Source organism: Idiomarina sp. H2, assembly GCF_004364275.1.
Classification (GTDB): Bacteria; Pseudomonadota; Gammaproteobacteria; order Enterobacterales; family Alteromonadaceae; genus Idiomarina; species Idiomarina loihiensis.
This window is the reverse complement of record NZ_SNZY01000009.1, coordinates 1-57348: the sequence shown is the minus strand read 5'-3', so window position 1 is coordinate 57348 and position 57348 is coordinate 1. Positions and strand designations below refer to the sequence as shown.

General features: G+C 46.7%; 62 protein-coding genes, 1 pseudogene and 1 riboswitch (1 of these 64 only partly in view). Of the genes and pseudogenes, 25 read left to right on the top strand and 38 right to left on the bottom strand.

Translation table 11 applies throughout. The features are described from left to right. A protein-coding gene (gene mutS, locus DET62_RS12045; protein WP_181396973.1) for a DNA mismatch repair protein MutS crosses the window boundary here: on the top strand, positions 1-692 show its 3' portion. It extends 1924 nt beyond the left edge of the window; 692 of the gene's 2616 nt are visible here — the last part of the coding sequence; the start codon falls outside the window, past its left edge; its stop codon occupies positions 690-692. Between the two features lie 31 nt (positions 693-723). Here the strand turns inward: mutS and rpoS are convergent, their stop codons facing one another. The 9 genes from rpoS to ftsB form a co-directional block, all read right to left on the bottom strand. Next, positions 724-1692, bottom strand: a complete 969-nt coding sequence (gene rpoS / locus DET62_RS12040) for an RNA polymerase sigma factor RpoS (RefSeq protein ID WP_011233997.1) — start codon at positions 1690-1692, stop codon at positions 724-726. A gap of 78 nt (positions 1693-1770) precedes the next feature. Next, positions 1771-2688 carry a peptidoglycan DD-metalloendopeptidase family protein gene (locus tag DET62_RS12035; protein WP_110014040.1) on the bottom strand — a complete coding sequence of 306 codons (918 nt, stop codon included), beginning with the start codon at positions 2686-2688 and terminating at the stop codon, positions 1771-1773. After that, a complete protein-coding gene (locus tag DET62_RS12030) occupies positions 2689-3273 on the bottom strand; it encodes a YqaA family protein (protein ID WP_110014041.1) in 585 nt (194 codons plus the stop codon). Next, a complete protein-coding gene (locus DET62_RS12025; protein WP_110014042.1) occupies positions 3270-3914 on the bottom strand; it encodes a protein-L-isoaspartate(D-aspartate) O-methyltransferase in 645 nt (214 codons plus the stop codon). The genes DET62_RS12030 and DET62_RS12025 overlap by 4 nt, the downstream gene beginning before the upstream one ends. Continuing rightward, entirely contained in the window at positions 3911-4663 is a 753-nt protein-coding gene (gene surE / locus DET62_RS12020; protein WP_110014043.1) for a 5'/3'-nucleotidase SurE, read from the bottom strand. The genes DET62_RS12025 and surE overlap by 4 nt, the downstream gene beginning before the upstream one ends. Continuing rightward, entirely contained in the window at positions 4660-5712 is a 1053-nt protein-coding gene (locus DET62_RS12015) for a tRNA pseudouridine(13) synthase TruD (protein ID WP_110014044.1), read from the bottom strand. The genes surE and DET62_RS12015 overlap by 4 nt, the downstream gene beginning before the upstream one ends. Next, complete coding sequence (gene ispF, locus DET62_RS12010; RefSeq protein WP_034820631.1) at positions 5712-6191, bottom strand: 2-C-methyl-D-erythritol 2,4-cyclodiphosphate synthase; 480 nt, start codon at positions 6189-6191, stop codon at positions 5712-5714. Before ispF ends, DET62_RS12015 begins: the two co-directional genes overlap by 1 nt. A 14-nt stretch (positions 6192-6205) precedes the next feature. Next, positions 6206-6967, bottom strand: coding sequence for a 2-C-methyl-D-erythritol 4-phosphate cytidylyltransferase (gene ispD / locus DET62_RS12005; protein ID WP_011234004.1), 762 nt, complete (start codon positions 6965-6967; stop codon positions 6206-6208). 18 nt (positions 6968-6985) lie between these two features. Next, entirely contained in the window at positions 6986-7267 is a 282-nt protein-coding gene (gene ftsB / locus DET62_RS12000; protein ID WP_011234005.1) for a cell division protein FtsB, read from the bottom strand. Positions 7268-7359: 92 nt separating this feature from the next. Between ftsB and DET62_RS11995 the strand changes: the two genes are divergently transcribed. Beyond that, positions 7360-8082: a sulfite exporter TauE/SafE family protein gene (locus DET62_RS11995; RefSeq protein ID WP_110014045.1), complete on the top strand. Its 723-nt coding sequence runs from the start codon at positions 7360-7362 to the stop codon at positions 8080-8082. Positions 8083-8122: 40 nt separating this feature from the next. Further along, the gene (locus tag DET62_RS11990) at positions 8123-10612 is read left to right on the top strand and encodes an EAL domain-containing protein (RefSeq protein WP_110014046.1); all 2490 of its coding nucleotides are present in this window, start codon (positions 8123-8125) and stop codon (positions 10610-10612) included. A gap of 1 nt (position 10613) precedes the next feature. On the opposite strand, the gene DET62_RS11985 is transcribed toward DET62_RS11990, so the two are convergent. Further along, the gene (locus DET62_RS11985; protein WP_011234008.1) at positions 10614-10880 is read right to left on the bottom strand and encodes a DksA/TraR family C4-type zinc finger protein; all 267 of its coding nucleotides are present in this window, start codon (positions 10878-10880) and stop codon (positions 10614-10616) included. Positions 10881-10987: 107 nt separating this feature from the next. On the opposite strand from DET62_RS11985, the gene DET62_RS11980 reads away from it, so the two are divergent. Continuing rightward, positions 10988-11290 (top strand): DUF2007 domain-containing protein, encoded by a 303-nt coding sequence (locus tag DET62_RS11980; protein WP_034820623.1) that lies wholly within the window; start codon positions 10988-10990, stop codon positions 11288-11290. A 31-nt stretch (positions 11291-11321) separates the two neighbouring features. Next, the gene (locus tag DET62_RS11975) at positions 11322-11744 is read left to right on the top strand and encodes an MAPEG family protein (protein WP_110014047.1); all 423 of its coding nucleotides are present in this window, start codon (positions 11322-11324) and stop codon (positions 11742-11744) included. A gap of 14 nt (positions 11745-11758) precedes the next feature. Here the strand turns inward: DET62_RS11975 and DET62_RS11970 are convergent, their stop codons facing one another. Next, positions 11759-12415, bottom strand: a complete 657-nt coding sequence (locus tag DET62_RS11970) for a Fe2+-dependent dioxygenase (protein WP_110014048.1) — start codon at positions 12413-12415, stop codon at positions 11759-11761. An 88-nt stretch (positions 12416-12503) separates the two neighbouring features. On the opposite strand from DET62_RS11970, the gene DET62_RS11965 reads away from it, so the two are divergent. From DET62_RS11965 to thiH, 11 genes are all read left to right on the top strand, one after another. Continuing rightward, positions 12504-13298, top strand: coding sequence for a hypothetical protein (locus DET62_RS11965; RefSeq protein ID WP_110014049.1), 795 nt, complete (start codon positions 12504-12506; stop codon positions 13296-13298). Positions 13299-13432: 134 nt separating this feature from the next. Further along, entirely contained in the window at positions 13433-13825 is a 393-nt protein-coding gene (locus DET62_RS11960; protein WP_011234013.1) for a cytochrome c, read from the top strand. Positions 13826-13858: 33 nt separating this feature from the next. Continuing rightward, positions 13859-15016 carry a multicopper oxidase domain-containing protein gene (locus DET62_RS11955; RefSeq protein ID WP_034820614.1) on the top strand — a complete coding sequence of 386 codons (1158 nt, stop codon included), beginning with the start codon at positions 13859-13861 and terminating at the stop codon, positions 15014-15016. A gap of 10 nt (positions 15017-15026) precedes the next feature. Next, entirely contained in the window at positions 15027-15779 is a 753-nt protein-coding gene (locus tag DET62_RS11950; protein WP_110014050.1) for a formylglycine-generating enzyme family protein, read from the top strand. After that, a complete protein-coding gene (locus tag DET62_RS11945) occupies positions 15772-16416 on the top strand; it encodes an SCO family protein (RefSeq protein WP_011234016.1) in 645 nt (214 codons plus the stop codon). Before DET62_RS11950 ends, DET62_RS11945 begins: the two co-directional genes overlap by 8 nt. Positions 16417-16456: 40 nt before the next feature. Further along, positions 16457-16575, top strand: a riboswitch (TPP riboswitch). An 83-nt stretch (positions 16576-16658) separates the two neighbouring features. Then, on the top strand, positions 16659-18365 hold the full coding sequence (gene thiC / locus DET62_RS11940) for a phosphomethylpyrimidine synthase ThiC (RefSeq protein ID WP_110014051.1): 1707 nt from the start codon (positions 16659-16661) through the stop codon (positions 18363-18365). Further along, positions 18362-19879 (top strand): thiamine phosphate synthase, encoded by a 1518-nt coding sequence (gene thiE, locus DET62_RS11935; RefSeq protein ID WP_243735011.1) that lies wholly within the window; start codon positions 18362-18364, stop codon positions 19877-19879. Before thiC ends, thiE begins: the two co-directional genes overlap by 4 nt. After that, on the top strand, positions 19869-20627 hold the full coding sequence (locus tag DET62_RS11930; RefSeq protein WP_110014053.1) for a HesA/MoeB/ThiF family protein: 759 nt from the start codon (positions 19869-19871) through the stop codon (positions 20625-20627). Before thiE ends, DET62_RS11930 begins: the two co-directional genes overlap by 11 nt. Then, positions 20611-20811 carry a sulfur carrier protein ThiS gene (thiS, locus tag DET62_RS11925; RefSeq protein WP_110014054.1) on the top strand — a complete coding sequence of 67 codons (201 nt, stop codon included), beginning with the start codon at positions 20611-20613 and terminating at the stop codon, positions 20809-20811. The genes DET62_RS11930 and thiS overlap by 17 nt, the downstream gene beginning before the upstream one ends. A 3-nt stretch (positions 20812-20814) precedes the next feature. Beyond that, a complete protein-coding gene (locus tag DET62_RS11920; RefSeq protein WP_110014055.1) occupies positions 20815-21585 on the top strand; it encodes a thiazole synthase in 771 nt (256 codons plus the stop codon). Then, positions 21582-22724: a 2-iminoacetate synthase ThiH gene (gene thiH / locus DET62_RS11915; RefSeq protein ID WP_110014056.1), complete on the top strand. Its 1143-nt coding sequence runs from the start codon at positions 21582-21584 to the stop codon at positions 22722-22724. Before DET62_RS11920 ends, thiH begins: the two co-directional genes overlap by 4 nt. Here thiH and DET62_RS11910 read toward each other — a convergent pair. Genes DET62_RS11910 through DET62_RS11900 form a run of 3 tightly spaced genes read right to left on the bottom strand, consistent with a single transcriptional unit; the run spans position 22675 to position 26275 of the window. Beyond that, a complete protein-coding gene (locus tag DET62_RS11910; RefSeq protein ID WP_110014057.1) occupies positions 22675-23352 on the bottom strand; it encodes a hypothetical protein in 678 nt (225 codons plus the stop codon). The two genes, thiH and DET62_RS11910, sit on opposite strands and share 50 nt — an antisense overlap. Further along, positions 23306-24598: a phosphopyruvate hydratase gene (gene eno / locus DET62_RS11905; protein ID WP_110014058.1), complete on the bottom strand. Its 1293-nt coding sequence runs from the start codon at positions 24596-24598 to the stop codon at positions 23306-23308. The genes DET62_RS11910 and eno overlap by 47 nt, the downstream gene beginning before the upstream one ends. Positions 24599-24637: 39 nt before the next feature. After that, the gene (locus DET62_RS11900) at positions 24638-26275 is read right to left on the bottom strand and encodes a CTP synthase (RefSeq protein WP_011234025.1); all 1638 of its coding nucleotides are present in this window, start codon (positions 26273-26275) and stop codon (positions 24638-24640) included. 159 nt (positions 26276-26434) lie between these two features. Between DET62_RS11900 and DET62_RS11895 the strand changes: the two genes are divergently transcribed. Continuing rightward, entirely contained in the window at positions 26435-27070 is a 636-nt protein-coding gene (locus DET62_RS11895; protein WP_011234026.1) for a cation diffusion facilitator family transporter, read from the top strand. Between the two features lie 23 nt (positions 27071-27093). Here DET62_RS11895 and DET62_RS11890 read toward each other — a convergent pair whose 3' ends face one another. The 17 genes from DET62_RS11890 to DET62_RS11810 form a co-directional block, all read right to left on the bottom strand. After that, the gene (locus DET62_RS11890; RefSeq protein WP_011234027.1) at positions 27094-27555 is read right to left on the bottom strand and encodes an RDD family protein; all 462 of its coding nucleotides are present in this window, start codon (positions 27553-27555) and stop codon (positions 27094-27096) included. A gap of 37 nt (positions 27556-27592) precedes the next feature. Next, positions 27593-27829 (bottom strand): hypothetical protein, encoded by a 237-nt coding sequence (locus DET62_RS11885; protein ID WP_011234028.1) that lies wholly within the window; start codon positions 27827-27829, stop codon positions 27593-27595. Between the two features lie 137 nt (positions 27830-27966). Beyond that, on the bottom strand, positions 27967-31098 hold the full coding sequence (locus tag DET62_RS11880; protein ID WP_110014059.1) for a CusA/CzcA family heavy metal efflux RND transporter: 3132 nt from the start codon (positions 31096-31098) through the stop codon (positions 27967-27969). A 10-nt stretch (positions 31099-31108) separates the two neighbouring features. After that, positions 31109-32014 (bottom strand): efflux RND transporter periplasmic adaptor subunit, encoded by a 906-nt coding sequence (locus tag DET62_RS11875; RefSeq protein ID WP_110014060.1) that lies wholly within the window; start codon positions 32012-32014, stop codon positions 31109-31111. Further along, the gene (locus DET62_RS11870) at positions 32011-33258 is read right to left on the bottom strand and encodes a TolC family protein (protein ID WP_011234031.1); all 1248 of its coding nucleotides are present in this window, start codon (positions 33256-33258) and stop codon (positions 32011-32013) included. Before DET62_RS11870 ends, DET62_RS11875 begins: the two co-directional genes overlap by 4 nt. A 49-nt stretch (positions 33259-33307) precedes the next feature. Then, a complete protein-coding gene (locus DET62_RS11865; RefSeq protein ID WP_235598926.1) occupies positions 33308-33634 on the bottom strand; it encodes a hypothetical protein in 327 nt (108 codons plus the stop codon). A gap of 67 nt (positions 33635-33701) precedes the next feature. Next, on the bottom strand, positions 33702-35672 hold the full coding sequence (locus tag DET62_RS11860; protein WP_110014061.1) for a hypothetical protein: 1971 nt from the start codon (positions 35670-35672) through the stop codon (positions 33702-33704). 37 nt (positions 35673-35709) lie between these two features. Then, on the bottom strand, positions 35710-36420 hold the full coding sequence (locus DET62_RS11855) for a hypothetical protein (protein ID WP_110014062.1): 711 nt from the start codon (positions 36418-36420) through the stop codon (positions 35710-35712). A gap of 196 nt (positions 36421-36616) precedes the next feature. Beyond that, a complete protein-coding gene (locus DET62_RS11850) occupies positions 36617-37009 on the bottom strand; it encodes a hypothetical protein (RefSeq protein WP_110014063.1) in 393 nt (130 codons plus the stop codon). 47 nt (positions 37010-37056) lie between these two features. Then, entirely contained in the window at positions 37057-37701 is a 645-nt protein-coding gene (locus tag DET62_RS11845) for a class I SAM-dependent methyltransferase (RefSeq protein ID WP_110014064.1), read from the bottom strand. Between the two features lie 34 nt (positions 37702-37735). Then, positions 37736-38356 (bottom strand): HAD-IB family phosphatase, encoded by a 621-nt coding sequence (locus DET62_RS11840; RefSeq protein WP_110014065.1) that lies wholly within the window; start codon positions 38354-38356, stop codon positions 37736-37738. A 254-nt stretch (positions 38357-38610) separates the two neighbouring features. After that, on the bottom strand, positions 38611-39063 hold the full coding sequence (locus DET62_RS11835) for a GNAT family N-acetyltransferase (RefSeq protein ID WP_110014066.1): 453 nt from the start codon (positions 39061-39063) through the stop codon (positions 38611-38613). Between the two features lie 66 nt (positions 39064-39129). Further along, positions 39130-39582: an energy transducer TonB gene (locus tag DET62_RS11830; RefSeq protein ID WP_016341293.1), complete on the bottom strand. Its 453-nt coding sequence runs from the start codon at positions 39580-39582 to the stop codon at positions 39130-39132. A 159-nt stretch (positions 39583-39741) separates the two neighbouring features. Next, positions 39742-40107, bottom strand: a complete 366-nt coding sequence (locus tag DET62_RS11825) for a cupin domain-containing protein (RefSeq protein WP_110014067.1) — start codon at positions 40105-40107, stop codon at positions 39742-39744. Positions 40108-40187: 80 nt separating this feature from the next. Further along, a complete protein-coding gene (locus DET62_RS11820; protein WP_110014068.1) occupies positions 40188-41216 on the bottom strand; it encodes a DUF2157 domain-containing protein in 1029 nt (342 codons plus the stop codon). Positions 41217-41243: 27 nt separating this feature from the next. Further along, positions 41244-42200 carry a hypothetical protein gene (locus tag DET62_RS11815; protein ID WP_110014069.1) on the bottom strand — a complete coding sequence of 319 codons (957 nt, stop codon included), beginning with the start codon at positions 42198-42200 and terminating at the stop codon, positions 41244-41246. Between the two features lie 66 nt (positions 42201-42266). After that, positions 42267-43133, bottom strand: a complete 867-nt coding sequence (locus tag DET62_RS11810; protein WP_110014070.1) for a delta-class carbonic anhydrase — start codon at positions 43131-43133, stop codon at positions 42267-42269. 113 nt (positions 43134-43246) lie between these two features. On the opposite strand from DET62_RS11810, the gene DET62_RS11805 reads away from it, so the two are divergent. From DET62_RS11805 to DET62_RS11795, 3 genes are all read left to right on the top strand, one after another. Continuing rightward, positions 43247-45577 (top strand): glucose/quinate/shikimate family membrane-bound PQQ-dependent dehydrogenase, encoded by a 2331-nt coding sequence (locus tag DET62_RS11805; protein WP_110014071.1) that lies wholly within the window; start codon positions 43247-43249, stop codon positions 45575-45577. A gap of 122 nt (positions 45578-45699) precedes the next feature. Further along, complete coding sequence (locus DET62_RS11800; RefSeq protein WP_110014072.1) at positions 45700-46188, top strand: hypothetical protein; 489 nt, start codon at positions 45700-45702, stop codon at positions 46186-46188. A 91-nt stretch (positions 46189-46279) separates the two neighbouring features. After that, complete coding sequence (locus tag DET62_RS11795) at positions 46280-47059, top strand: acetoin reductase (protein ID WP_011234043.1); 780 nt, start codon at positions 46280-46282, stop codon at positions 47057-47059. Positions 47060-47117: 58 nt separating this feature from the next. Here DET62_RS11795 and DET62_RS11790 read toward each other — a convergent pair whose 3' ends face one another. After that, complete coding sequence (locus DET62_RS11790) at positions 47118-48284, bottom strand: DUF3179 domain-containing (seleno)protein (RefSeq protein ID WP_110014073.1); 1167 nt, start codon at positions 48282-48284, stop codon at positions 47118-47120. Between the two features lie 168 nt (positions 48285-48452). Here DET62_RS11790 and DET62_RS11785 point away from each other — a divergent pair, with 168 nt between their 5' ends. Then, positions 48453-50624 carry a TonB-dependent siderophore receptor gene (locus DET62_RS11785; protein WP_110014074.1) on the top strand — a complete coding sequence of 724 codons (2172 nt, stop codon included), beginning with the start codon at positions 48453-48455 and terminating at the stop codon, positions 50622-50624. A 190-nt stretch (positions 50625-50814) separates the two neighbouring features. After that, complete coding sequence (gene yiaY, locus DET62_RS11780) at positions 50815-51963, top strand: L-threonine dehydrogenase (protein WP_110014075.1); 1149 nt, start codon at positions 50815-50817, stop codon at positions 51961-51963. A gap of 88 nt (positions 51964-52051) precedes the next feature. Here yiaY and DET62_RS11775 read toward each other — a convergent pair whose 3' ends face one another. Then, positions 52052-52498 carry a hypothetical protein gene (locus DET62_RS11775; protein WP_110014076.1) on the bottom strand — a complete coding sequence of 149 codons (447 nt, stop codon included), beginning with the start codon at positions 52496-52498 and terminating at the stop codon, positions 52052-52054. 96 nt (positions 52499-52594) lie between these two features. Between DET62_RS11775 and DET62_RS11770 the strand changes: the two genes are divergently transcribed. Further along, the gene (locus DET62_RS11770) at positions 52595-53203 is read left to right on the top strand and encodes a superoxide dismutase (protein ID WP_110014077.1); all 609 of its coding nucleotides are present in this window, start codon (positions 52595-52597) and stop codon (positions 53201-53203) included. Continuing rightward, positions 53200-54093, top strand: coding sequence for a ZIP family metal transporter (locus DET62_RS11765; RefSeq protein ID WP_110014078.1), 894 nt, complete (start codon positions 53200-53202; stop codon positions 54091-54093). Before DET62_RS11770 ends, DET62_RS11765 begins: the two co-directional genes overlap by 4 nt. A 24-nt stretch (positions 54094-54117) precedes the next feature. Here DET62_RS11765 and DET62_RS11760 read toward each other — a convergent pair whose 3' ends face one another. The 5 genes from DET62_RS11760 to DET62_RS11740 form a co-directional block, all read right to left on the bottom strand. Further along, on the bottom strand, positions 54118-54471 hold the full coding sequence (locus tag DET62_RS11760; protein WP_110014079.1) for a hypothetical protein: 354 nt from the start codon (positions 54469-54471) through the stop codon (positions 54118-54120). Next, positions 54455-54673, bottom strand: a complete 219-nt coding sequence (locus tag DET62_RS11755; protein ID WP_110014080.1) for a type II toxin-antitoxin system prevent-host-death family antitoxin — start codon at positions 54671-54673, stop codon at positions 54455-54457. Before DET62_RS11755 ends, DET62_RS11760 begins: the two co-directional genes overlap by 17 nt. 210 nt (positions 54674-54883) lie before the next feature. After that, the gene (locus DET62_RS11750) at positions 54884-55204 is read right to left on the bottom strand and encodes a hypothetical protein (RefSeq protein WP_110014081.1); all 321 of its coding nucleotides are present in this window, start codon (positions 55202-55204) and stop codon (positions 54884-54886) included. Between the two features lie 142 nt (positions 55205-55346). After that, positions 55347-55781 (bottom strand): GNAT family N-acetyltransferase, encoded by a 435-nt coding sequence (locus tag DET62_RS11745; RefSeq protein ID WP_110014082.1) that lies wholly within the window; start codon positions 55779-55781, stop codon positions 55347-55349. Between the two features lie 17 nt (positions 55782-55798). After that, complete coding sequence (locus DET62_RS11740; RefSeq protein WP_110014083.1) at positions 55799-56401, bottom strand: hypothetical protein; 603 nt, start codon at positions 56399-56401, stop codon at positions 55799-55801. 136 nt (positions 56402-56537) lie between these two features. On the opposite strand from DET62_RS11740, the pseudogene DET62_RS14570 reads away from it, so the two are divergent. Further along, positions 56538-57253 (top strand): annotated as a pseudogene (locus DET62_RS14570) (IS3 family transposase); the annotation flags it as partial. Positions 57254-57348 lie beyond the last annotated feature (95 nt).

The window sequence follows — 57348 nt, the reverse complement described above, 5'->3', positions numbered from 1 at the left end:
TGGGCTGCTACGTACCAGCTGATAAGGCCGTTATTGGCGACATTGACCGTATCTTTACCCGTATTGGTGCCTCTGACGATTTAGCCTCAGGCCGTTCGACTTTTATGGTAGAAATGACAGAAACCGCGAACATTCTGCATAACGCCACGGCAAAAAGCCTGGTGCTTATGGATGAAATTGGTCGTGGCACTTCAACTTATGACGGCTTGTCACTGGCTTGGTCTTGTGCCGATTACCTGTCCCGACAACTCCAGTGCCTGACCTTATTCGCCACTCATTACTTTGAGTTAACGGAATTGGCAGAAGAGTTACCAGCCACGGTAAACGTGCACGTCGATGCGAAAGAGCATGGCGATACCATTGCTTTTTTACATAAAGTCAGCCCTGGAGCAGCCAGCCAGAGCTTTGGCTTGCAAGTGGCTAAACTGGCCGGGGTTCCGGAGCATGTCATTCATAAAGCAAAACAAAAGTTGTCCGAGCTGGAGCATACTCACCATGGTGGTTTAAACGAACCCAAACAAGCCACTATGGAGCTCACTCCTCCACCTGAAGCTATCCCGTCTCATACAGAAAAACGCAACCCACTGCTTGATGAGCTGGAAAAACTGGACATTAATGATCTGACTCCGAAGCAGGCGCTTGATATTCTTTACCAATGGCAGCAAAAACAAAAAGGCTCAACACAAAGTTGAGCCTTTTTAGTACGTTTAGTAACTGCTACTTTTACTGAGCAGTAAATAGTGAGTCTAACGTTAGGCCTTGCTGTTTTAACGAATCGCGTAATTTACGCAGAGCTTCCACTTGTATCTGCCGGACTCGCTCACGCGTAAGGCCTATTTCACGACCAACATCCTCCAGAGTCGAAGGCTCATAGCCCATCAGTCCAAAGCGGCGAGCCAGCACCTCACGTTGTTTCTGATTTAGCGACTGCAGCCATTCAGTGATATTCCCTTTCAGGTTTTCATCCTGCAAGACACCTTCCGGTCCGGTATCAGCATCATCGGTGAGGATATCCAACAAGGCTTTGTCGTTATCACCGCCTATGGGTGTATCTACCGAACCAATGCGTTCATTCAGACGCAACATTTTAGTGATATCACCCACGGGCTTATTGAGGCTTTTAGCAATGTCTTCGGCGGTTGGCTCGTGATCCAGTTTATGCGCAAGTTCACGGGCAGCACGAAGATACACGTTAAGCTCTTTAACGACGTGAATCGGCAGTCTAATGGTGCGCGTCTGGTTCATAATTGCGCGCTCAATAGTTTGTCGTATCCACCAGGTAGCGTAAGTTGAGAAGCGGAACCCGCGTTCAGGGTCGAATTTTTCAACCGCCCGGATAAGGCCGAGATTACCTTCTTCAACTAAATCTAATAGAGGCAGTCCCCGATTAGAATAACGACGGGCAATTTTAACAACTAACCTCAGGTTACTCTCAATCATACGACGACGGGCTGCTTTGTCGCCTTTTAGCGCACGACGGGAATAAAAGACTTCTTCTTCAGCTGTCAGTAATGGAGAGAAACCGATTTCTCCCAAGTATAGCTGCGTCGCGTCCATCTTCTTTTGATACTGAGTTGAAGACGATGATAGCGCCTCTTCTAACTCTTCTGCTGCACTGTCCGTGCTATCTACAATAGACTCATCTTCATTAGCTTCGACGTTTTCAACTGCTTCTTCCTTTATGCGGCTCATAACAAGCTCCTGTTATACTGAACACCGTGTTACAACACACGTCGACTTCCTTATCTTGTTATTATTATTCCCACATGACTAGCGAGATTTGGGTAAGTAATGCCTCGGATTGACCGACTTACCACGGAAACGAACTTCAAAATGCAATTTCACCCGAGAACTACCGGAGTCTCCCATACGTCCGATAGTCTCACCTACGTCCACCCATTCTTTTTCCTTCACCAGAATGTCTTCGTTGTGAGCATAGGCAGTAATAAAATCATCGTTATGTTTCAAAATGATTAAATTACCAAACCCGTGTAATGCGCTTCCGACATAAACCACTTTCCCTGCCGCCGCAGCATTAACTGAATCTCCCCTGCTACCGGCAAAGTCTATTCCTTTATTGCCTTGTTCACGCAACGAGAAATCGGCTATTACTTTCCCCGATGAAGGCCAACGCCAAACAATATTATTGTTGCTCGGTAGCACCACTTCAGGCCGCTCAATTCGCTGTCTCGGTTGGCTATTGCTACCCTTATCGGTTTGTTTTGCAACCGTTTTTCTTGTGCTTGTTTTTTGACCATACCCTTTCTGTTTCTTATTAGCAACGGGCGTTTTTATATTATTTTGTGCGTTATCAGAGGCTTTTTTATTCTGTTTAGCACTAGCTGTTCGCTGCGCCTTTCTGGCTGTGGTGGTGCCCCGTTGCGGCGCGCTTTCCAGGCTCAATTTTTGTCCCGGATAAATAGTGTAAGGTTTTTGTAAATTATTGATTTGGGCAATATCCTGGACATCCAGGTTAGCCCGAAAAGCTATTGAATAGAGTGTTTCTCCGGGCTGAACTTCATACTCTTTTTCGTTAATGGAGTTAGCTTCAAAATCGAGGTAAGTTTTACCAGTATAAAGCTCTTCGACTGGAGCAGGTGCCGACCGGCCACTACAAGCCTGCAGTAGAGTTATGGCAAACACCAATAATACAGATTGCTTAATTGCCCCGGACGATACCAACATCATTTATACCAACTGCGCTATTACGTACCCAATAATAACCAGTATTACCAGTGTCCAGCCAATGCGGTCAACATATTCACGGAGTTTTACGCCCATTTCCGGACCACCAGTACGTAATAACCAGGCCACCAGATAAAAACGCATGCCGCGACTAATAGCCGATGCAATAACAAAAGGAAAAAACGCTATCTGCATAACACCGGCAGTTACCGTAAATAATTTATAAGGAATGGGAGAAAAGCCTGCAATAAACACTATCCAAACGCCCCAGTCCGCAAACCAACCCTGAACAGTAAGTAGCTTCGACTCGTAGCCAAGTGCCTCAACCGCTGGCAGAACTAATGATTCATAAGCCCAATAGCCCAGAAAGTAGCCTAAAATTCCGCCTGCTACTGAGGTAACTGTCGTCAGAAACGCTAATCGCCAAGCTCTTTTAGGCTGAGTCATTGCCATTGGCGCCAGCATGACATCGGGTGGAATAGGAAATATCACCGATTCCGCAAAACTCAACAGACCAAGAATAATGTCTGCTCTGGGATGCTGAGTCCAGGATAAAACTTTATCGTACAGTGCGGAGAACAGCTTCAAACGACATCTCCCTTAACTAAAGGCACGAAACGCACATCACCAATACGCTGTTGTTCCAGAGAATCACCAAAGCGACGCATAACTACGAGGCTCTGCGACTGGTTCTGCTCACCGACTGGAATAATCATCACGCCGCCGTCGGCAAGCTGATCGACTAAATCCTGAGGTATGTCGCTGGCCGCGGCGGTAACAATAATGCCGTCGAACGGACCTTTGCTGCGCCAGCCCGTCCAGCCATCGCCATGACGCATAGAAACATTATGTAAATCCAGCTGACGCATGCGGCGCTTCGCCTGATATTGCAAAGTAGCAATGCGCTCAACACTAAAGACTTTATCAACTAGCTGAGCCAGAACCGCCGTCTGATAGCCTGAGCCGGTACCTATCTCCAGCACATTTTTACAATGGTGCTGCATTAACAGCTGCGTCATAGTCGCCACCATTAACGGCTGCGAAATGGTCTGCCCGTTACCAATGGGTAACGCCGTATTTTCATAAGCTTTGTGAGCTAATGACTCGGGCATAAACAGATGTCTTGGGGTTTCAGATATCACCCGCAAAACCTCTTTGTTGGTAATACCGAGATCCTCTAATTGTTGAATCAATCGCTTAACCCGCGACTGCCCATTACTAATCATCATTTTTGTTGTTCTAACCAGTCTGTCAGTGTATCGGTGTGGCGTTGCGCGGTCATATCCAGGCTTAACGGTGTAATAGAGACATAACCTTCATGAATCGCGGTAAAGTCGGTATTAGGCTCATCACTTGCATGATGCCCAATTGGCCCATACCAAAAGATTTCGCTGCCAAAAGGGTCACGGTCGTGAACCATGGTCTCTGCGCGATGCCGACGCCCCAATTTAGTCACCCGGGTACCTTTTAACTTATCATAAGTCGTGTAAGGCACATTGATATTCAGTACCGTATCAAGCCGCAGCGGATCGTTTTCCATATTTGCGACAATTTCTGCCACGACCCGTCCGGCGGTATCATAGTAGTCGTGTCCGCGCCCCCCCATTGACACCGCAATGGCAGGCAGTCCCATAAAGCGCCCTTCCATCGCTGCCGCCACCGTGCCTGAGTACAACACATCGTCACCCATATTAGGGCTGTCATTAATACCCGACACGACTAAATCTACGTCTTCAGCCATCGGCGAGTTAGTGCCTAAATGAACACAGTCTGTGGGCGTACCATTAACAGAATAGAAACCATTATCCAGCCGACGCACCCGCAAAGGATTATGTAAGGTTAACGAATTACTGGCACCACTGCAGTTACGGTCCGGAGCTATCACTCGTACATCTGCCACTTCTTTTAAAGCCTGGTACAACGCGAGAATACCCGGCGCATGCACGCCGTCATCATTACTTAATAAAATTTTCATCATCTGGATTCACCACTTAAGTCGACAATTTCATTCAATACGGTTGTTGCATAAGCACCGGACGGAAGCGTAAAGCGAAGCTCTGCGTCCTTGCCCTGCCAACTAATTTCGGGGTTTTCTACGCGCAACAGAATAGTCCGGCGAGCCGCCTCTACGCGCAGCTTTCTGAGCGCCTGTAACCAACTATCGAACGGTTGTAATAAACGTTGTTCAAAGGCGTCGGCTTCCCCTTTCACTAAGGGTTTATTTGTGCTTCCTGCTAGAGGTGCCGTTAAGTAAATATTGTTATTTGCCAGCCGCTGTTTAAGTTCGTCGTCCCATTGCTCTACGGTAAAAACCGACTGCGAGCCTTCCAGCATGACACAATCACCAGTCAAAGTTCCTTCTATACCAAACTGACGTATTCGCTCAGCCACTATCTCGTTGAATAAATAGCTGCGCAGTGCAGACAAATAGAGGCTTCGCTTGCTGCGGCTGATACGCGGGGGGCGGCTCGCCATAAGCCAGCGCTCGGCTTGTGCAACGTTATCTCCGCTGCGGCCAAAGCGCTGTTCGCCAAAATAATTTATTACGCCCTGCTCACTCACACCTTGCCAGAGGTTTTCAAGTGCCTCGCGGGAGCTGACATTAGCTAACCTGATAACGAAGCGGTTCGCACGGTGAAACCCCGTCTTTAATTTCTTGGTTCTGCGTATTACTCGCTCAACTGACATTTCTTCATCGTTTAACTCATTCCAGTTAAGCGTTTCTTTGCCGGGTAGTTGAATGGAAAACCATTGCCAGGTCACTGCCTGGCGATCTTTTAATCCGGAATAACTGACATTTCTTTCTGATACTCCGGCAAACCGGGCTATTTTTTCTGCACAAAAATTTGTATTAGCCCCGGTTTTTCTAACCCAAAGCCACTGGTGCTCACCTTCACCGTCATCAATAACATCCAACTGCTCAATAACCTGAAAATCTTCCGGCGTCTGTTTAAATTCGGCCTGCGGTCTGTCGCCTTTATGTAAACGCGGTAAATCAGCCAAAGACACTTGTGAGGGTGCCAACATTAAAATGACTCCATCAGAACCACAGCATGACAGGCAATACCCTCTTCACGCCCCACAAAGCCTAATTTTTCTGTCGTTGTCGCTTTGACATTCACATTGTCGATGCAGGTTTTTAAACACTGAGCAATGCTGGCCCGCATATCGTCAATATGTGGTGCCATTTTCGGAGCCTGAGCTACAATGGTTACGTCAATGTTACCCGTCTTAAACTCTTTTTCCTGACATAGACTTACGGCATGACTCAGCAATTCGGTGCTATCCGCCCCGGCATAGCGTTCATCGGTATCAGGAAAGTGCTGGCCAATATCACCTAACGCTAAAGCGCCTAATACCGCGTCGGTGACAGCATGCAGAACAACATCTCCGTCGGAATGAGCGACAAGTCCCTGATGATGCTCAATTTCAACACCACCTAAAATCAAAGGCTTATCAGAGCCCCAACGATGAACGTCATAACCATGACCAACACGGATTTTCATGAACGATGCCCTCTTTAATTTTTATGATCATTATTGTCCGCTAATAACCAGTCGCGAACACATTCAAAATCTTCCGGGTGAGTCACTTTTAAGTTGCGGATAGAGCCAGGAATAAGCGCCGGCTGGAAACCACACCACTGCATAGCAGAAGCTTCATCAGTTAACTGAGGGTTTAATGCCCCCATATGCTCTATGGCTTGTTGTAAACGCTCTGCATTAAAAACTTGTGGTGTCTGCGCCTGCCACAAGGCCTCCCGATCAACACTGGATTCTATATGGGTAACACCGGTTTCATCATTGACAGAGATAACAGCGCGTTTTAAGGAATCTCTTACCGGAATGGCAAGAATTGCGCCTTGAGGGTCCTTTAATCCGGTATTAATGACCGCTGTTAATGCCTTTTTTGGTAGGCATGGACGTGCTGCGTCATGTACCAGCACATGGGTAGCCCCTTGCGAAACAGCAACTTTAACTCCAGCCAATACGGATTCAGCGCGGCTGTTGCCGCCTGTCACAAAATGAACCTTTGTTGGCAGGCTCTTTTTAAGTTCAATAAGGTATTCAGCATTAGAGTCAGAAACCGCAACGAAAACCTGTTCAACCCGCGCATCCTTTAATACGGCTTCGATGCTGTACTCCAGCAAAGTCCGGTTAGCGACCATCAGAAACTGCTTAGGGATGTTAGCCTGCATCCGGCTTCCGCTGCCAGCTGCAGGGATCACAGCCATTAACGAATCAATCTGGCTTTGTGCGTGGCTTTCAGACTCACTCTTCATCTCGCTCACCCGCTCAGGCTATGGATTACGATCAGGTACAAGACGGAAGAAAACTTCATCCTTTTTTACCATCCCTAGTTCGTTACGGGCACGCTCCTCCAGCGCATCCTCCCCTTCGCGCAAATCTTCAATATCTGCGTAAATGAGTTGATTACGTCTTTCCAGATTTTCATTCGTATTTTTCTGATTGCTGACTTCTTGCTGCAACCGCCAATAATCCGGTAGGCTATTTTTGCCAAACCACAGACGGTATTGTAACGCAAGGAACAAGGCCAACAACACGACCAGAGTCACCCTCATGCTCAGCTCCGTTGTTTTTCCTGTTATCATTATGAAGACTATTGACGTGACTGAAAAGCCGTTTTCAGCATTATAAGACAAAAGAGGTTCATTTGGAGTATTTCGCTGCCGCAATAGTATTTTTCTTCGCAGCTTTGGTTCAGGGGGTAAGCGGTTTTGGCTCCGGTTTGTTAGCCGTCCCAATTCTGGCGCTGTGGTTCCCTATTAGCGTACTTACGCCTGCACTGTCTGTCATTAATATCGTGATTGGCGGCTGGATCTACTGGAAAAACAGAGAGGCGGCTCGCCCATCTCAGTGGAAATGGTTAATTTTTTCAGGCGTCATTGCTTCTCTGGTATCGGGATCTTTGCTGTTAAGCGTAAACGAACAGTTTATTAAACTGATTCTTGGTTTTGTCATACTGGCTGTTGCGCTCGCTTTGGCTAGCGGTAAACAACTCCCTACGGCTGAACATGCGCCCGGACATATTGCGGTAGGTACAGGCTCTGGCTTGCTCAACGGGTTAATGACATTAGGCGGGCCTCCTATTGTTTTATTTCTGGCCAATGCCCGTATCCCAAAACAACAGTTTCGCGCTACACTCAGTCTGTTTTTCTGCTGCATTGCCATGGCAAACGTCGCTAACTTCTCGCGACAATCTATTTACGCAGAGCCCCATCTCTATCTGGTACTCACTTTACTACCTTGTGCGCTTATTGGCGCCAGCGTAGGACAAAGACTTCAACAGCATGTATCAGAACAACGTTTTCGACAATTTACGCTGGCACTAATGATACTTTCGGGACTCAGTGTCGTATTGCAAAGTATTAAATAGTTTTAGTACTCCAGCCAACGGCTCTGGTAAAATTAAATTTATGCTTGAAACCCTGTACGCATTTTTCGATTTGGGTCAATTTTCCCAGTCCCCTATAAATGGCTCCCATAACCCGGGGTTAGTCATACTCTCCTATTGTGTCGCGCTGCTAGCTTCTTATACCGCGATACTCACACTGGAACGTGTACAAATATATCAGGCTAAGGTTGCTCGCTACAGTTGGTTAATTGTCAGCGCAGTTATCTCTGGCGTTGGTGTCTGGAGTATGCATTTTATTGGCATGCTGGCTTTTGAGCTTCACCTGCCCATGAGTCATAGCGTGTTGTTAACGCTTATTTCAGTTGTTCCTGCCATTGTCGGCAGCTTTATAGCAATGAAAATTCAAATGTCTTTGTCATCGGTGCGTGCAACACTCATCGCCGGAACTGTTTTGGGCGCCGGTATTGGCCTGATGCACTATACCGGAATGGCTGCAATGGAAATGTCAGCTCACCTTCGTTATGACCCTCTCTGGTTTGTACTTTCGGTATTTGTCGCCGTATCGTTGGGCATCATAGCTTTATTGGCATATCGCCATTATAAAAAATCGGAAAGAACCAGCTGGTTCAGGCGCAGAAGCGCACAAATTGTTGTTGCCGCCATTATTGCTCTGGCTATTTCTGGTATGCACTATACCGCCATGATAGCAGCCAATTTTTACCCTACCCGGGCACCCGATGCGGTATTCAGCGGCCATGGCAACTGGCTGGCTTACGTTGTCGGAATTGGCTCGTGCTTAACCGCTATAATGGCCATTATAGCCTCTCAGATAGACAGACGCTTGCAACAACAGCAAAAGTTAGCCCAAATGTCTGCAGAGCAACTTTATGAAGTTATTAGTGCCATAGATGACGGCTTGCTGCTATTCGACGAACACAACCGTGTTTTGTTAGCGAATCAGGCATTTACGCGACTTACCGGAGATGACCTGGAACGAATAAAAGGCAGTAAACTCAATATTGAAGACTATATTGAGCGCTCAGATAAGTTACTGGAGAATATTAAGAACTCACTAGCCCGCAGAGTTGCCTGGCAAGGTAAAGTTAATGTAAGAAAACGTTCTGGTACGACTTTCCCTGTTCGCTTAAGTATTTCAAAAGTACGCTATAACCAACAGAAAGAACGACATTTTGTAGCAACGGTCACAGACATTAGTGCAGAAGTTGAATCCAGTGAACGTATTCGTTATCTGGCTTACAACGATGCGTTAACCGGGTTAGCGAACCGCCGCTCTTTGTTGGATCATTTGCAAGATCAGCTCGCAACTTATAAAGAAGCAGGCCAAAACGGCGCGTTAATTCTCTGTGATATCGATAAATTTAAAATACTGAATAACACCCTGGGTTCGGATATGGGTGATTTACTGTTAAAACGCGTGGCAGAAAGGCTGCAAAGTTCGACGAAAGCCAACTCATTCCTGGCGCGTTTGAGCGCGAACGAATTCGCGGTCGTGCTAACCGGACTTGAGCGTGGTAATTCAGTCAATATAAAACAGCAATTGCTGACCCGAATTTATCAATTGCTGGATCAACTGCAACAGCCCTATCAGCTCAACAGCTACACGCACCTTTGCTCCTTTAGCGCAGGCGCTTCCTTGTTTGACGACAGCGAATCAAATGCTGAAACCTTAATGACCCAGTCAGGCCTGGCATTATCTCACTCAAAACGCAAAGGTACGGGAGAAGTCTCACTGTTTCGTCAGGAGTTTGCTGATGCAGTAAGTAAGCGAGTCAAACTGGAAGAGCAACTGCGTAATGCAATAAAACAGAACGAATTCGAACTTTATCTGCAAACTCAGGTAAATATTGAGTCAAAGCCCACCGGAGCTGAGGCGCTCATCCGCTGGAAACAAAGTGATGGCCGCTTTGTTTCTCCTGCTGACTTCATTCCTTTAGCCGAGGAAACCGGCTTAATTGTTCCTTTAGGGTACTGGATTACTGAGCGTGCCTGCCAAATTCTCCAGCAATGGCAACAGAGCCCTGAAAAAGCAAAGATGCAACTGTCGATTAACGTCAGTGCCAAACAGTTTCAGCAGCCCGAGTTTGTTGAGCAGGTTCAACTTCTGGTAGAGAAGTACGAGATACGGCCTCATCGATTAAAGCTAGAGCTCACTGAGAGTTTGCTGATGGATGACATTTCCAGCGTAACCAATAAAATAAAGCAATTAAAGCGCCTTGGTATTGAGTTCGCACTGGATGACTTCGGTACGGGTTACTCGTCGCTTTCTTATCTTATGCAAATTCCGTTCGACACCCTGAAAATTGACGTATCTTTCGTACGTAACATGCTGGATAGTATGGAAAAGGCTCAAATTGTTTACACTATTATTCAGCTAGGAGAAAGCCTTAAACTGAATATTGTTGCTGAGGGAGTAGAAACCGAAGAACAGTTTAATTATTTGGCGCGACTAAATTGCGATACCTTTCAAGGTTACCTGTTCAGCAAACCCGTACCTGAGTCTGAATTTCTGGCAGATAAGACAGCCCCATAGCTTAACGTAACTGGCTGTCTTTACTTCCACGCCGGTTAAAACCCGCTTTGTTTGAGTCCTGCTTGTCGAGTTCCGCCTGACATTCCACACACAGACGAACACCAGGAATCGCTTTGCGCCTGGCCTCCGGAATAGGCTCGCCACATTCTTCGCAAAACTCCAGACTTTCCCCGCCGGTAAGTTTGCTGCGTACACGTTTTACTTCATCTTCGGTACTGGCATCAATTTGTTCCTGTACGGCACCATCGTGCGACCAGCCACCCGCCATATACAACTCCTTAGAAAAATGGAGAACACAAACAGACGCTGAGTCTGATACATTAACTATAACGTAAAAATACATTGCTATTCAGGTTTTACCTATAAGAAACGACTATGAAACTTATTTATACCCATGAAAACAAACTATTAGTGGAAAACGCCCGTAACCTATTACAAATGGAAGGCATTGAAACAGTTATGAAAAATGAGTTTTCCAGTGGCGCCGCTGGTGATTTAGCGCCATTGGATACCTGGCCTGAATTATGGCTTGTTGATGATACTCAACTCGCTGTCGCAAAAACACTGATTGAAAATATGGAAGAACAAGCGAACGGCCCGGACTGGCGTTGCAATAATTGTCAGGAAATTAACGGAGCCGCTTTTGAAGTATGCTGGAGTTGCGGTAGCCCAGCTTAACCAAATCATACGGAACAAAAGGAGACATAAAATGAACGGAAGTGAAACTTATACAATGGCTTATTGGGGCGTACTCATTGCTCTGGTCATTTTGCTGGTTCAATGGGTTATTGCCAGCGGTCAAAAAGCGAAACAACCCGGTGCCGTTCCGGGTAAAATCGACGACTCACTGAGTCATTCATCTTTTGTGTTTCGTGCTCACCGCACGCTAATGAACTCGTTAGAAAACTATCCGCTGATGCTGGGCACAGTATTTCTGGCCTTCTTCATAGGTGTCAGCGCTTTCTGGACAGGGATATTTATCTGGATTTTCGCTATTGCTCGCTTAATTCACATGGTTCTTTACTACGCCATAGCAACGGAGAAAAACCCCAGCCCCCGCAGCTATTTCTTTATGATTGGGCTAGCAGCCAATGTTGCGTTATTGGTTTTGTGCGGCATAACTCTCATCTAAATACAATGGGCTGATCACACATCAGCCCATTCTCTTAACAGGTTATGAAACACCTTGGTCAGGCGATCAAAGTTTTCAGACTTACCGTTTGCATCAAATTCAGCTTTCAACGATTGTTCTATATCAAAGAGTAGCTCCCTGTAATTCGGCTGTTTAACCAAGCTTTGCACCCAGCCTATCATTGCCAGCCGGGAACCTTTAGTCACCGGATTAACCCGATGCAGGTAATGGCTCGGATACATAAGAATATCCCCCTGCCCCAATCGCCAGCTCCGCTCACCACTGGCATCCTCAATAACCAACTCTCCACCATCAAAATCCGATAAGGGTGACAAACCCAGCGTAAAAGAAATATCGGTTCTTACCCCGTTCATCAAGGAATCATCCATGTGAGTACCATAGTACTCTCCCTGCTGATATCGGTTTATAGTCACCCGCGCCACCTGCTTTGGCCGCATAACCGATTGCACCAGAGCGTTTTGCTGAAGCCTGTCCAGCAGCACTTCTGTAGCTGCCTCAGACTTTTTACCCGACAGTTGCTGGTTATTTTTTACGTCTTTCGCTGCCCAGCCTGCGGTTTTCTTACCATCACTAAACTGCCCGGCATCAAGGCCTGCAACAATACTCTTTACCGTATCTGTATCTACGGCATTGCTAATTTGTAATATCATGCTTTCACACTTCTAACTTGCGAATAGTTATCATTTCTGCAAATATACATTAGTTAACTCTCTCAAAAAAGCATACTAAGGTCTTTATATGTTTGAAAAGAAAAAAGTTTGGCTTGGCGTTGGCAGTGTTCTGGCCACCACCGTAGCAGCATCACAGGTAACAGCAGCGCCACTGACGCAACCGGGCGCGGCACCTTCCATGTTCATGGCTGCCCCTATGGCAGAAGGCGAAATGGCCGCTCCTGAAATTGATTTAAACACCAATGACACGGCGTTTCTGGCTCAGCTCGGTTTTATTCGCGGCCATTTATGGGTGGGAATGAAACTGTACGAGCAAGGCCACATTGAAATGGCTAAAACTCACATGAAACACCCCGGTGACGAGCTCTATAGTGGTCTTACTGAAGCATTTGAAGCACGCGGCTTGCCTGGGTTTGCCGAACCGTTAAATACTCTGGCGGAAAGTGTCATTAATGATAAAGATGAAGACACGGTTATGAACAACTACAAGGCTCTGCTGGACTCTATCAGCGCTAACGAGCCTATTGCTGACATGTCAGCTAAAGACGTCATACTGAGTGTTTCATCAATGCTAATGGTAGCCGCCGACGAGTACGCTATAGGCATTCAAAATGGCGAAGTCACTAATGTTCACGAATATCAAGACGCCATGGGCTTTAAAGAAATTGCGCTTGAACGCTTAAACCGTATTAATGATAAAGAAGCAGAAAAAGCTGAAGAAGCCATTAGCGAAACCCGCAAGGTCATCAGTAACCTTGAAAACCTCTGGCCTACTACTACCCCAGAAGGTGAATTTGAGGGAGATCCGAGTAAAATTTACGGTGCTGCCTCTCGTATTGAACTGGAAGCACGCAGCATTTAATACCTACCACCTGCATTCGGCTTACTTCTTTTACACATAAAGGAGTAGGCCTGAGTTACCCCTTCATTTCACTCGCAAAAGCTCATTAAAGCAGTATTCTAAAGGCATCTTAAGTCAATTACGAAGGTGTCGTTATGAGCATTCAGTCTCTTTGCAAAATTTCAGTCATTGCCGTTTCATTAGCTGGCTTGTTTATGAGCCAGTCAGCCAACGCAGGCGAAGGCGAAAACGTTTACAAAAAATATTGTCAGGCATGTCATCAACCAAATGGCAAAGGCATGCAGGGCGTATTTCCTCCGCTGGCAGGAAATACAAATATCAAAGATAACCCCGACTACATAGCTAAGACAATTATCAATGGTAAGTCCGGCGCGCTAACCGTTAACGGAACAAATTACAACGGAGCTATGCCGCCCATGGGTTATCTGAAAGACGCCGATATAGCGACCTTAGCTAACTACATCAATACCGATCTTGCAGGCGGCAGTGAGACTATCACAGCCGAAGCCGTTGCCAGTTTGCGTTAAACCTATTTGTTATCAGTTAAAGGAAAAATCATTATGAAAACTCTAAGCTTATCAATTATCAGTGCCTCTCTTCTGGCTGCTATGGCGTCAGCGTCAGCTCCGGTTAATGCGGAAGAGCTCAGCCTTAAGCACGACAGCGAATATGTCATTGATGGTAAAATCTTTGGATTACCAGAAGCTAAAGTCTACCGCGAAGACTACAACGGCCCAGCGGTTGTTGGCGACTATCTGACTCAGGTTCCAAACATAGCGAAACTTGACTACGAAGGTAACAAAACTCATGACATACGCATGGATGTTTTCTCTCAGAAAATAGAAGTAGCACCGGGAGTAACCTATTCGGCCTGGACATTCGGTGGCTCAGTACCCGGCCCGGTATTGCACGTACGTGAAGGTGACCGTGTTATCTTCAAAATGAAAAACCGCTCTGACGAAGAAGTGACTATTACTAAGCCAGTTAAAAATGGTGCTCCGTTCATTCAGCAACTGCAGGCCAACGGTTATCAGAATAACCAGCCAGTCGTTAACCCAATGCCCCACTCTATGGACTTTCATAGTGGCACAGTAGCAGCGGAAGACAAATGGCGCACAATATCTCCTGGTGAAACTATTGAGTTCGAATGGATAGCCAACTACGCGGGTACTTATATGTATCACTGTGGTACTTCCAGCGTACTCATGCACACAGCTATGGGCCAATACGGCGCCGTTGTGGTATCTCCTAAAGATGGCTACCCAACTGACAAAGACGTTGATAAAGAATTCGTTCTGGTTCAGTCAGAGCACTATCTGGAAGAAGCATCTGAAGGTAACTACATCTATAACCACGGTGCAGCTTTAGACCGCCAGCCAAGTCATGTGACCTTTAACGGACATGTTGCAGCACTTAGCGACAACCCTTTACGAGCGAACGAAGGTGACCGTGTGCGCTTACATGTTTTAAACGCAGGTCCTTCAGGCACTTCCAGCTTCCACGTAATTGGTGCGATTTTCGACCGTGTCTGGTACGAAGGTGATCCGCGTAACGAATGGTATGGCATGCAAACCGTGCTGCTGGGTGCCAGTAACAGCGCAACCATTGAATTTATTGTTCCGGAAGAAGGCATCTATAAGTTGGTCGATCACGAATTTGCTGATGCAGAGCGTGGCGCAGCTGGTGCATTAATTGCCGGTCCGCGTAAAGAGAAATAAGGGGAAACTTATGGTTAAGTGGCTTGGAGTTGCAGGTGTTTTATTGTCACCCTTAGTGCTCGCTGATCCAGTTCTGATCAATGGGGGTACTTTCGAACCTCCGGTCTTACTGGACAAAGAGCGCCTCAGTATAGAAATGGAAAGTTTCATGCTGGACGCAACCCCTGTCACTAACCAAGAGTTTCTGGAATTTGTCATTGAACAACCTCAGTGGCAGCGAGACAACATCGCTGCCCTATTCCATGATGGAAATTACCTGAAGCATTGGGATGATAATACTGAATTTGCTAAAGGCAAAGACAACGAACCAGTCACTTATGTGTCTTGGTTTGCCGCACGCGAATACTGCTCCGCACAAGGTGGCCGTTTGCCTGGTCTTAACGAGTGGGAGTATGCGTCGGTCAAATATCGGCAACAGCAGAACATCAGCGACGATGATTATGCCCGTAACCTGTTTGCCTGGTACAGCCAGCCACACAGTGCGAAACAACAAACCGTCGACCCAAATGCTGACCAATTGATGCACATGCACGACCGTGTCAACGAATGGGTAGACGACTATCAATTATTATTAACCAACGGCGATGACGTCGATTTGCTCTCCGGCTCATGTGGCGACGGAGCGCGCTTTATGTCGAGTTTTAGTAACGCCAATTACGCCACATTTTTCCGTTATCAGTCACGCAGTGATTACGCCCCGCAAAGTGCGACCAGCACTATGGGTTTTCGTTGCGCATACGACCTGGAGAACGACCATGAATAAATTGCTAAAATTGACCGCCCTGGCTTCTTTGATCTTTGCTGTCCAGTCTTTTGCGCAGGATCACTCGCATCACAATATGCACAAGAATCAGACAGCTAACGACCACAGCAATCATACGGCAATGAACGCAGCAGAGGTCTCTCACTCCGAGTCGGTATACCAGATAGATGCTACCTGGAACACGCATAAGAATAGCCAACTCAAGCTTTCAGAACTTGAAGGTCATCCCGTTATTCTTTCCATGATTTATGGCAGTTGCACCACCGCCTGCCCAGTGTTGGTTCATGACGTAAAACGCTTATACAGCAAGCTGGACGAAGACACTAAACAGCAAGTTAAGCTCGTTATGGTGAGTTTTGACACCGATCGCGATACACCCGAGGCACTCGCTGACTATGTTAAGCAGTATCAACTTAACAACGACAACTGGCTGTTTCTGAACGGTTCGGAGCAGGATATCAGAACCTTAGCTACAGTACTTGGCGTGAGGTATCGACAGCGTCCGGACGGTGATTTTGATCACAGCAATTTGATCACTATTCTCGATAAACAAGGGCTTATTGTTGAACGCATAGAAGGCCTAAGCCAGCCAATGGAGAAGCCAGCTAACGTTGTCGCTAAACTGGTTAACGATTAACAGCGGTTGCATTCGCTCTAAGATTTTGTTCCACTAAAAAGGAATCTTGTCGGAGTGCCGGTAGCTTTCTTAATGAAGTTACCGGCTGAGACCGCAATTGCGGGATCCGTTGAACCTGATCAGGCTAATACCTGCGAAGGGAACAAGAGAGCATCAGCATGACACGACCGTCGTTTCTGTGCTGGTGTTCCTTTCAACACTCCTGACAAGCATCTCTAACATCAACAAAATGAGAGAATGCTATGTCAACTGCACCATCGAATAATCGTTTAAACCGCCAACAGGCTGAATCTTTTTTATCATCGCTATCCGGGCATTATTACCCTAATTCCAGCCGTGAATTTCTTTCAGGCAGCAACAAAGACATCCAGGTTCCCTTTCGCCGCATTCACCTTAGCGAAACTTTGCACCAACCCACGCCGGGCGTAAAGCTACCACCAAACGAACCGGTAGATGTCTATGATACCTCCAGCGTTTACGGCGACCCGGAAGCTGCAATTGACGTAAAAGTGGGTTTGAAAAAGGTTCGTGAGAACTGGATTCAGGATCGCCATAGCGAGAACCAGCAATACAATCACGGCATTACGCAGTTAGCTTACGCAAGGCGCGGCGTGATAACCCCTGAGATGGAGTTCATTGCACTGCGCGAGAATATGGGGCGGGAGCACCTTGAAAACCCCATAACGCCGGAATTTGTGCGCGACGAAGTCGCCAGTGGACGCGCGATTATTCCCGTTAATACCCACCACCCCGAATCAGAACCAATGATTATTGGCCGCAACTTTTTGGTTAAAGTGAATGCCAACATTGGTAACTCATCGGTTAGTTCGTCTATTGAAGAAGAAGTCGAAAAGCTGGTATGGGCGACTCGCTGGGGCGCTGATACCGTAATGGACTTATCTACCGGCCGTAATATTCACCAAACCCGGGAATGGATCTTACGCAACAGTCCAGTGCCTATTGGTACTGTGCCTATTTATCAGGCTTTAGAACGGGTCAATGGCGTTGCTGAGGATCTGAGCTGGCCAGTATTTAAAGACGTACTGCTGGAACAGGCTGAGCAAGGTGTGGACTATTTTACGATTCACGCCGGCGTACTGCACGACTTCATTAAACTGACTGCAAAGCGAGTTACCGGCATAGTCTCCCGTGGCGGTTCGATAATGGCGAAATGGTGCATGGCGCACCAGCAAGAAAGCTTTCTTTATCAACACTTCCGGGACATCTGCAAAATTTGTGCGAAATATGATGTGTCGCTGTCTTTAGGGGACGGCTTGCGCCCCGGCTCCATTGCCGACGCCAACGATGAAGCTCAGTTCGCAGAACTTCGGGTACTAGGCGAGCTGACTCAAATTGCCTGGGAGTACGATGTACAGGTGATGATAGAAGGCCCCGGCCATGTGCCCATGCATAAAATTCAGGAAAATATGGATGAGCAGTTAAAGCACTGTCACGGCGCGCCGTTCTACACCTTAGGGCCGCTAACCACCGATATCGCACCCGGTTACGACCACATTACCTCAGGTATTGGTGCTGCCATGATTGGCGCGTTTGGCTGCGCCATGCTCTGCTATGTTACCCCGAAGGAACACTTAGGCTTGCCTAACAAGGAAGATGTAAAACAGGGGATGATCGCTTACAAAATAGCGGCTCATGCCGCCGATTTAGCCAAAGGACACCCAGGCGCTCAGGCGAGGGATGACGCTATGTCAAAAGCCCGCTTCGAATTCCGCTGGGAGGATCAATTTAACCTGGCGTTGGACCCGGTTACAGCTCGCAGCTATCACGATGAAACACTGCCTCAGGATTCGAACAAAACCGCGCAGTTTTGCTCCATGTGCGGTCCTAAGTTCTGCTCCATGAAAATTTCTCACGAGGTACGTCAGTATAATCCTGACACCCGCATTGATGTAAAAGTGAAAGATGCGGCGACCGAAGGAGCAGAATGATGTCGGTACCTGTCGTATGGACCCTCGCAGGTTCTGACAGCGGCGGTGGCGCAGGCATTCAGGCGGACTTGCACACGTTCCGTAGTCTGAACGTGCATGGCTGCAGTGTCATAAGCACAATTACCGCCCAAAACTCTGTTGCAACCACCGGGTTATTCCCGTTAGCTGCTGACGCCGTTCGTCAGCAGTTGGAATGCCTGCAACAGGACATGCCGCCTGCTGCGATAAAAATTGGGTTGCTTAGTAATGTGCAACAGCTTCAGTGTGTGGCTAACTTTTTAAAGCAATGGTCTGATCCCCTTCCCCAGCCTTTCGTGGTCTGGGATCCGGTGGTTGTCAGCACTCAGCAGGATCGCCTGTCGGAGCTCAAGCCTCAACATTGCGCGGAGTTATTCCCGCTGGTTGATATTATGACACCGAATTTGGATGAACTCAGTTGGTTGAGCGGATTAGAGGTTACTGATGAGGACTCAATGTATCGCGCTGCAGAACAACTCTTTCAGGCCGGACTGTCCCGAATTCTGGTAACAGGCACCGATTTTGGTCGCGCCGATGAAATCTCTGACTATTACCTTAGCTCCGATGGACATACCCAGTACATTCAGCAGAAGTTGAGAACAAAACACAGCCACGGAACAGGCTGCACCTTGTCTTCAGCCATTGCCGCGGCGTTAGCACATGACTATCCACTTGAGGATGCCATAACAGTCGCTAATGCCTACGTGCATCAGGGCCTGATTGAGGCGAAAGGTATAGGCAGAGGACCAGGCCCTGTTGCTCATACACACTGGCCACAGCAAATTGACCATTTTCCAAAGATTAATACGCCGGAGTTGCCCTGTGTTGACCTCCAGTTTCCCAGTCTAGACCAGGAACCCGGATTGTATCCGGTAGTGGATTCTTACGAGTGGATAGAAAAGCTCTTAAAACTGGGCATTAAGACACTGCAACTGCGTATTAAAGATCCTGATGCTCCTCAGTTGGAAACCGCTATTAAAAAAAGCATTCAGCTGGCAGAGAAATATTCAGCGCAGTTGTTTATTAATGACCACTGGCAACTGGCTATTAAGCACAACGCTTATGGCGTGCATTTAGGTCAGGAAGACTTAACCGAGGCTAACCTTCACGCTATTCAGCAAGCAGGGTTGAGGTTGGGCATTTCCACTCACAGCTACACCGAGTTATTGATTGCTCAAGCGTACACGCCATCTTACATCGCGTTAGGTCATATTTTCCCAACTCAAACCAAGACTATGCCATCCAAGCCGCAGGGGTTGCAGCGGCTACGCCGCTATGTCGCGTTATTAGCGCCAACGAACATACCGACAGTCGCTATTGGGGGCATTTCTTTAGAGCGCGTAGCTCCCGTAACAGCTACTGGCGTAAACGGAATAGCGGTTGTTAGCGCGATTACTGCTGCCAGAAACGTAGAGCAGGCTGTTCATCAGCTACTAACGGAGATGGAAGCTGAACTCGAGGTTAAAGAAAAGAACGAGGTTGCTCATGCTGAGTAACGAACAACTTCTGCGTTACAGCAGCAATATACTGATGAAAGAAATTGGCGAAACCGGACAACAGCGTTTGCTCAAAAGTCATGTGCTGATTATTGGCTTGGGTGGTCTCGGTTGTCCTGCCAGCCAATATCTGGCGTCATCGGGCGTTGGGCAAATCACACTGGTCGATCATGACACCGTAAGCCTCAGCAACTTACAGCGGCAAACACTCTATTCCAGCGATGATATTGGCTTGTCCAAGGCGCGGCAAGCTGGTCATTCTTTGTCACGGTTAAACCCGGACATTCGTATCACCGCTATTGAAGAAAAGGCCTATGAAGAAAACCTGGACGCGCTCGCCGAACAAGCCGATTTAGTCCTCGACTGCACCGACAATCGTGAGACCCGGTACCTTATCAATCAAAGCTGCTACCGACTGAACACCCCGCTCATTTCTGCTGCGGCGCGCGGCTTTAACGGGCAACTCATTGCGCTTAACCCGGAGCATTCCCACGGCTGTTATCAGTGTCTATATCCTGACGATGTTAACGAACCACTGAACTGCAGTAACTCGGGTATAGCCGCTCCTGTTGTGGGCATTATGGGATCCAGTCAGGCGCTACTGGCAATTAATTATTTTACCGGACATAAGCTTGTCTGGGGTTACCTGCAAACCTTCAATGGCTTATCGCAAAACTGGCAACAACTCTATTTACCCCGGGCCGCTTCATGCCCTGTATGCGGAGGTCAAAATGCACATTCAAATTAATGACAAAGATTATGAGATTACTGAGGAAAGCAATTTATCGCAGCTATTGTCTGCTCAGAACGTCGATACCTCGGCCGTTGCCGTCGCTTTAAACGGACAGATTATACACCGGGAGCAATGGCAACAAACCGAGCTTAAAAAAAACGATACCATTACACTTGTTCAGGCTGTGGCCGGAGGTTAAACCATGCTGAAAATAGCCGATCGCGATTTTCATTCCCGCTTACTCATAGGCTCAGGCAAATACAGTAGCGCGGATATTATGCAGAAGTCCCTTGCGGCTTCCGGTAGCGAGTTAGTAACGCTGGCATTAAAGCGCGTTGAACTTGAGCGCCCCACTGACGACATTGTCACACCCATTAAAAATTTGGGTTTACGGCTACTACCCAATACCTCCGGCGCAAAAACCGCGCAGGACGCGATTTTTGCTGCACGCCTTGCCCGTGAAGCTTTAGGTACCCATTGGCTTAAACTGGAAATACACCCCGACCCCAACTATTTGCTGCCGGATCCGATAGAAACCTTAAAAGCTGCTGAAGCATTAGTAAAAGAGGGCTTTACCGTACTGCCCTACTGCGGTGCTGATCCGGTCTTGTGTAAACGCTTGGAGGAAGTTGGCTGTGCGGCAGTTATGCCGTTAGGCGCCCCCATAGGCTCAAACCAGGGCCTGATTACTCGGGACTTCCTACGGATTATTATCGAGCAGGCTTCGGTGCCGGTCATTATCGATGCGGGCATTGGAGCGCCAAGCCACGCCGTTGAAGCCATGGAAATGGGCGCAGACGCCGTATTGGTAAATACCGCGATAGCTACTGCGAATGACCCTGTCGCTATGTCAAAAGCCTTTCGCGATGCCGTTATTGTTGGACGCCAGGCCTTTGAAGCAGGCTTACATCAGAATGCTTCATTGAAAGCGTCCGCATCCAGCCCGTTAACGGAATTTCTGGAGTCGTTATGAGCTTTTACACTGTCTGGGAGCAAACCAGCTGGGACAATACCCGCCTGCATCTTTACAGTAAAAACGCGGCTGACGTTGAAACCGCTTTAAACAAAAAACATCTGAATACAGACGATTTTATGGCGTTACTGTCGCCCGCGGCGGAGTCCTATCTGCCCCTTATGGCAAAGCGCTCACAACAACTGACCCGGCAGCGCTTTGGTAATACCCTGCACCTGTTTATTCCGCTGTATCTATCGAACCTTTGTGCTAACGATTGCAGCTACTGCGGCTTTTCCATGAGTAACCGCTTAAAGCGTAAAACGTTGTCACCAACTGAAATCGAGCAGGAATGTCAGGCCATAAAAGCCAAAGGTTTTGACACCCTGCTGATAGTGACTGGTGAGCATGAAACCAAGGTAGGTATTGATTATTTTCGTCACGCGCTACCTATTATCAAACGCTATTTCAGCTATGTCATGTTTGAGGTGCAGCCATTGGCTACCCAAGAATACGCTGAACTACGCACGCTGGGTCTGGATGCGGTTATGGTCTATCAGGAAACTTATCAGGCCGCCACCTATGCTAAACATCACTTAAAAGGCAAAAAACGCGATTTCCGCTGGCGGCTTGAAACGCCCGACCGCCTGGGCGAATGCGGTATTGATAAAATTGGCCTGGGCTCGCTGATTGGACTGGAGGACTGGCGTATCGACAGCACCTTTACCGCCCTGCACTTGGATTATCTGCGGCGACGCTACTGGCGCAGTCGTTACTCATTGTCATTTCCCCGGCTACGGCCCTGTGCCGGAGGTGTCGATAACGCAAAAACAATTTCTGATAAACAACTGGTTCAGTTAATTTGCGCCTATCGGTTGCGGTTCCCCGATGTAGAGCTCAGCCTTTCCACGCGCGAACAGCAGGCGCTTCGTGATGGATTGTTCCGGTTAGGTGTGACCTCGGTCAGTGCCGAATCGAAAACTCAGCCCGGCGGTTACGCCAACGAGCAACAAGAGCTGGAACAGTTTTCCATAGATGACGACAGGCCAGTAAGTGAAGTGGCGCAGGCAATAAAAGCGAAAGGATTACAACCGGTATGGCAGGACTGGCTTAACGAGCTATCCGCAATGCCACCTGAAACTTTTTCCAGTCCAGAGTAGCCACCAGTAACAACTCACGCAGCGTTAAGGTGCGTGGGTTAACGCGCCCTTTATGATTCCACTGATGTCCACAGCTGGCTGCGGTCATAACGCGCTTATTAGGCTTGAGTAAGGTATCCTGACTATGTTCACCCTGCCCGGTAAAATCAAACCAGCCACGGTAATTCAGATGCAGACGCTTTTTATCAGGATCCACCCGGTCGATACTGTCCAGCATTATGGTCGTAAATTCAGGGGTTTGATAGCGAACCGGAACCACCAACCCCAAAGCGGCATGCTTAGCAAACCATTGGCTCTGCCCTTCAGCAGATATACCAGCTGAAGGAACTTTTGTCGGCTGAGGGGCTTGCCAGCTGGCGTTCTGAACATCCAGTTTTAACGGCGAATGTTGTACCGCGTTAAGACAACCATGAGCGGCGTGACGAATATAGTGCGGAAGACTGGCTAAACGACGTTGCAAAGCCGCAACAGGCATATCATTAACCTGCGCAAGTTGAGGTAATTCGCGTTCATACAGCGCTGAACACAGCTCGGCAAAATCGCCTTGCTGTGCCAGCGGCTGAAATATGTCCGCCTGTTGATTAGCCAGCGTTGACTTCCTGTCGTCCGCGGTAAGGCGCTTGGCCATTAAGATCGCCCTCTATACGCAATAATTGGTTGTACTTAGCAACCCGGTCAGAGCGACACAGTGAACCGGTTTTAATTTGACCCGCTGCGGTGCCTACTGCTAAATCGGCAATGGTGGCGTCTTCGGTTTCACCTGAACGGTGAGAAATAACCGCCGAATAACCCGCTTCACGCGCCATTGCTATAGCTGCTAAGGTTTCTGTCAGGCTACCAATCTGATTAAATTTAATCAAAATTGAATTGGCAATCGACTTGTCGATACCTTCTTTCAGAATACGCGTATTGGTCACAAACAGGTCATCACCGACCAACTGTACTTTGCTGCCCAGTTTTTCGGTTAAGACTTTCCAGCCGTCCCAGTCGCTTTCATCCAGGCCGTCTTCAATAGAAATAATTGGGTAACGATCGCAAAGCTCTGCCAGGTAGTCGGCAAACTCTTCCGCAGTAAAGGACTTGCCTTCACCGGACAATTCGTATTTACCATCACGGTAGAATTCAGAGGCCGCGCAATCCAAAGCCAGGGTAATGTCGCTGCCCATTTTATAGCCCGCGTTTTCAACCGCTTCGACAATCACCTGCAAGGCTTCTTCGTTAGACGCCAGGTTGGGCGCAAAGCCGCCCTCGTCACCAACCGCTGTGCTTAAACCGCGCTTCTGCAGAACCTTTTTCAGAGCATGGAACACTTCAGCGCCCATACGCAGGCCTTCTTTGAAGCTTTCAGCGCCAACCGGCTGGATCATGAACTCCTGAATATCCACGTTATTATCTGCATGTTCACCGCCGTTTAAGATGTTCATCATTGGCAATGGCATGCTGTATTTACCGCTGGTGTTGTTCAGGTTAGCAATGTGTTCGTACAGCTCGATGCCTTTACTCAAAGCCGCTGCTTTAGCCACCGCCAGAGAAACAGCCAGAATGGCGTTAGCACCCAGCTTTTCTTTGTTATCAGTACCATCGAGCTTTAGCATAATGTTGTCGACAGCGTCCTGGTTAGTCGCATCAATACCGCTTAATGCTTCAGCAATAGCACCATTAATGTTAGCAACCGCCGTTTCAACACCTTTGCCCAGGTAACGCGACTTGTCACCGTCACGCAGCTCCAGAGCTTCACGTGAACCGGTTGAAGCGCCACTTGGTGCCGCTGCACGGCCCATATGGCCCGACTCTAAATAAACGTCAGCTTCAACGGTTGGGTTACCGCGGGAATCCATGATTTCGCGACCAATAACTTTAACAATATTACTCATGCTTTAATCCTGTTTAATGCTTAATCATTAGCCGGGTTATTAACCCAAACGCTCTTTATGAAATTCGCCTGCAGCTTCTATAAAGCCTTTAAATAACGGGTGCCCGTCACGCGGCGTTGAAGTGAACTCCGGATGGAACTGTACCGCAACAAACCAACGGTGTTTCGGGTTTTCCAGAATCTCAACTAACTGCTTGTCATGCGAGTAACCCGTGATTTTTAAGCCTGCTTTTTCCAGCGGCTCAATGTAATGGTTGTTTACTTCGTAGCGATGGCGGTGACGCTCTTCAATGGTTTCTTTGCCATACATTTTAAGCGCTTTAGAACCTTTTTCTAAATGACATTCCTGTGAACCAAGACGCATCGTGCCGCCTAAGTCGGAATGCTTGTCGCGCAGTTCTTTTTGACCACTGGCGTCCATCCATTCCGTGATAAGACCAACTACCGGGTCACTGCAATTTTCATCAAACTCAGTGCTGTTAGCGCCGGTTAAACCAGCAACATTACGGGCAAATTCAATCATTGCCACTTGCATGCCTAAGCAAATGCCTAAGTAAGGAATGTTATTCTCGCGTGCGTATTTTGCCGCAATAAGCTTGCCCTCTATGCCACGATCACCAAAACCGCCTGGCACCAAAATAGCGTCCACATCTTCAAGCTTAGACGTACCTTTGGTTTCTAAGTCTTGAGAGTCGATGTAACGAATGTTTACCGTTAAACGATTTTTAAGGCCGGCATGAGCCAGCGCTTCGTTCACCGACTTATAGGCATCCGGCAGTTCAACGTACTTACCGACAAAACCGACGGTCACTTCACCATTCGGATTAGATTCTTGATACAGAACCTCTTCCCATTCATGCAAGTCGGCTTCGGGGCAATCTAAATTAAAGCGCTTGGTGACTATGTCATCCAAACTCTGGGCCTTTAACATAGAAGGAATTTTGTAAATGCTGTCTACGTCGCGCAAGCCAATAACCGCTCGCTCTTCTACATTGGTAAACAAAGCAATTTTCGAACGCTCTGTTGCCGGTAAGGAGCGATCCGAACGACACACCAATACATCTGGTTGAATACCAATAGAACGCAGTTCTTTCACTGAGTGCTGAGTCGGTTTGGTTTTCACCTCACCCGCAGCGCCTAAGAATGGCACCAGGGTCAGATGCATAAATAAGGTGTGGTCACGACCAATTTCTGTGCCCAACTGACGAATGGCTTCAAGGAAAGGTTGTGACTCAATGTCACCCACCGTGCCGCCAATTTCAATAATGGCAATGTCGAAGCCTTTACTGCCTTCAATAACACGACGCTTAATTTCGTTGGTAATGTGAGGAATGACCTGAATGGTCGCTCCTAAAAACTCACCTTTACGCTCACGGCGAATAATGTCTTCATAGACACGGCCGGTGGTAAAGTTGTTGCTGCTGGTCATACGGGTGCGGATAAAACGCTCGTAGTGACCAAGGTCAAGATCGGTTTCAGCTCCGTCTACGGTGACAAAAACTTCACCGTGCTGAATTGGACTCATGGTACCCGGATCTACGTTAATGTAGGGATCCAGCTTCATGATAGTAACGTTAAGGCCCCGTGCTTCTAGAATTGCCGCCAGGGAGGCTGCAGCAATGCCTTTACCCAGCGAGGATACAACTCCGCCGGTTACGAAAATATAGTTTGTCGCCATGTGATACCTAGTTGGTCAGGTCAAATTTGGGATTGCATTCAGACGGGAAAGTAGTATACCGAAAGACGACCTTAACAACAAATAAAAAGCACGCCACCTGTCTCCAACCAAGCACTTTTGCTAGTATAGCGCCAGCTAAAACCTATTCGGAGTTACTTTATGTCGTCCTGCTGTGGCACCACCGCACAACAACACATCGACAAAGCACAAAGGACATTATTATGGACCGTGCTGGTTCTTAACGGAGTGATGTTTTTCGTTGAATTTATTGCGGGTTGGTTAGCAGAGTCCAGTGGGCTTTTTGCCGACTCATTAGATATGCTGGCGGATACTCTGGTTTATGCAGTTAGTTTGTATGCTGTTGGTAAAGCCATAAAATACAAAGCCAACGCCGCCATTCTTAACGGCACACTGCAAACCGTGCTGGCACTTGTGGTTTTGGCAGATGTGTTACAACGTTTAATTTTTGGCAGCCAGCCTAACGCCAACATGATGCTCTGGGTTGCCCTGCTCGCTCTTGCCGTTAATATCGCTTGTTTCGCTTTGCTGTACAGCTCGCGCAATGGCGATATTAACATTCGTGCCAGCTGGATATGCTCGCGCAACGACATGATAATGAACGGCGGGGTAATTCTCTCAGCTCTGCTGGTTGCTAAGCTTAATATGGCCTGGCCGGACTTAGTCATAGCCACAGTCATTGCTTTAATTGTGCTGCGCTCTGCAATACGCATTATTCGCGATGCACGAGCAGTAAAAGCGGGTGAGAAAACTGACCTTTCGGGGTGCTGCGGCTAGGCTCCAGAATATAGCAAAAAACGCTAAGATCTAAACTCAAAAGGCCCTTTAGATTCGCTGCGGATCACTACGGTACCAGCTAATATATCGTGCCAGCCCTGCTTTTTGTCGCTAAAACCTATCCAGAAGAAGCCTAGAAAAACCGGAAGGATAGAGAGAATATAAGCAAAATAACGGCCGATGGCTTTCCCTATACTCAGGGTCCCCCCAGTATGCTCATCCACTACCCGTAATTTCAATATCATTTTACCGGGTGTTCCTAAGAACTTAATCCAGAAAAAGATAGTCAGTATGGCCGGTATAACGTAGTTAATCAGTACGTCCCAGAAGCCGTATATCAGCTTTTCACCTTGCCAGTACTCCTGACCGTAGATAAATCCAACGGGTATTGAAAACAAAATCACCAAGATAACAACGTCAATTAACATCGCTGCAAAGCGAATTCGAAACCCGGCGTACTTAGCGTATTCTTTTTTATCTTCCATTATTGTCCCTTTCCAATCCGTTTTTAATGATCGAGGCTTAATCATCAAACCGTTTTAGATAATGAAAAAGAACATATGTCCAAATAACAGCTGCGGGTATCAGACTAAAAGCAAGTTGAGCGTACATTTCAGAATTGCCGGTTAGTTCTACCGTGCTTATTGCTACTCCAATTCCCACACCGAAAAGTAAACTTAGAACGGAAAATAAAATGGTAAAGGCTTTGCGGTCGAATTTAGTTTCGCTAGCAGCTAATGCCTTCGCGCCTGAGTTCATGGTGTTTCCTTAATAGTCGCTTATAATCGGAACTTGATGTTTCAAGCATGTTAATAAAGTTAAACTTGCTTGTTAAGGGTAAATCAATAAAAAAGCGCGTTCGAGGTGAACGCGCTTATTCGGAAGCATTAATAAAATTACGTTTTCGCCTGTTTAAATCGATTTACCAAATAAAACAACGCGGGTAGAACAACCAGCGTCAGAAGCGTTGACGAAATAATACCGCCAATAACAACGGTGGCCAGAGGCCGTTGAACCTCTGCTCCTGTACCAGTATTAAATGCCATAGGAACAAAGCCTAAGCTCGCGACAAGAGCGGTCATTAATACCGGTCGCAGACGTTGTTGCGCTCCCTCAAATACAGCGTCTTTCAGCTGTAAGCCATCACGGAGTAACTGCCGGATAAAAGACAGCATAACAACCCCGTTTAACACCGCGACGCCGGACAAAGCAATAAAACCGACCGCCGCAGAAATAGACAGAGGCATCCCTCGCAATGACAAAGCGAAAATTCCGCCAGTTAATGCAAGCGGCACTCCGGTAAAGATAATCAATGCGCTGCTTAAAGAACCGAAGGCGCTATACAGCAGACCTAAAATCAGCAACAGCGTTAACGGAACCACCAGGCTTAAGCGCTGTGACGCTGACTTCAACTGCTCAAAAGTGCCGCCATAATCAATCCAATAACCAGTCGGAATATCCAGGTTTATGTTTAAACTCTCCTGAACCGCATTAACGAATGAGCCCAAATCGCGGTCAGTAACGTTGGCACTGACAATGACATTCCGTTTACCACTTTCGCGGTTAATTTGATTAGGCCCATTAGCTAAAGTCAGTTTAGCCACTTCACCTAACGGCACGTACTGTAGCTCTGGGTTATTTGCCGCAGGTACATCTACCGGCAGTTGTTTCAATTTTTCAATGTTCTGCCGCCAGTCATTGTCCAGCCGAACCAATAATTTGAAACGTTTGTCACCTTCATAAATAACCCCGGCCTGAATACCGCCTACAGCACTCTTCAGTGTACTTTGTACATCAGCAACCGTAAGCCCCAGCAACGCCAAATGGTCTCGCTTAGGTTCAACAGACAAGATAGGTAAGCCGGTCATTTGCTCAACGCGCACGCCGGAAGCCCCCGGAACCTCTCTGATAATAGCCGCCGCGGAGTCACCCAGTTGTTTGAGCTGCTCAAGGTCATCGCCGTATATACGTACACCAAGATCGGCCCGCACGCCAGCAATCAGCTCGTTAAACCGCATTTCTATTGGCTGGGTAAATTCGTACTTGTTACCGGGTAACTCTTGTACCGCCATACGAATTTCACTGACCAGTTGCTCTTTCGTTTTATCCGGATTGGGCCAGTCTTTGCGTTCCTTCAGCATAATGAAGGTATCGGCCACGCTCGGTGGCATCGGATCCGTTGCCACGTCCGGTGTACCAATTTTAGAAAAGACGCGCTTTACTTCGGCAAATTCAGCAACCACGGCTTCTACATCTTTTTGCATATCGACCGACTGCTGTAAGCCTGTGCCCGGAATTCGCAGCGCATGCATGGCAATATCGCCTTCGTCCAGTTGCGGCAAAAACTCCGTTCCCATACGGCTTGCCTGAAACAAAGAAACCGCAAATAGACCGAAACCGATAGCAATAACAAACACCGGAAGTTTTAACGCACCTCGTAACACCGGTTGATAGGCTTTACGAGCGCCGCGCATGACTTTGTTCTCGCCGTGCTTAATATTGCCACGGACAAAGATAGCCACAGAGGCAGGAACAAAAGTGACCGAGAAAATCAAGGCACCCAGCAGCGCTGCAACTACGGTGAAAGCCATAGGATGGAACATTTTTCCTTCCACGCCGCTTAATGCAAATATAGGCAGATACACCAACATAATAATGAGAACGCCAAATACTGCCGGGTTAAATACCTCACGCGTGCTTTTCATGACCTCAATCAGGCGTTCCTGAGTTCTTAACACCCTTCCTAACCGCTGTTGCGCATTACCCAGTCGTCGCAGAGCATTTTCCACTACAATAACGGCCCCATCGACAATAATGCCAAAGTCTATCGCGCCCAGACTCATCAAGTTGCCGGACACCTTATTCGTGACCATTCCGGTAATAGCAAACAGCATACTAAGCGGGATAACGCATGCGGTGATCAAGGCCGCTCGTATATTCCCGAGCAGAATAAACAGAACCACAACAACCAGAACCGCGCCTTCAAAAAGGTTCTTCTCAACCGTGGCAATGGTTTTATCCACCAAGGTAGTACGGTTATAAATGGGCTCGGCGACCACGCCATCCGGCAGGCTTTGCTGAACTTGTTCCAGCTTTTCAGACACCGCTTGTGCCACTATGCGACTGTTCTCGCCAATCAGCATCATGGCGGTGCCCAGAACCACCTCCTCCTGATTCGAAGTAGCCGCACCGGTACGCAGTTGTTTACCCAGTTTGACTTCAGCGATATGGCGAACCCGAACCGGCGCATCGTCCCGCTTGGATACCACCACATTGCCAATTTCTTCCAGAGATTGTAACTGGCCCGGCGAGCGCACCAGCCATTGTTCCCCGTTCTTTTCTATATAACCGGCACCAGCGTTTCGGTTGTTCAAATCCAGGGCCCGAAGCAAGTTTTGCATGGTCACTTTATAAGCCAGCATACGACCCGGGTCAGGTGCAACCTGGTATTGCTTTTCATAGCCACCGACACTGTTTATTTCGGTAACCCCTGGTACTTTTACCAACTGCGGTTTAATGATCCAGTCCTGTATGGTGCGCAGGCTTTCCGCAGTGTAAGGGTTACCCTCTGCGTCGGTTGCTCCGGGTTTTGATCTGACAACGTAATTAAAAATTTCACCTAGGCCTGACGCAATGGGACCCATAGCGGGTTCAACGCCTTGCGGCAGCTCACCCCTAACTTGCTGCAACCGCTCGCTGATTTGTTGCCGGGCCCAGTAAATGTCAGTGCCTTCTTCAAATACCACCGTCACCTGAGACAAGCCATAACGAGAAATTGAGCGGGTATAATCCAGCTTCGGAATACCCGCCATAGCCGTTTCTACCGGGTAAGTGATACGTTGTTCTGTTTCCAGCGGTGAGTAACCCGGTGCTTCGGTATTTACCTGTACCTGTACATTGGTAATGTCCGGCACCGCATCAATTGGCAGTTTCATGGTGCTGTACACACCAACGGCCGCAATCAAAAAGGTCGCAGCCACCACTAACCAGCGGCGTTCAACCGCAAAGCGAATGAGTGCATCAATCATGATAGTCCCCTTAGTGGCTGTGCCCTGCACCCTGTTTGAGAATGTCGGCTTTAATCAGATAACTGTTGCCAATGACATACTCAGCGCCTGGCTCAAGCCCCGAAAGAACCTCCACGTAGTCACCCGATTTGCGACCGGTTTTAATTTCACTGGCTTCAAACCGATTGCCGTCGCGGATAAAAACCACGGTTTTTCCGTTCAAGTTCTGAATCGCATCGGACTCAACCGCGACATTGGCAGTAAAGGTGTCAGTTGTGACATCCGCTTTAACATGCATACCCGGCCGCCAATGTCCTGACTTATTGGGCAACACGACGCGTGCCCGGGCTATGTGACCGCCGGTCATCTGAGGTGCAATGTAAGATACTGTACCGCTTACCATTTTATGGTGGTGTAAGTCATATACCTCGGCAGTCTGACCTTCCTGCATTGCTTCCACGTTTTCGGGAAAAGCTGACAACTCTACCCAAACTGAAGCGGTATTAATTACCTGAAATAAAGGTTGCTGATCCACTAACTCACCAACATTAGTAAATCGTTCAGAAACCTCGCCACTAATGGGACTGACTACACTGAACCTGGTACCTGTACTGACGTTTTCGACTACGGCAAGTACCTCGCCCTTTTCAACTGAGTCGCCGATATTGGCATTAAGCGAACTCACAATGCCTTTATAGCGGGCGCTAATATGCGCAATATTGTTATTCTCCGGGGCAATTACACCGAATACGGTTTGAGTCACAGCCATGCGTTGAGAGCTAACTTGCCCCATGCTCAGGTCGGCGTTTTCAATGGCTTTATCACTCAGTTCGGTATGCGACTTTTCATGGTGGTCATCTTCCGACGCCCAGATTTGGTGGGTGTAACTACAGACAGCCAACAAAGCAGCTGCTAAAAAGTAAGTTGATAATTTCACTGCTGTTCTCCTAAAAATGCTTGTCCGGTCATACGTTCCAGCTGAATGACATCGCTGTATATGGCGTGCTCCCGCGAAATTCTTTGATACTCGAGCTGAGCTAGCTCATTTTGCGCATCCAGCACCTGCAATAGCGAATGCGTACCGCGCACATAGCCCTGGTTCGTTTGTTCGACCAGTTGCTGTGCCAATGGCAATAGCGTGTCTTTCACTTTTTGTCGGTAGTTTTGGTGGGTTTGCAGGCTGTTTATTAGCGCCAGTGCCAGCGAGCGCAACTGAGTTCGCACCAGTTTCTGCTGCTGCAGGTTCGATTGATGCAAAACCCGACGCTGCTGAATACGCCCAATATTAGGATCTTGCAGTTGCAATGGCATCGAAGCTTCAACCACAAAACCGGTATCATCCGACTGATTGTTGTAACGCAAGCCAAATCCGAGACTTAAGTCAGAGGTAGAGTCTGCTTCCAACGCCTTTGCCTGAGCCTGCAATAAGTGTTCGGAATCTAACAGGCGTAAATATTCAGGCGCTTTATTTACTGCATTTAGAACGTCGGATTGCTTCGGCAACTTTAAGGGGAAATAAAAAGTCCCCGAAACTTGGTTAAAGTTTGGCTGCTCAGCCCACATTGCGCTGAGCTTTGCCTGCGCTTTAGCCAACTGGCCTTTCAGTTCCTCTATATCAGCCCGTTGGCTCTCGCGCTGAAGTTGGATACGGGTTACCTCAGAGTTTGGAACCGCGCCGGCATTTGCCCGCTCCTGTGCTGTTTCTAACAGACTCTCCGTACGATGGAGTTGCTGCTTGCTAAGGCTAATAAACTCCTGCAACTTGAGTACCTGGTAAAAGCGTTGTGTTGTTTGTGCCAGCACCTCAATGCGCTGGTATTCAAACTCGGCCCGTTGCACTTTTTCTTCGGCTGTTGCCGCATTAATGCGCTGCTGGCGTTTCTCTCCTAACTCAATGACCTGAGAGAACGATAACGTCATTTGCGCATTATCCAGACCGGAGCTTTCACCAGAGCCAGCAAAGTTTTCAACTTCCAGTCCAACTCTCGGGTTAGGTGAAAACTCAGCCTGCAGAGTCAGTGCCTCGGCGGCCTGCTGTTGGTAATCGTACTTTTGTAAATCGGGGTTACTCTTCAGCGTGCGGTTTAATGCATCACTTAAAGTTAAATCTGACGCGGCAGCACTAACCGGAAACACCAATATGGCACCCAGAAAGACCACCACGAAGCTCAAACGCTTCATGTTTTTTCTCCAATTGTTCGCTATTTAAAAATGACGGTAGAAATGGAGATTAAGCGTTTGGTGGGGGAACCGGCGGTTGATGGGCTAAACCCTTATCAAAAATCACAGCGGTAGGTTGAGCTTCGGTAATAACGGGACAAGCAGAGACACTAATGCCATAACCAGTAATGCAACTAACGTGCGCATGAAACTGGTGGTCGTGCCCCTGCTCAAGATCTAAAGATGAAGAATTCGGGCTATGTTCCAAACCATGGTTTACATCAAAAACAACATCCACACTGCTGTGGCTTGCGTCTTCCATATGGCCAACCACAGACGCACAGGTAAAAAAGCTGTGTATCAGGATGACTGTAATGAGTAACCATGAGATTTTCATGCCCGCTACTTTATCGAACTTAAGCCGCGAACGCTAGCGCAGAGCAATAAAGCTATAAGCCTATAAACTACTTTGCGTTATGCGTGCCAGTAGAATTCAAGTCAATATCTACGTCATAGTCGATAAATTTAGCCTCCCCCATATACCAAACTTCAAAGGTTTCGGGCTCGCCATAAAAATAGTAAACATCTACCGGTGGCTTGTTCCGACCATGAGCATACACAAAAGACTGCCTCGTTATTTCCTTTAGGTATCCCCTGCTGTCTTTAACAAAAACCTCATTCCGACGACGTTCTTGTTCGTACGCTTTTCTTTTTATCGTTTCACGCGGCTCAAACTCCGCGTAGTCAATAATGAGTCGGTTACCTTTTAGACTTACGCCTTGCGGCAATTCGTCTTTAGCATAGCTTTCTTTCGTCAGATTAGGTGCGATAAGCACCGGAAGCGCAGCTTTAAAGCGAGCAGGTTTAGTTGTGAACCTTTTTGGATAATAATCAATACTGTGCGCTTTAAAGTCATAAGCAAATTCAATGCTCTCTAAGTCCGTGTTTTCGAGGCTCCCACTTTTCTTTAACTCAACTTCAGCGGCATCCTGCACTGGCTCATTATTTTCATCAAAGAACTTATGACCGGCCATTGCAGATGCCGCCACCCGGTTGCCACTTTCAATAAATACATCGCTTTGTACATTGGGGTAAAACCACCTTATAACTCCGGGGGTTTCAACATCCTGTTTTTTCGGGTCGTCGAACTCATATCCTCGGAAATGTAGTAATGTCATTAAATCTGAAATTTCTTGTGCATTTAATTCGGTACGGGATGCTGTAACAGGCAGACGATCATTGTAAACAGGAGCCGTTAGCTCAATCTCAGGTATATCGCCCAGGCTGATCTCATAAGTCCGGGAATATGGCAGGTCAAGCACTGGAAGCTCTAACTCACGTTCCACTTTTTGGCTTTCTTCACCGTACACTAATAGCGTTAACAATCCTTTGTCTACTTGTCCGTTAAAGGCCCTGCCTAAGTATATTTTACCAGCGCGCGCCTCTTTACTGTCTTTTTGCCAGGCCTCAAAATCCTTTTTTACAGCTTCTAAATCGATATTTCCCTGTTTAGCCTTTTCTATCACCTCTTCCAGCAGGTCGTTTTCCTGATAAACCTCAGACATAGGCCGACGTCGAGTTGACCGCCAGGCAAGATAATCCCCATTGGCTGTAACGGCCTCAGCAAGAACATCTTCATTCCCAAACAATTTAGCGGGGGCAGTGCCGTCTTCAGTACTAATTTCAACTACGTAATAGTCTTCCCCAAACTCCAGCACGTTAATTAAAAAGCCGTCCCGCTCCAGAGTTTCTCCAACATCTTCAGCGCTGAGTTCAAATGTAATTATCTGTTCTGGCAATTCTGCATAAAACTCTCCCTTTACAGCAACTGGTCTGGGGGACTTCTCATCGCGTGCCTCGGTGAAACAGAATTCTTCACGTGTATCGACAATATCGCCCAATGCCTGCTTATTATTTGCCATATCAGGAAAGCTCGCATATTCAGGGAAGCCCAGGGTATCACCGTTGTCGAAAATCATATTGGTGTATGTCAGACTGTAACGAAACGGAAACTCAAAGCCAGGCTTCAGAGTAAAACCCTGTTCGTTTGAATATTGCATGCAAGAGAGGTGTTTCCAACTGTTTACCGCTACCATACTTTGCAAGTACGCTTCGATCATTGCGTCCCTGTCACTGTATTGGTTGAAATGGAAAAACTCCGGCTGAGTGTATTCAACTTTTTCTATCCCGGCATAAAAGACAAAAACGTCCATCATCCATTGGAAGTTAGACATTTCCTGACCGTACAGTGCACGTCCGAGCTCTTCGTCCTCAAGCCCTTTTAATATTTCAAAACGGGCGTCGTGAAGTTCATCGCGTTGCTGAATTTGCTCATACACAGTTCGACCCTCCTGCTTAGCTTCCTTGCTGTCTGCACAACCAGCACTCAGCATTGCGCTGACAAAGGCAACACCCAAAACTTTGTATATATTCACTGCTTCCCTACCTATTTTTTTGGTACATCTTTGTGCGCTACTCGTTTATTTGAAACCACCAGGACAAGTACGGATATTCTTCTAAAGCTTCCGATGGCGGTTGCTGCAAAAAGCCATGACCCGGATCAAGATCAAGCGCCCCGGTTTCCTGAACAATATCTCTAATTGCCTTAATGGATACATCCGACTTAGCCTCTTCCAGCTGCGCTTCCTCCTTAAAAGACCATAAATATAAGCCTAATGCGGAATACCACAGGCTGATTAATTCAGGGTTACTCTGCTCTTTTGCCTCAACAATGACTTCTTTTGCCGTATCCTGAATAGCCATTTCCACCGGCGGTAATGCATCGTCGCCCGTCAGCAAACCTGCTTCTACGAATTTCTGCCAAAGCGGTGAGCCGGCATCGCAATATAGGTAAGGAGGTTCAATGTAACCCACGGTGGGGTTTGTCTCGCCGTTCCACTTTTCTTCTGGGTGCAGTCCAATAAAAGTAAACTCGCGTACGCTATCAAGAAAGGCTTTATGCGCGGCGTAGTCAGGGTGTTGGGTGAGTTTAAATTGGTAAACAAAGTTGTGTTTCAACAAAGTGTCAATAACACGAAGATGAGTAAAACCAGTATCCCAACATTCCTGAAATTGATAGAGGTTGCAGAATAGCGAGCGCAGTTCCTGGCTCGTCTTTGTTTTCGACTGAGCCAGACAGTTAACCGACGACTCAACCAGGTCTTCAAACTCGTGCATCGACATAAGACATTCCCTTATTAGTAATAGCGCGGCTCTTCACAATACAGCTAACGGAAGAAAACTTACTATGCACCTTCCATTGGCACGGTGTTGTCATTTTGTAAACTGAGTTTACCCAACTTAATACCCAGCTCCAATACAGTTGTGGACACCTTTACAGAAACTTAACCCTAAGTTTCTGCATAACGGCCTGGAGGAACTAACGTATGCGACGAGCGCCCTCGTCCATTCCGGTCACTCTAAACTTCTTTCCAAGTGGTGCCCTGACAACGGGGCTTGATATCAATTCATCACCACAATAAATTCGCATGGGTAAACCAATATGCTCTTTACTCGCGGCTTTCCATTTACTCAGCGCATGGTCGGCCACTTCTATTGTCCATTGAACCGTATTATTGTCGGTAGTTGTATTTAACGAACTAAGGTCAGAACGCTCTAACAGTAAGGTATCCGGGGCTCCCTCACTCTTTGCTGGTAAATATAAGTTAAAATCACAGTACTTTTCTTTGTCCTCTGCGATCGCAGTATCGTCCGCATACGTGAAAGCACTTACCAATAAAGCAAGAACCAGAATGTATTTAAAATTGGTCAAGTTTTGTCCCTGTAACTGAGTCGGTAAAAAGTTTTCCAGCTTTCTAATTAAGCTTTGCAGATAATAATATTTATTATTTTATCAACGACTTCACCTGTATTACTCACGCCCTGCTCTGCATAATATTCCGCATTGAGTAATCTGAACCCCGCGTCTTGCAACAAGTTACAGGCGAGTTCCCTATCGTAGAGCTCAAAGCCATAAGGCACGAAGGGCAAATCTTTCATAAATGAACTATCGCCAAAAGCGAGACAGAATAGCCCCTGAGGTTTAAGAACACGTCGAATTTCCACTAAGTGCTCAAGTGGTTTGTCCCAAAAATAGAGAGTATGAACGGTCAGAACTTTATCGAATACATTGTTATCAAAATTGAGTTGAGAGGAATTGCCCTGCTGAAATGTTGCCTGCCCCGAAGTCACTATATCTTCGTTCATGCGTTTCGCTTCGGCAACCATATCTGCTGACCAATCAACGCCAGTATAGGAGAGGTTATCAGCCCGTTTGATTATGTCAGCAGCAAAAACTCCATTGCCGGGACCAATTTCCAGCAGTGACTCCGAATTTTGTAGGTTTAAAAGATCTATGCACTTTACGTTCAACTGACCGTTTGCACTGTTCATGTTTAAAGCGACTTCAGAGGCGTGCTCTCCACTAGGATGACGTAGCTGTGAAGCCAGAACTTGTGGATCCATTTGAGGTTACCCGTTAACAAATAATATTTTTATTTTACAAAGCATCGGAAGGCTCTGCTAATTCAGACATACGCTGCCACCTAAAATACTTTTCATCCGCTAATGCCAACATGGGCATGTCTTCTTCGGTATCACCATAGGCAAATATGGTTTCAAACGCGGACAAATCGAGGGTACGTTTAATCCCTTTCACTTTATTATCCAGACTGCAGTCGCCGGAGACATAACGGCCTGTCAATTTATTGTTTTTAAGCTCCAGTTCACTGCATATGAACTTAATACCCTGGGCATTACACCAAAACGATAAATATGAATTTAACGATGCTGACACCACATAAATTTCGTCGCCGCGCTGTTTATGCCATTCAATTTTTGCAAGCGCTTCTTCCCTTGTAACACTGGGCAAATAGTGTTCAGCAAACTCTTTTGCCGATTCTAAAACTTCAGGTGCCCGGCGGTTCCAGAATACAATTCTGGATAACGCAGGCCTCGTTCGTGAGGCTTTTAAAAGCCCCAATTTATGCAGAATAATAATTGGTGAGGCTAAAATCAGAGCAGCTATAACGCGGTGCTTAGGGGTTGCGTAAAGCAGGAACTTTGTGTAAGTGTCTTGGTTAGTTATTGTGCCGTCAAAGTCAAAGAGGGCTAAGTTCATAGTAACTTTATACAATTATTTTAGGTTTAAAAAATAATACAGAAAGCCAAAAGCTGCGGCAAAGCCAATCAGTACCATAGTTAATAAGAGTTTTGACTTCATAACTGATTTAAAGAAGGCAGCAAAAGTGGCAAGACTACTTACTCCAAGTGTATAGTTCACAAACTCGTCGTTTTCTCTCCGCTTCATCGTATACATAATGTCAGTTAAACCGTGATGATAGGTTTTATAAGCTGCCAGTACCCTACATCCCGCTATTCATTAAACTTAAAACCAACTTTTTCAAAATGAGCCACTTTTTTCATTCCCATTTTCTCATGTAGCGCGACACTTGACGGATTTGGAAGTGCTATACCGCCAATTACCGTATGAATTCCGTGTTCTTTGAGTCTGAGAAAAAGGGCTTCATAGAGCTTTTTACCAAGCCCTCGACCTCGCATCTGGTTTGCAAGATAAACAGTTACTTCTACTGAAAACCGATAGGCGCTTCGATCTTTCCATTTTGTCGCATAGGCATAACCAACGATAATCTCGTTGTCCAACACAACGAGCCAGGGCAAGCTGCACTCCTGAACGTCTTCAATTCTCTGCTGCATCTGGGAGCCTAAAACCGGTGTTTCTTCAAATGTAATCGATGTATTTTCGATATAATAATTATAAATATCGGCAATAGCATCTGAGTCACCTTTATTAGCATCTCTAATCATGTCTAGCGTCTATTCACTGGTAATTAATCCAACTTAATTAGTCGGTATTTTTCTAACTTCAATTTACTATTTAGCCTGCTTTTTCGGTTGGCAATTTTCTATATACTCGGAATCATCAGGCGCGACCTCTGTAGTAAAATCGAGCTGAATCGAAGTTACTACGGGAGTGCGTTCTATATTTTCCTCAGATGCTTTCCATTCCCATTGAGAAAGGGCTGCCGCTGCGTAATCATCAAAAACCCCTTTGGGATAAGACGATCGAATTTTATACCCCTCGGCACGGCCGTCAGAGCCTATGCCCACGATTAGATCAACACAGCCGGACACTCCATCTCTGGCCGCTGAAGCTGGATATTGGGGATTAACGCGCTTAGCTACAGTCCAATAGTTACCAACGAGCTCGCTGTGTTCAGCGCTGGATAAATCTAAAAACTGAGTATCTATCTTGTCTTCTTCGGTATTTGATGAACAAGAAATGACAAATAATGCAGATATAAAAACAATGGCAATTCTTTTCAATGTCCTCTCCCTAGGCTCAACTAACTTTCTCTGTTGCAGAACAGACTCAAATATACATAATTTATACAATATACTATACCTAAATAAAAGGAAGTTGACGTCATCCACCTATCATTCAGGTTGTTTATCGTGGTTCGGTGAAATAATTAAAAAAAATGCCTAAACCCAAACATTGTTCTTCGCCTTAAGCTCACCACCGGCCTCCCCTGTATTGATAACGCCACTGGGTTCAATTAGAAGTACCTGGCATTCACTCTCAGCAAAGGGTTTATGCTCTACACCTTTAGGTACCACATACATTTCGCCTTCCGCTAGCTGCACAACACTATCTCTGAACTCAATACCCATTTGTCCCTTGAGTACCAGAAAAACTTCATCGGTGTCTTTATGATCGTGCCAGACAAACTCACCCTGAATTTTAACGACCTTAATTTGATAATCGTTCATTTCGGCAACCACCCGCGGCGACCAGTGTTCAGAAAACTTACTCAGTTTTTCGGCAAAATTAACAACCTTTGATGACATTGGTATCCCCCTTAACCTTCTTTGTTTTACCGCAAACTGTTAATAGTGAATCACTCGATGGCTATTTCAACTGCCAATCATTAAGACCTTGCCTCCAACAGCTCCCTTAACGCCTCAGGAAGCAACTCACGCGACTTTTTGGTAATAGCTTTCTCATGCTTTTGCCAGAGGATGCCTAAGTAAATAATCCCCAGACCAATAGCCGTTAAAGCGGCCGGAAATAGCCAACTGTCCTGGAAAACATCCTGAGCTAAATAGCCAAGATAAAAACAACCGCCAAGGGCTCCAAGCACCACAAATACCCGACGAACCAGTAATACACCAACACCTATCATCAGAAGGTTTACGCAGAAATAAACAAATTTTGACAGTTCACTGTCCGACTCCATAAAGGATAGACCGCCCCAAAAAACCAAAGCACCGAAGATATAAATCCAGAAGGCATAATCGGCTGTATCGCGCGAACGAATGTCCACCCAGAATGCAAGACCTATCATTAATAACCCGGTGTACAAGGATACGAGTTTTCTTAGCTCCCAACTGATGTCACCGCCAGCAATCATGACGGCAATATCCATAGTCATATACCAAAGAGTCACAGCTATAGGCATAACTAAAAAAGGATATTTGTACTTCCACGCCATAATGACACCAACAGCCAGGGTGCCCAGCTCAATGTATATCCAGTGCCACTTTATATATCGGTGATACTCACGATAGACAGTTTCGTCAGGCCAGACACCTAACCATTGCTGAAGGCCGTAAATAGCCAACGGCGTTAAGCAGACCACAAAGGTGGCACAGATTCCTGCGGGAATAGATAAGCTTTTAGCGGAGAAAACATGAGTAAGCTTTAAGCCAATAGCGGCATAAAGAACGGATATCAGAACAATTCCGGCACCACCGAAGGATTCCCACCCCAGGTTCATAAACAGCGTCATTGCGCCAATAGCAATCAACCCGCCCAGATAATACAGCACATGATTAAAGGTAAACTGAGGTTTGTCCTGATGTCGCTCTTTAAAGAATTCAAAAAGAGCGTCAGCTTGCGAAGTAGAGATAATGTTTTGATCCGCCGCTTCGCTTAAATTCTTCCTTGTAATGTTCATAGTCCATCTCTTGTTTATTCAGTTTATTCACGGCGTTTCTGAAACCGCCCCTCTTATTACTCTTTGCTCATGACGCAATTCGGTCATACAAGTATTCAATGAGTCGTATACTGCGCACAAAAGGAGTGATTTTTCATCCTCTTCTTCCAGTCCCAGTCCGGGTAAAAGAGTATTCTTACAAACTCGTCGATCTGACCGACTGGAAAAATACACCGAGAAATAAGAGTACAGCGTATCCCTGTAGCGTTTAAATTCTTCCATGTTACTTAGGCGATCAGCCATCACGTCAATAATACTATTCATAGTCACAAGTTTAGGAAAGTCACTAAGATTATCCTGGCCACTAGCTCTCAACTCCTCAGCCGCTAAAGAGCATTTCTCTAATGTGGGTATCAGAGTGCGACTCACTTTTTTTACATTTTCTTCCAGCTTCTTGTTAGGGGACGAAGAGCCGCTATAGAGAGAAATATCACTTGAAACGTCCTCGGAAAACTTAAGGTCTGACGCAGAACCCGCAAGGGCAATGAGCAAAATTTGCGAGTAGATTCTCTCGCTCTGCTCTTCTGTGCGTGGTCGTATCGACATTAAATAGAGTTGGTCTACCAATTCAGTCCCCTTAGGCCTTTCCAGTGATTGCCCCAGCTCAATAATCTCAGTCGGAGTCATACCGTGCACAATGTCACCTACCTCTTTTACTGCATAAGGCAAGGGCCGAAATACTTCCCCATGGGACCGATCAATCACCATCAGGTTCAACGTTTGTATCATAGCTTCGTAGTCGGCTTTAGTCGTCGTGTAAGAAAGCTCGTCCAGCGACTGTGCTAATTTTGCATGTGAGCTTGTATCCAGGGTGGCGTCCTGAGAACTCTGAGCATAAGACTGAGATGTAAGGCCAAGAACGCCTATCAGGAACGCTCCGAACATAAGCTGAGAACTACATTTTAAAGCAGCAGACATTAATGTATCCGATAAAAAATTAGGCATCTTCAGCCTCCAGTTTTCCAGCTTCACACTCTATAACTTACATCCACAATCGCATTGCTGCCGCTATTATTTTATTTCAGAAAGCAGTTCAGAGTTCGTTACTAAGTTTCTTACGCCATGAGCATGGTCTTCTTCAAAAACATTACCTTCGCACCAGTCACCCACCGACTCAATATCAACTTTGGCGACTTTAGGGCGAACGCTCCAGGTAACCTGAAACGGCGAGCCTTTTTCATTATAGCTGGGCCCGGTAGTTGAACCTGCGTATTGAACTGGCGTTCCGGTGTCATCTGGAATATTCACTGCCTGATATAACCCGCCAACCAATTCATGTTCGCTGAGCTCGCCAAAATCACCGGCGTCGTCATCATTCACCAGCACAAAAACCTGCGCTTCTACTCGCAACTGCGGGTTAACAACAGCATCGTTAAAGCACGCGCCTAAGGTCGAACCTGGTTTTACTTTAGCGGTTGAATAAACGTAATGAACTTCAATAGTGTCTCCTGAATAAAGGCTTCCATGTTCGCTTGGGCAAACGTCCGAATCCTCTGGTTCTAGTTCATCCTCAGTTAACTGCCCTGAATATTCATAACCAGTAAAATAACCTTTTCCGTCGCCGTTACCTGCGTATTTTGTAAATTCACCGCCTTTGTGCTCGGCATTCTTGTGGAAATGAATATTGCACAGGTTCATCTCAGAAGACTCTGGTGCCGCGTTAAAGTTAAGAGTATTGCTACCATTAAAAGAGTCAATGTCACGCGGTGACTGGGCACCAAACCCTTTCCCCTCAGTATTTTCCACTAGGTTAAGCCGCTGTTGCTCAATAACTTTATCGGACACTTGTTCGTGAGCGTCAGAAGCGTCGTTCTCGGCAGCAACACTCAAGGGTAATACAACTAAGATTCCCAGCGTAAAAAGGTTGTTCGTTTTCATGGGCTTACTCCTCAAGGAGAGTGGCATCACCCCAAGTTCCGGAGTGACTTGGTATTCCATCTGCTAGAATATCGCTCACATCTGTATGCATTTCAACATATGGAATCATTGCTATGATTTTATTCGCTATTCTAATTGCACTTCTTGGCCTCGCCTTAACAGTAGGCGGTATTTACCTGCTTACATTGGGTGGCAGCTTCTATTACGCTCTAGCAGGCGTGATTTTACTATTTAATGCCTGGCTTGGTTACAAACGGCATCCGTTAACCCGCACTTTGTTCGCTGTATTCCTGATCCTCACCATGCTGTGGTCATTATGGGAATCTGGGTATGACTGGTGGGCATTAGCACCCCGCATAGGTTTATTTTTGGTGCTTGCCATACCTTTGCTACTTTCCAAAGTGGCAGACAATGGCAGGCGCAAAGTATTGCTCCCCGTTTGGGCCGTTCTCGCGTTAATGACACTGGGCAGCCTTTTCGCGAACCCGCATGACTTATCCGGCAAATTGGATACTCAAGTAGACAGCGAGTCACCTAAACTGGGCAACTCTCCGGAAGGCAGTTGGTACGCTTATGGCCGGACGAATATGGGTCAGCGTTATTCGCCACTGGATAAAATCACCACCGAAAATGTGGGGCAGTTGGAAGAAGCCTGGCGTTACCGCACCGGCGACATGAAAGGGCCTAAAGACGTCGGTGAAACCACCTATGAAGCAACGCCATTGAAAATTGGCGATACACTCTATTTGTGTACACCGCACAATTGGTTAGTGGCACTGGATGCCGACAACGGCTCTAAACGCTGGGTATTTGACGCCAAAGTACCACCGGAAAGCCAGCGCCAGCATCAGACCTGTCGCGGTGTGTCCTATTTACCACCCAGCTCCGGTGAAGCGCCGTCTGCGGAAAAGCTGGATATAGCAGCCGAAACTCTGGCACCAGTACAATGTGACGCCGAACTCTTTTTGCCAACTTCTGATGCCCGCTTAATTGCGATTGACCCGGCCACAGGCGCACGCTGTGCAAACTTTGCCGATAACGGTGAACTGGATTTAACTCACAATATGCCGTTCAAACAAGCCGGTTATTATTACTCTACGTCGCCGCCAGTTGTAGCCAATGGCGTAGTGGTGGTTGCAGGCTCCGTAAACGACAACTACGATAAAAACTCACCTTCCGGCGTTATTCGTGCCTATGACGTAAAAACTGGCGAGCTGGTATGGAACTGGGATTCCGGTAACCCGGATGAAACCGCTCCTATTGCCGAAGATGAAGTTTACACTACCAGTTCCCCTAACAGCTGGTCGGTAGCCAGTGCTGATGAAGAGCTGGGTCTTATTTACTTTCCTATGGGTAACCGCACACCCGATCAGTTGGGTTGGTACCGCTCTGAAAATGAAGAGAAATATTCCAGCTCTGTGGTTGCGCTAAGCCTTAAAACCGGACAGGTAGAGTGGGTACAACAATTTGTTCATCATGATCTGTGGGACATGGATACCCCTGCCCAGCCGGTATTGCTTGACTTAGACACCGTAAGCGGAAGACAACCAGCTCTTGTGGTACCCACTAAGCAAGGCGATGTGTACGTGCTGAACCGTGAAACCGGCGAACCTATCTTCCCTATTACCGAAAAATCAGCGCCTCAGGGAACGGTGGCTCTGGATAATGCCTCGCCAACGCAGCCAATTTCAGCGCTAACCTTCCGTCCTCCTACCATGACTGAAAAAGACATGTGGGGAGCGACACCGCTGGATCAAATGATGTGCCGTATTCAGTTTAAGTCTCTACGCTATGATGGCCAGTACACACCGCCATCAGAACAAGGCACATTGGTGTATCCGGGTAACTTCGGGGTCTTCAACTGGGGAAGCGTTGCGGTAGACCCCAAACGTCAGGTTATGTTCGGTATGCCTTTATACCTGGCCTTCACACAAACGCTGGTTAAAAAAGACGGCTCCGACATGGGTCCGGCCAACCAGGGAGAACAAGGTCTGAACTCAAACGAAGGCGCGCCTTATGCGGTGGATATGAAACCTTTGCTTTCTCCTGCCGGCGTCCCCTGTCAGCAGCCACCATGGGGCTACGTGGCCGGTGTTGACCTGAAAACGGGCGAAACCGTGTATAAGCATAAAAACGGTACTGTTCGTGACCTGACACCGCTCCCGCTGCCAATTAAAATGGGCGTCCCCGGTATTGGTGGCCCTATCATCACCGAAGGTGGTGTGGTCTTTATGGCAGCCGCTGTCGATAACTACCTGCGCGCTTATGACTTATCCACCGGTGAAGAACTTTGGCGTGCTCGTTTGCCAGCTGGCGGACAAGCCACACCAATGACCTATCTGAACAGTCAGGGTGAACAAATGGTGGTTCAGGTAGCCGGTGGTCACGGCTCTATCGGCACCACCATTGGCGATTATGTGATTGCCTATAAACTCAAACGCTAAACAATATAGGCGCGAGTTGTAAGCTAAAGGCTATTTCCAAGGACGAACTCAAGTATTCGCAAACGTTGCCGATACTAAGGCAAACCTACGGAAATAGCCTTTAACCTTCTGGAGAGAGTGCCATGCCCATCTCTTTATACACGAAGACCGCCTCTTCCAGTGTGCCTTCGTTTAGTACTAAGCCGCTCAACACCACAACGAATAGCCAACCTGCGAGCGACAAAACCAGTAGCAGCGCCAGTTTTTATGTTGACCTGTCACCTTTGGTTAAAGAACTTACCTCTGCCTCTGAAAAAGGGGAAAGTTCCCTGCTTTCTAAGAAGGAAAAAATTGACGAAAGTAGCCTTCCCACAGGGCTAAAAGACTTACTAAAACGGATAGCGGAGTACAGAGAAAAGCTTAAGGAGAAACAGCAGGAACTGCGGGACGTTATGAACGATAGTGCCCTGAGCGATGAAGAACGCAAGGCTCGAATAGACGCTCTGCAAAAGGAAATCAGTAGCTATAATACCGCACTTAGCCAGGCCATGCTCCAACTCGGCGAAACGGTTGATCAAATGGACTTAGATGACAAAGCAGTTGCGGAAGTGATGTCCTTGGTTATGTCGTAATGAAAATCCCCACTTTTTGATCTGCATTTGCGAAACTTAACCGCCGCGTATGTACTCTAATTGAAGTGCAATCTTCAAATAGGAGTACGTTATGTCTATACAAAATAAAGTAGCTTTAGTAACTGGAGCTGGTCAGGGCATTGGGCGCGCTATAGCTTTGCGATTGGCAAAAGATGGTGCCGACATTGCCATTGTGGATCTAAACGAAGACAAGATGAATGAGGTCTCCCGCGAAGTAGAAGCATTAAACCGGAAAGCAACAACATTCAAAGCTGATGTAAGTGACCGGGAGCAGGTTTACGCTGCCATTGATCACGCTGAAAAAACGCTTGGTGGTTTCGACATCATGGTGAACAACGCGGGCATTGCACAAGTTCAGGCGATTGCGGATGTCACTCAAGAAGAATTAGATAAAATTCAGAAAATTAATGTTGATGGTACCCTTTGGGGCATTCAGGCAGCAGCGAAGAAGTTTATTGAGCGCAAACAAAAAGGCAAAATTATCAATGCCTCCTCTATCGCGGGTCATAACGGTTTTGCATTATTGGGTGTTTACTCATCAACTAAGTTCGCCGTGCGCGCGTTAACTCAAGCCGCAGCCCTGGAATATGCAAGCCAGGGTATTACGGTAAACGCCTACTGCCCCGGAGTCGTTGGCACCGATATGTGGGTTGAAATTGACAAACGCTTTGCTGAACTTACTGATGCGCCCGTAGGCGAGACGTACAAAAAGTATGTTGATGGCATTGCTCTTGGCCGCGCGCAAACACCAGAGGATGTAGCAAGTTTTGTATCTTATCTGGCTGGCCCCGATTCTGACTACATGACGGGTCAGGCTCCGTTAATTGATGGCGGTATCGTTTTTCGTTAAGAGAGTCATCGTATTCCACATACCGATGAATCGCTAAGTTTCCGGTATTTGCTGGTGCTTATTTGCAATGCACCAGCTTACTGCCGGGGTGAAACAGCTTCCAGGAGAACCAATATTCATCGGAAATAGCTACAGGAACCAGGTTCGATTCTATTTCGCCTTTTATAAACTTACCGCGAACATCCCATACCGTTCCGCTTTTAGTGTCGCAAAGCGTGCTGTTAGCACCGGGTTCAATGCTCACCGGCTTTTCCTCGACTGAGCTTTTAAAACCAAGAACTGAGCCGTTCACAGCGACAAGCACAACACCTAACTCTTCGTTGTTAACCACGCCCTGCTTTAGTAACTCGTCTTTAAGGTACATAACCTGCGGGTTAGCGATTTTATCGGTAATGCCCACCACATGCGTTCGGGGCGAAAAGGTATTATCCCGGTTTTTTGATGACAGTCCTGGGGTCAAACCATTCGCTATAACCTTTTTCCAAAGCCCTTTAACGGGAAGCTCAAACGCTTTAAAGTCCTGTTTCGTTACTTTTACTACCTCAGGGCAAGGGTTTAGCTTTTTCACCTCACTCCAGGTTAAAACCTGAAACGGGATCATTGTTAGTGTATACGGGTGTAACTTGCCAATAACCGATTCACAACTGGCTTGCTGAAAAAAGGTTTTAGTTTTCTTGTCAGCCACAATCATATTCGCGTTTTTAAACGAGCCGACAAATAAAGGGCCAATATCGGTGACATCGAAAGGAATAATACTGTGGCACATGGCGCAATAAGTTAACGCCACCAGTTTGTCCTCGAAACGATCATTCATAATGTGGTGATGTATTACATAGTCCAGTGGGTACGCCTTAGTAACACCATTATACTCAATAACAGCCAGATCCATGTTGTCCTGAAGAGGAAGCTTCAGCGGATCATCTGCCATGGAGGGAAAATCAACAGCTTTAAACGCGTTTTCCTGATGCATTCGGTGCGCTAATACAACGGCCAACGCCATTAAGATAAGAGGAGGAAACGTCCATAATGGCAGCCCGTCAATTTGCCAGCTCATTAGCAAAGTACCGATAACACCAGCAACCAGCACAGCCCAGGTAAAAGGCTTTCGAATAAAGTAATGGTAATACGACCACTGAACAGGAAACGACTGGATAAGTGTCATATATACGGCAGCTGTGCCCACTGCCAGAGACAAAATTGCGAATGCATAAAAGATAAATACCATAACGGTCTCTCAATTAGCGTAAAAAGGCGGCACGTGCCATTACCGAAGTAAACATCATCTCATTAAATAAAGCCATAGCGGCAATAGTTCACCTTAAATACAATTGATAATAGTTATCATTAACATTATAGTAACCTCTCTACACTTTACACAGGCGAGGATATAAAGGTGATAACTCAGCATTTAAAAAAATCCCCTCTTCACTTAGCGGTATTACTGGGCATAGGCGCTGCCTCAGCTGCTTTGCCGTCTTACGCCCAGGACGAAAGCAGCAAAAGCGAAGAAATGGAAAGAATTGAAATTAAAAACTCTTACACAACACGTGTTATGGATTACTCCACCGGGCTTAACCTCTCTCTTAGAGAAACCCCTCAGTCTATGACCGTAATTACCCAACAGCAGATTGACGATTTAGCAATAACAGAAATTGCTCAGGCACTCCGATACACCACCGGCATTAACGTCAACCGAGCCGAAACAGACCGCATTTTCCCGACCGCACGCGGGTTCTCTATTGATAACGTGCAATTTGACGGTGCTAATGTGCGCGGTGCTTACGGTGGTGTTGAAGGCGACTTCCTTTCTGACATGGCCGTTTATGAGCGTGTAGAAGTGATTCGGGGAGCCGCAGGCTTACTCCAGGGGGCGGGTAATCCGTCAGCCGCTATCAATTTAATTCGTAAAAAACCAACGGAAGACCTCCGCTCTTCTATTAACATTAAAGCCGGTCGATGGGATTTAACCCGAGCGGAAGCCGATGTCTCTTCAAGTCTTGGTTTTGACGACAAGTTAAGGGGACGCTTTGTTGCGGCTTATCAAGATGCCGGTTCTTACATGGACAGTGTAGAGCGTGATAAAACGATTCTTTACGGTATTCTGGAAGCTGACATAACGCCCTATACCGAAGTCAATTTCGGTGTCGACTACCAGAAACATCATGTTGATGGAATAAGTTACGGTGAGCCCGTACCTTTATATTACAACGACGGTACACGTACTGATCTCCCCCGCTCCAGCAATACCGGAAGCGACTGGACGTATCGTGATCGCGACCGCAACATTACGTTTGCCTCACTGGAGCATCGCTTTGCCAACTTTTGGCAATTTGATTTCTACGCCAGCCATATTGACGGGCATTATGATGACAAAAGAATGTATGTAACCGGATTTCTTGATCGGGACACCGGCCTCGGACTTGGAGCCAGCCCCAGCTCGACCAGAGGTGACTGGAATCAATATACTCTGGACTTTAGACTAAGCGGTCCGTTTGAGCTTTTAGGACGCCAACATCAAATGGTTGTCGGCTGGAACAGTAACCTTGAAGAAAATGACCGAAGCAGACGACCTGCACTGTCAGCAATTGAGCCATGGAGCTTTTACCAATGGGCCTCGGTTCCTGAACCAGAGTTTGCAACCGAGTCGGACTACATTTGGGGCTGGGAGACCGAGCAAAGCGGATTTTATGGTGGTGCGCAATTTGACCTAGCGGAGCCTTTGTCCCTAATTGTAGGACTTCGCACCAGTTCATGGTCGCATGAAGAGTACAACTACACTCCCGAGGCTATGAGCTCCCCTGTCACCGCGGTGGATGAATCTGACTCGGGTGTTATTACCCCATACGCAGGCATTGTTTACGACATTAATGATCATTTCTCCACCTACGCCAGCCTGACCGATATCTACAACATTCAAACTCAAAAAGATCGGTATGGTAATTTGCTTGACCCTGTGCACGGCGAAAACTATGAAATAGGTCTTAAAGGTGAATTCTTTAATCAGCGACTGAACTTCTCTACTGCAGTATTCCAGGTTAAGCAGCGAAATGTTGCGGTTCCGGATATTGAAGTGATTGTCGCTGGCCAACCAGAACAGCGTTATAAAGCTGAAGACGGCGTAGAAACCAAAGGTTATGAAGCTGAACTCTCAGGTGAACTTATGACCGGACTTCAAGTTTACGCCGGTTATACACATCGGGTAGCCCGCAACAATGACGGCGAAAAAGTCAGCCGACAAGCGCCTGAAGACATGGTAAGAATAACCAGTTCCTATAGCTTTGCAGAGAATTTGCCGGGGCTTACTCTGGGTGGTGGGCTTCGCTGGCAAAGTGAAGTATTCCCTTCAAGAAACCAAGGTGTGGGCCCCAATGGTGAAATCCCCCGCCAGGAAAGTTATACGGTTGCCGACCTGTTTGCCCGCTATCAGATCTCTGACAGCCTTACTGCGTCATTAAATATTAACAACCTTTTTGATAAGAATTACTTTGAAAGTGTCGGCGTGTACAACTACGGCTCTTATGGCGAACCACGTAATATCAGTGCCAGTGTGCGCTGGGACTTCTAAGGTATTGTCCTTTTATGATCTAAAAAATGGATATAGCCCTGCTACTACGTATGATAGCGGGGCTATATGCAGACTCTCTGGTGTGCTGATTTTATCTTTACGCCAAATTATTGATTCAGATCAAGCTATTCGGCGAAACAAAGGAACACAATAATAGAATATAAATTCACTGACAGAAAAGGCTAATGCCATGAGCAGTACTTTTTATATTCCAGCGGTCAATATTATTGGCGAGAACGCCCTTAAAGATGCGGCCACGCAAATGGATAACTATGGCTTTAAACAAGCCTTGATAGTCACCGACCCCGGCATGACCAAACTGGGCGTTACTGCCGAAATCGAAGCCCTGCTCAAAGAGCATGGAGTAGACAGCCTAGTTTACGATGGCGTACAACCCAACCCGACAGTAACGAACGTGAAAGCCGGGTTAGATGTTCTGCAGAAACATCAATGCGATTGTGTTATTTCACTAGGTGGAGGTTCAGCTCACGACTGCGCCAAAGGTATAGCCCTGGTTGCCACTAATGGCGGGCATATTAGTGACTATGAAGGCGTTGATGTCTCGAAAAAGCCACAACTGCCACTCATTAGTATTAATACCACCGCAGGCACTGCGTCTGAAATGACCCGCTTCTGCATCATTACCGACCCGGAACGCCATATTAAAATGGCAATTGTCGACCAAAATGTGACACCAATTCTGTCGGTTAACGACCCAAGGTTAATGGTCGGTATGCCTGCCAGCTTGACTGCAGCAACAGGCATGGATGCGCTGACCCATGCCGTTGAAGCCTATGTATCTACCGACGCTACGCCGATTACCGATGCCTGTGCCATAAAAGCCATAGAGATTATCCGGGACAATCTGCACGAAGCGGTTCATAACGGAGCGAATATGGAAGCTCGTGAGCAAATGGCTTACGCACAGTTCCTGGCGGGTATGGCGTTTAACAATGCGTCTCTGGGTTATGTACATGCCATGGCGCACCAACTCGGCGGATTCTACGACTTGCCGCACGGTGTCTGCAACGCGGTTTTATTGCCTCATGTGCAACGCTACAACAGTCAGGTTGTCGCACCGCGCCTGAAAGACATTGGTAAAGCACTGGGCGCAGAAGTACAGGGATTAACAGACAAAGAAGGGGCTGACGCTGCTATTGCCGCCATTGTAAAACTATCTCAAAGCGTCAATATTCCGGCTGGTTTGGAAGAATTAGGGGCAAAAGAAGAGGACTTTAATACATTGGCAGACAATGCCATGAAAGACGCTTGTGGCCTGACTAATCCAATTCAACCCAGTCACGAAGACGTTGTTACTATTTTTAAAGCGGCTTTTTAACCGGAGTCTTTTAAGCTTAGCCGTCCGACATCGGACATAGCTAAAGTTTATTGTACTGTGCTAACAAAATCCTATACCTGCGGCTACATTAATGTAGCCGCGAATACGCTGATGTATCATATCCAGCAACGGTAGCCCTATTCGTAGGCATAGTTTGTTCCTCTGTTTCCTTGTACGTAAACATGAGTTGTCGCAACTTGCAGCCTTCGCGAAGCAGAGCTATAGCGGCCGGATGATCTGACGAAAGCGTATTCTGTAACTGCTGAAAATTGTGTAATGCCCGACTTAACAGAGAAACGCAGCAATTCACGCGATTTTGACGATTATATGTCTCAGACAGATTCTGCACCGCAATTGACAGGCAAATAATAACCTCGCCAGCCTGCTCATGCTGTTTTTTCAGGATATCACTCAAATGTCCTCGTAACAGAAGAATACTATTCATGTAGTAATGATTGGCATTTTGCCATTGTCCCTGCTCAAACTCATAATTCCCCATACGCTGTAACATTTTCCAATTCTGTATCAGTTCCATAATAACCTCCTGCGTTACTCATCAGCATGCCTTGCAATTTAATTAAATGCAAATGATAATGATTACCGTTAACTTCAAATTAATCAGGAGTAAACTATGTGCTTTAAATTACCTGCGTTACCCTACAACTACGATGCACTTGAGCCTCATGTCGATGCCATGACAATGGAAATTCACCATCAGCGACATCACCAGACCTATGTCAACGGTCTGAACCAGGCACTGGCCGAAACCCGTTACGAAAAATGGGACTTATCTGAACTGTTACGACAAATTGAGAGTATACCTAGTAATATGCAGTCTGCTGTGCGTAATCATGGTGGTGGCCATGCTAACCACTCATTGTTCTGGCAAGTTATGTCACCTCAGGGCGGTGGCGAGCCAACGGGCAATCTGGCTAAAGCCATAGAGACCGACATTGGCGGCTTTAAGGCCTTTCAGGAACAATTCACTCAGGCTGCGGTCAGTCGGTTTGGTAGCGGCTGGGCCTGGTTAGTGATTAATGCCAACGGACAACTTGAAATAACCAGTACAGCGAATCAAGATAGTCCATTAATGGATGGACTGACTCCCATACTCGGGCTGGATGTTTGGGAACACGCTTACTATTTAAAATATCAGAACAAACGTGCAGACTATATTGCAGCATTTTATGAAGTGATTCACTGGCCGGAAGTTGCCAGGCGTTTTGAGGAACATGAATGAAGGTAATGGAATTATTTCAACCGGGTTGGCGTCTTGGAAGCAAGCTACTCGGTTGGTTCGTCCTGGTTTTGGGCGCAGGCTATGGTTTATATCAGCTCATTCTGTTAATGCAGAATCAGGACCATGTACGCTACGCGTTTTATGCCGGAATGGTAGCGGCTGGAGCCACGGCTGCGGGTACCCTTCCCGCTCTTTTCTCTCGTGGATTATCAACTCGTTTACATGCTGCAATATTGGGGTTTGGCGGCGGAGTTATGCTGGCAGCCAGCATTTTTTCTCTCATTGTACCGGCGTTAGATCTATTCGAAATAGCGGCACAAACCGCTTGGCATGCGCCGCTAAAAATGTCTGCGGCTATACTTTTGGGCTCTTTTTTAATGATGGCTCTGGAGCGCAGTGTCCCACATGAGCACTTTATTAAAGGTACTGAAGGACGCCAGGCACTGATATTGAAACGCAGTTGGTTGTTTGTTTTTGCAATTATTCTGCACAATATTCCTGAAGGGTTGGCAATAGGCGTAGCTTACGCCGGCGATGACACAGTCGGGGCGTCCACTCTGGCAACCGGTATTTCTGTGCAAGACATACCTGAGGGCTTTGTCGTAGCCATGGCTCTGTTGGCCGCTGGTTATAGCCGTAAGATAGCAATTGGTGTCGGAATGTTATCCGGTTTGGTGGAACCATTAATGGCTGTTATTGGCGCCATTGCATTGAGCAATTCAGCTGTGCTGCCCTGGGGGCTGGCTATGGCCGCGGGTGCTATGTTATTCGTCATCAGTCATGAAATGATTCCCGAGTCACACAAACAAGGCCACGAAATGTCTGCAACGAATGGCCTGATGCTGGGTTTTGTGCTGATGTTTGTGCTGGATACAGCCTTGGGTAGTTAGCGCTCAGCTTAAATTAACGCGCTATCAAACAAGCAGATTCATCTCATAAAGCAGCTTTCGAATGCTTTGCCTGGAATCCATAACCAATAATAACTCGATTCTACTTTCGACCTTGTTCACTTTGTAAAGAACCAGATTATGTTCATCAATCAACCATTGTCGATAATCTGTTAACCCCAAATCAAAAAGTCGTTCGCTAATGGGAGCTATTTGAGGATTGTTCGGCAACTCTGTTTGAATGCGAGACTTTATTACCTCTACGGTTTTTAAAGCTGTAGATTCTGAATACTTACCTTCTAAAAAGGCTTTAAAACGTTGCAGTGATAACCTGAATACAGGCGAAGCAATCACAGAGTAACGGTTATTCGAAGGCTTCATCCAGGCTCAAAGCCTCCTTGCTTAAAGATTTCTCGGACAATTTAAGCAGTTTAAGCAAAGCCATAGTTTCCTGCTGAAACTCATAATCAGCGTAAGACTGCACCACATACGCAGGCTTACCTTTTTTGGTGACTAGCAAGTCCTCTTGCAACTCAAGCGAATTCGCATTTTCTTTTAAATAAGTAACCGTTTCCGTTTTCATAACAACCTTTTAAAAGACTTTTTAAGGACTGATTAAAAATATAGCAGGTTTTGCGGAATTAGAAAACTGAACCTGATCACTTTTCACTTGAATAAGAGAGCCGAGTTTACAGCGCCTCAGCCTGTCGAACTTCGTCGCAAATACCTTCAAATAATTGATCGAAATAATTTTCGGTCGGTACAGTCATTGTTTCTTCACTATGAGCGTGTTCTATTTATCGAGTAACCACATGACAAAGGCATACAAGTTGGTAAAGAGGTAAAAAGCACACAGACACAGTGTCACAAAATAGACTGAAAAAAGTAACACTTTGGGTACTATCTCTCGGACAAGCCAAAGGAAGCCTGATGCAGCCAACCAACAAGGCAATGCCGCAATCAATGCTAAAATCACAACTTGCATATACTCGTGGCGATACTCCGCAGCGGGGTTAGCATAATACCCGAATGTGTATTTGCCAGCAACGCCGAGAAAAAAGAGTCCGCCTGCAGCAGCCAAAAAAGCCAGAATCATCCATATTTTCTGAACCATTAGTCGTTCCTTCAACTACAATAATTAGCATCGCCGATAATCAAGAGTACCTGTTTTGGTGATGGAATACAGATACCTTTACATTACTTATCAGCTTAAAGACGTAGCAAACTCTGTTAATTGATGCCGGCATCGTTTTTCGTTAAATAGACTGCTTTCGAACAAAGCGACACATACCTTTCCCGAGATTTTCGCCGTCTCGCGCAATAAACCCATAGTTCTGATAAAAAGCCTCTTTTCCTTTAGCTGCGAGCAGACCGACCGTTGAACCCTCGGGACATGCTTTACTTAAATAGTTATCCACTCTTTCCATAAGCGCACGGCCAATACCATAGCCTTGGTATTCAGGACTGACTAAAACATCTTGAATATAAAAGTAGATGAAACCATCACCAACAACTCGCGCCATGCCTATAAGGTTTTCCGCGTGCCGGATTGAAACATTGAACAATGAATTATCTAATCTATTTTGCGCCACGCTCTGCTCAACGCTGTCCCAAGCGACTTTGTATCTTAACTCGATATATTCGTCCGCTGTGGGTGGTTCGTTGACTATTGTGTAGTTTAGTTTTTTCATTGTGTGCTTTTAACCGTCTACCCGGCCTCCCCACAATTAGGAATAGCATTAATGTTGCGCTGTATGTCGCCGTCTAATTTAGTGATATCCATGTCCTCAAGGAACAAGAAAAAATCTTCGTTGTCTTGAGTTTTTAAATAAACATCCAACTCTGAATTACTCCATGAGAAATTGTCGTCACGGCAGGCAGAGACTAGTCTCACGTTCATACTGCCAGCTCCTCCGGCCTCATTCATACTACGATACTCTTTTACAGCTTTCTGTCCTTCATACATTGTCTGTGCGTCTTGTTTTGATAACTGCATGATCGTTATTTTCTCGTTGTCCTCAATATCTTCTTTTAAGTTATCAGGAACGAGGTAGTCATCATTAATTATTACCGGAAAATTATGACTAAAACTGTATTCAGGATCATCAGTTCGAAAATCAAAATCAATAACCACGTCGCCATCGCGCACATCAACGCCTTCCGGGGCCTTAACCGCAACAACCAACTGTTTTGGATCAGTCTCTAAAGGATTTAGATCCATCATTTTTATCATAGTGCTAAGTGGAATGTTACTGCATGCCGTTGCCAGAGTTAGAATGCTGGCTAATAAAATTATTTTTATTTTATTCACAATGAGTCCTAATTATAAAAACCAAATGTTGAATTACATCTTATATTGTTGAAAAAATGTAACGCCTGTTGTAGTGGCAGACTAAACCCGAACACTCTTTTAAGTGGTAGTATTACCCTTAACGAAGAGGTGTTCAATGGCAAGAAGACAACGTCGATCATTTAGTCCTGAGTTCAGGTATGAGGCCGCTAATTTAGTAGCAGAACAAGGCTACAGCTATGCGGAAGCAAGCCGGGCTGTTGATGTACATGAAAATACGATTAGAAATTGGGTTCAACAGCTAGAAAGTGAACAAAGCGGTCAAACGCCTAAGTCCAGGGCGATGACTGCAGAGCAGCAACGAATACAGGAGCTTGAAGCTCGTGTGAATCGGTTAGAGAGGGAAAAATCGATTCTAAAAATACCCCGAGGGCACGACGAGGCTACCGCTCTCTTAATGTCCGACGACCTGAAATCTACGCGCTGATAGACCGGTTGAGAGAGCATGAAACGACTGAGTTGGTCTGCTCAGCGCTGGGTGTAGGTGTTAGCAGCTTTTATGAGCGTCGAAAGCGACGTCAACAAATAGAAACTAAGCGGCGACTGCTGCGAGCCCGTATAAAACGCTTATTCATAAAGTCTCGAAACTCGGCGGGTACCCGGACTCTCGTCGATATGCTGAAACACGAAGGCGTTATTATAGGACGCTTTAAAGTTGGCCGTTTGATGAAAGAGCAGGGCTTAACGAGTAAGCAGCCAGGCCCTCACGCTTATAAGGTCGCTAACGTTGAGAGACCGGATATCCCGGATAAACTCAACCGTGAGTTTGATGTAGAAGCTCCGAATAGAGTCTGGTGTGGTGATATAACCTATAGTGTGCCCGGAACTCAGGGCGAACATGGACGTTCAAAGTGAGTCACGAACTGATTTAAAATCTGCTAATACTCTGGCGGGAGCCCGAAGTGTTA

Excerpts from the sequence above, each read along its gene's own strand:
- DET62_RS11820 (WP_110014068.1), bottom strand. The coding sequence starts at position 41,216 with ATGAACATTACAAGGAAGAATTTAAGCGAAGCGGCGGATCAAAACATT.
- eno (WP_110014058.1), bottom strand. The coding sequence starts at position 24,598 with ATGAGTAATATTGTTAAAGTTATTGGTCGCGAAATCATGGATTCCCGC.
- DET62_RS11805 (WP_110014071.1), top strand. The coding sequence starts at position 43,247 with ATGATTTTATTCGCTATTCTAATTGCACTTCTTGGCCTCGCCTTAACA.
- DET62_RS11950 (WP_110014050.1), top strand. The coding sequence starts at position 15,027 with ATGGTTAAGTGGCTTGGAGTTGCAGGTGTTTTATTGTCACCCTTAGTG.
- DET62_RS11760 (WP_110014079.1), bottom strand. The coding sequence starts at position 54,471 with ATGAAGCCTTCGAATAACCGTTACTCTGTGATTGCTTCGCCTGTATTC.
- rpoS (WP_011233997.1), bottom strand. The coding sequence starts at position 1,692 with ATGAGCCGCATAAAGGAAGAAGCAGTTGAAAACGTCGAAGCTAATGAA.
- DET62_RS11900 (WP_011234025.1), bottom strand. The coding sequence starts at position 26,275 with ATGGCGACAAACTATATTTTCGTAACCGGCGGAGTTGTATCCTCGCTG.
- thiS (WP_110014054.1), top strand. The coding sequence starts at position 20,611 with ATGCACATTCAAATTAATGACAAAGATTATGAGATTACTGAGGAAAGC.
- DET62_RS11845 (WP_110014064.1), bottom strand. The coding sequence starts at position 37,701 with ATGGATCCACAAGTTCTGGCTTCACAGCTACGTCATCCTAGTGGAGAG.
- thiH (WP_110014056.1), top strand. The coding sequence starts at position 21,582 with ATGAGCTTTTACACTGTCTGGGAGCAAACCAGCTGGGACAATACCCGC.
- ispF (WP_034820631.1), bottom strand. The coding sequence starts at position 6,191 with ATGAAAATCCGTGTTGGTCATGGTTATGACGTTCATCGTTGGGGCTCT.
- DET62_RS11945 (WP_011234016.1), top strand. The coding sequence starts at position 15,772 with ATGAATAAATTGCTAAAATTGACCGCCCTGGCTTCTTTGATCTTTGCT.
- DET62_RS11930 (WP_110014053.1), top strand. The coding sequence starts at position 19,869 with ATGCTGAGTAACGAACAACTTCTGCGTTACAGCAGCAATATACTGATG.
- DET62_RS12035 (WP_110014040.1), bottom strand. The coding sequence starts at position 2,688 with ATGATGTTGGTATCGTCCGGGGCAATTAAGCAATCTGTATTATTGGTG.
- DET62_RS11825 (WP_110014067.1), bottom strand. The coding sequence starts at position 40,107 with ATGTCATCAAAGGTTGTTAATTTTGCCGAAAAACTGAGTAAGTTTTCT.
- DET62_RS11750 (WP_110014081.1), bottom strand. The coding sequence starts at position 55,204 with ATGGTTCAGAAAATATGGATGATTCTGGCTTTTTTGGCTGCTGCAGGC.
- ftsB (WP_011234005.1), bottom strand. The coding sequence starts at position 7,267 with ATGAGGGTGACTCTGGTCGTGTTGTTGGCCTTGTTCCTTGCGTTACAA.
- DET62_RS11835 (WP_110014066.1), bottom strand. The coding sequence starts at position 39,063 with ATGATTAGAGATGCTAATAAAGGTGACTCAGATGCTATTGCCGATATT.
- DET62_RS11865 (WP_235598926.1), bottom strand. The coding sequence starts at position 33,634 with ATGAAAATCTCATGGTTACTCATTACAGTCATCCTGATACACAGCTTT.
- DET62_RS11755 (WP_110014080.1), bottom strand. The coding sequence starts at position 54,673 with ATGAAAACGGAAACGGTTACTTATTTAAAAGAAAATGCGAATTCGCTT.
- DET62_RS11965 (WP_110014049.1), top strand. The coding sequence starts at position 12,504 with ATGTTTGAAAAGAAAAAAGTTTGGCTTGGCGTTGGCAGTGTTCTGGCC.
- DET62_RS11840 (WP_110014065.1), bottom strand. The coding sequence starts at position 38,356 with ATGAACTTAGCCCTCTTTGACTTTGACGGCACAATAACTAACCAAGAC.
- yiaY (WP_110014075.1), top strand. The coding sequence starts at position 50,815 with ATGAGCAGTACTTTTTATATTCCAGCGGTCAATATTATTGGCGAGAAC.
- DET62_RS11895 (WP_011234026.1), top strand. The coding sequence starts at position 26,435 with ATGTCGTCCTGCTGTGGCACCACCGCACAACAACACATCGACAAAGCA.
- DET62_RS12015 (WP_110014044.1), bottom strand. The coding sequence starts at position 5,712 with ATGTTGGCACCCTCACAAGTGTCTTTGGCTGATTTACCGCGTTTACAT.
- DET62_RS11890 (WP_011234027.1), bottom strand. The coding sequence starts at position 27,555 with ATGGAAGATAAAAAAGAATACGCTAAGTACGCCGGGTTTCGAATTCGC.
- DET62_RS11885 (WP_011234028.1), bottom strand. The coding sequence starts at position 27,829 with ATGAACTCAGGCGCGAAGGCATTAGCTGCTAGCGAAACTAAATTCGAC.
- DET62_RS11975 (WP_110014047.1), top strand. The coding sequence starts at position 11,322 with ATGAACGGAAGTGAAACTTATACAATGGCTTATTGGGGCGTACTCATT.
- DET62_RS11955 (WP_034820614.1), top strand. The coding sequence starts at position 13,859 with ATGAAAACTCTAAGCTTATCAATTATCAGTGCCTCTCTTCTGGCTGCT.
- DET62_RS11920 (WP_110014055.1), top strand. The coding sequence starts at position 20,815 with ATGCTGAAAATAGCCGATCGCGATTTTCATTCCCGCTTACTCATAGGC.
- DET62_RS11790 (WP_110014073.1), bottom strand. The coding sequence starts at position 48,284 with ATGGTATTTATCTTTTATGCATTCGCAATTTTGTCTCTGGCAGTGGGC.
- DET62_RS11970 (WP_110014048.1), bottom strand. The coding sequence starts at position 12,415 with ATGATATTACAAATTAGCAATGCCGTAGATACAGATACGGTAAAGAGT.
- DET62_RS11980 (WP_034820623.1), top strand. The coding sequence starts at position 10,988 with ATGAAACTTATTTATACCCATGAAAACAAACTATTAGTGGAAAACGCC.
- DET62_RS12025 (WP_110014042.1), bottom strand. The coding sequence starts at position 3,914 with ATGATGATTAGTAATGGGCAGTCGCGGGTTAAGCGATTGATTCAACAA.
- thiE (WP_243735011.1), top strand. The coding sequence starts at position 18,362 with ATGATGTCGGTACCTGTCGTATGGACCCTCGCAGGTTCTGACAGCGGC.
- DET62_RS11810 (WP_110014070.1), bottom strand. The coding sequence starts at position 43,133 with ATGAAAACGAACAACCTTTTTACGCTGGGAATCTTAGTTGTATTACCC.
- DET62_RS11990 (WP_110014046.1), top strand. The coding sequence starts at position 8,123 with ATGCTTGAAACCCTGTACGCATTTTTCGATTTGGGTCAATTTTCCCAG.
- ispD (WP_011234004.1), bottom strand. The coding sequence starts at position 6,967 with ATGAAGAGTGAGTCTGAAAGCCACGCACAAAGCCAGATTGATTCGTTA.
- DET62_RS11960 (WP_011234013.1), top strand. The coding sequence starts at position 13,433 with ATGAGCATTCAGTCTCTTTGCAAAATTTCAGTCATTGCCGTTTCATTA.
- DET62_RS11985 (WP_011234008.1), bottom strand. The coding sequence starts at position 10,880 with ATGGCGGGTGGCTGGTCGCACGATGGTGCCGTACAGGAACAAATTGAT.
- DET62_RS11795 (WP_011234043.1), top strand. The coding sequence starts at position 46,280 with ATGTCTATACAAAATAAAGTAGCTTTAGTAACTGGAGCTGGTCAGGGC.
- thiC (WP_110014051.1), top strand. The coding sequence starts at position 16,659 with ATGTCAACTGCACCATCGAATAATCGTTTAAACCGCCAACAGGCTGAA.
- surE (WP_110014043.1), bottom strand. The coding sequence starts at position 4,663 with ATGATGAAAATTTTATTAAGTAATGATGACGGCGTGCATGCGCCGGGT.
- DET62_RS11870 (WP_011234031.1), bottom strand. The coding sequence starts at position 33,258 with ATGAAGCGTTTGAGCTTCGTGGTGGTCTTTCTGGGTGCCATATTGGTG.
- DET62_RS11880 (WP_110014059.1), bottom strand. The coding sequence starts at position 31,098 with ATGATTGATGCACTCATTCGCTTTGCGGTTGAACGCCGCTGGTTAGTG.
- DET62_RS11855 (WP_110014062.1), bottom strand. The coding sequence starts at position 36,420 with ATGTCGATGCACGAGTTTGAAGACCTGGTTGAGTCGTCGGTTAACTGT.
- DET62_RS11815 (WP_110014069.1), bottom strand. The coding sequence starts at position 42,200 with ATGCCTAATTTTTTATCGGATACATTAATGTCTGCTGCTTTAAAATGT.
- DET62_RS11910 (WP_110014057.1), bottom strand. The coding sequence starts at position 23,352 with ATGGCCAAGCGCCTTACCGCGGACGACAGGAAGTCAACGCTGGCTAAT.
- DET62_RS11770 (WP_110014077.1), top strand. The coding sequence starts at position 52,595 with ATGTGCTTTAAATTACCTGCGTTACCCTACAACTACGATGCACTTGAG.
- DET62_RS11765 (WP_110014078.1), top strand. The coding sequence starts at position 53,200 with ATGAAGGTAATGGAATTATTTCAACCGGGTTGGCGTCTTGGAAGCAAG.
- DET62_RS11800 (WP_110014072.1), top strand. The coding sequence starts at position 45,700 with ATGCCCATCTCTTTATACACGAAGACCGCCTCTTCCAGTGTGCCTTCG.
- DET62_RS11775 (WP_110014076.1), bottom strand. The coding sequence starts at position 52,498 with ATGGAACTGATACAGAATTGGAAAATGTTACAGCGTATGGGGAATTAT.
- DET62_RS11745 (WP_110014082.1), bottom strand. The coding sequence starts at position 55,781 with ATGAAAAAACTAAACTACACAATAGTCAACGAACCACCCACAGCGGAC.